Raw genomic sequence first — 57008 nt, 5'->3', positions numbered from 1 at the left:
GATGATGCTGTTGAGGTGTTGAAACACTGCATTCCAGATGAAAGTATTGATCGACTACAGTTATATTTTCCTGACCCATGGCATAAAAAGCGCCATCATAAACGCCGTATAGTGCAGCCTGCCTTTGTTCAAGCATTACGAGCCAAGCTACAAATAGGTGGAACTTTCCACATGGCAACAGACTGGGAAAACTATGCAGAGCATATGCTAGAAGTAATGCAGCAGGCTGAAGGTTTTGAGAATACTTCTTCAAATGGTCGCTATGTACCACGTCCAGGTTATCGTCCAATTACAAAGTTTGAAAAGCGTGGTGAAAGATTAGGGCATGGCGTGTGGGACTTGGTATATAAACGTATAAAGTAGCATCATGCATAAATATACCCTTCACGAATGATTTCTAGGTTTTGTTATCTTCATTCCTCGCCCCAATCACCTATTATTTATAGGCTCATGGGGCCTCGTCATTTGATGGTCGTACCTAAAAACCATTCGGATTGGGTATAAATTAAGGGAATCCTTAAAGACTCTTTCCATTGCCTCGCTAGTAGTACAACATTTAATGTATTAATAAAAGGTCGCATTTCAATGCGGCCTTTTTTATGTTCATATATTCTGTTCGACGAAAAATACTTGTTGGCTTTTATAGTTGCCCTTTACATGATTCTTACAGAGAGTAGGCAATGGGATATATGGTGTGAGTATTAGTTAACTGGCTAGGGTCTTTATTCTAAGTGATATTTATTATCAGAAAAAATAGGAAATACTATGTTTGATTCAGGTTATTATGTAACTGCAGAATTAAAGATCAAAACAAAATAGAAGAAACTACGAGTGCATTATTAGAGCTTTGTAGTAAAACCATAGAAGAGTCTGGGTGTACTGTCTTCACCTTACATCAAGATCAAAGCGAGCCAATGCGCTTTCTATTATGGGAGCGATTTGACGATGAAATGGCATTCAAGCAGCATTTTGAAGAAGAGCATACAAAAAAATACGTTGAATTAGGATTAATAGAAATCGTTCAGGTTTCTAAAACAGGTGCTGTTAATAAATAAGTTATATATACTTTTCAATAGAATGGAATGGAGTGCTAAATGAGTAATTATACATCAAGAGAGGGCCTTGAGTTAGCACTAGAAACCATTCGGCAGTCACCAGGAACTTGACTATTAGTAGGTAGTGCAACTAAAGAAGTGACTGAAGAGCCGCATTTAGGGTGCAGGAAGTTTGCAGATCAGTTTAGTATGGATGCAGTTAAATTTTTAAACTCTAAACAGGGTAAGCAATTAAATTTACGTGGAATGAATGCAAAAATTATTGAGCCAGGAACGGTAGAAGTTGGCACAACAATAAAGAAAATGATTACATAGGTGTAATTTGATGGATTACTTAAATATCAATAGAGATGCTTGGGACAAGCGGGCGAAAGTTCATATAGATTCTGAGTTTTATGATGTAAAAAATTTTTTAGAAGGCACAACTTCGTTACGCGAGATAGAGATTGCTGAATTAACTGATGTGAAAGGAAAAAAATTACTTCATTTGCAATGCCATTTTGGTCTCGATTCATTGTCTTGGGCTAGAAAAGGTGCAATTGTTACAGGCATAGACTTGTCACCTGTTGCGATTGAGGCTGCTAATAAAATAAAGAAACAAGTAAATATAGATGCTGAGTTTATTTGTTCAGATATTTATGAAATAGACAACAATATTCCTGAAAAAAATAGCTTTGATATAGTTTTTACCTCGTATGGGGCCATCTGTTGGCTTCCAGACTTAAATAAATGGGCAGAAACGATAGCAAGCAATTTGAAGCCTGGTGGAATATTTTATATGGTTGAGTTTCACCCTGTTTATGATCTTATAGCTGATTATTCCTATTTTTATTTGCCAGATCCAGATATCGATGAATCAGGTACTTATACAGAAAACTGTAATGGTGAAAAGTCTAAATTAGTTACTTGGTCACACCCGTTAAGTAATGTGATTAACTCTCTTATAAATTCTGGTATAAAAATTGATCAGTTAAATGAGTTTCCATTTAGTCCATATAACTGCTTTGAAGGTATGTTGGAAAAGGAGCCTGGGAGATTTTTCCTAGACAAATTTAAATATGATATGCCACTTGTATACTCTATTTTAGGGAAGAAGAGTTAACTGTAGTTTTGTAGAGCTTATAATGAAAATAGATGTTGTAGATAGAGCCGACTATATCGAAATAGTTGATGTGTGGGAGGCCTCCGTGAGAGCAACCCATGACTTTTTATCAGAAAAAGATATTCAATTTTTTAAACCTAAAATACTAAATGAGTACCTTAAAGCTGTAGAACAACTTTGGTGTGTCAAAAATAGCGAAGGAGGAATCATTGGGTTTCTTGGCGTTGCAGATGGTAATATTGAAATGCTATTTATCTTGCCTGAATGTAGAGGCAAAGGTATTGGTAAATTGTTAATAAATTATGCTGTGCATGAGTTAGGTGCAAACAAAGTTGATGTTAATGAACAAAATCTCCAAGCAGTAGGATTTTACACACATTTAGGATTTAAAACTATAAACCGTTCGTCAGTGGATGGGCTGGGAAAACCTTATCCTTTACTGCATATGCAACTGTAAACTAGTATTGGTATGTGAAATCAACTAAAAAATAGTATTTTAATGAGAGTAATAAGTGATGTCTGAATTAGTTATTCGTCAAGCGACAGGTCAGGATGCAGGATTAATTCTTGAATTTATCAAGGAATTAGCTCGGTATGAAAAAGCTGAAGATGAAGTTATTGCATCAGAAGCTGATATCATTGAATCACTATTTGCTAACTCTTCAAGGGCTAAAGCTGTAATTTGTGAAAACGATGGTGAGCCGATTGGTTATGCCGTATACTTTTTTAATTATTCAACCTGGCTAGGAAAGAATGGTTTATACCTCGAAGATTTGTACATTACGCCTAAGAAGCGAGGAACTGGAGCCGGTAAAGCACTATTAAGATACTTAGCTCAGCAAGCAGTATCTAATAATTGTGGGAGATTTGAGTGGAGTGTTCTTGATTGGAATGAATCTGCTATCAAGTTTTATGAGTCAATAGGAGCTAAAGCTCAAAGTGAGTGGGTAGGATACCGCTTAGCAGGCCAGGCATTGTTAGATTTAGCTGAGTCATAGTATATATGTTTATTGAGCATATTAATATCAGTACTCCTATTGAGTTACTGGATAAATTAAAGCTATTTTATTGTGAGTTATTTGGTTTGGTTGAAGGGTATCGGCCAAACTTTTTTAGAAAAGGATATTGGCTTTATTTTGATGAGAAGGCATTAATTCACTTAACAGAGAGTAATAAGCATTATAGTAATGAAAGACAGGGGTATTTAGACCATATTGCTTTTCAAGCGACGGGATTGGAAGAATTTATAGATAAGTTGAGAGAGTTTAAAATTAAGTTCAATATTGAACATTTGTCAGATATAGGAATGACTCAACTGTTCTTCAAAGATCCTGCTGGTATTGGTGTTGAAGTGAATTTCTTGCATGAAACAATATAAAAAATACTAAGGAAAAACAGTGTTTTCGCTTAATATAGATAAAGAAACTGCGCTTGAATTAGTTCATCCTGTAATGGCTAAACACTTGCATGAGTTAGTGGAAAAAAATAGAGCATACTTGTCAGAGTGGCTACCATGGGTGAATAAAACGAAATCAATTGAAGACTACCAGTCTTTTATCAATCAAGCTTTGCATGATTATGCTGATGACAAAAAAATGGTGTGTGTAATTAAATATCAAGAAGAACTGGTTGGGGTTTGTGGTTTTAACTCAATTAATCCGATGCTGAAGAAGGTTGAAATTGGCTATTGGCTGGCATCTGAGTATCAAGGGAGAGGAATTATTACTAATGTTTGCCAAAAACTAATCGAAATTGCTTTTAATCACTATAATATGGATAAAGTGCAAATTTCTGCTGCGGAGGAAAATCATAAAAGCCGGGCTGTTTGCGAACGGCTGGGAATGAAATTAGAAGGGATTATTACTAATGCAGAAAATGTTGATGGAAAAATAGTAAATCATGCAATTTATGGACTAAATAGAAAAAACAACTGAACTACTCAACCATGCACGACAAGGAGTTAAAATGTTTCCTATAGATATTGTAGTTGCTTATACGCTTGCTTGCATACTATTAGTTATTTCGCCGGGGCCGGATAACTAATTGGCAATAGGAAGAGGGCTTAGTCAAGGTAATACAGCTGCAGTGGTATCAGGATTGTCTTCAGGAGCTGGAATATAATTCCATGTACTTGCAGCAACTTTTGGGTTTACATTGTTGCTGCAGACAACAATATTTTCAACAGGGTTCCTATCAGCTGTACTATAAACCCAAAACCAGGGTTGTTTGTGCTGGCTTTTATCCCTCAGTTTGTTGAGCCTAATCTAGGATCAGTTACCATTCAATTGTTGGGTTATGGTATTTGGTTTGCTGTATTAACAGGTCTTAATATAGGAGCGGGCATTAGTTTCCTGTCATCTGGTTTGGCTGTGGCGTTAATGAAACAAAAATAAGGATTGAGTAGTGCAAGTTTCAGCTTATATTGCAACCAGTTTAGATGGTTTCATTGCAAAAAAAAACGGTGATATAGATTGGTTAATGGATGCAGAATGCCAAGAAGAAGATTATGGGTATGAAAACTTTATAAAAACAGTCAGTTGTTTGGTTATAGGGCGAAACACATTTGAGAAAATATTGAGCTTTTCCGAGTGGCCTTATCCAAATAAACGAGTGGTTGTGCTTAGTAATATTATAAAGCAACTGCCTGATTTAACTAAACATAAATCTGAGTTGTTTAGTGGTGAACTTACCAGCTTAATAGAAAAATTAAGCATGGAAGGAGAGCAAAGACTATATGTTGATGGTGGTATTACAATTCAGTCTTTTCTTCAACTTAAACTACTCACAGATATAACTATAACGAAGATACCAGTTCTGCTTGGAGAGGGTATTCCTCTGTTTGGCTCTGTAATCAGTGAAGTAAAGTTGACCCATGTAGAAACTAAGATTTTTAACAATGGTTTTGTTCAAACACAATATATATTTAATGATTCAAAGATAGCCTTGATAAAATGACACCAGAAGAAATAGTGATTATTTTCTGGCAGACTATGAATGCCAATAATTTTTATAAGGCAAGTGAGTGGCTAGCAGAAGACTTTGAGTGTTATTGGCCACAGTCTTCAGAGTTAATTGTTGGTCGAGACAACTTCGCTAAAATTAATACACATTATCCTGTAAATGGAGAGTGGAAATTTCATATAAATAATATACTCGGTAAGGATAATCAGGTAGTCACTGAAGTGGAAGTCAGTGATAATGAAGTAAGTGCAACGGTTATCACCTTCCATAAAGTAGAAAAAGGGGTGATTAGCAGGCAAAAAGAATATTGGCCTGACAGCTTTGAGACACCGCTCTGGCGAAGGCAATGGGTTGTAGTAGTTTAATGATGAGCATTAATTAATCTAATCATACGTTTGAATTGATGTTGGTCAATTATAGAGTATTAGGTTGGAGAGTAGGTAATAACCGCTAAAGAGAGTAAGTTTGTATAGCAAAACTAAGATGACTTGGATAACATTTGGTTATGTGGGCTTACAACACAGAAATCATGGAGCATCTAGGTTTTGAAAACACTGAAACACTTACTTGATAGAAACCGGGCTTGGGCTGCTTCAATTAAAGAGCAGGATCCAGAGTTTTTTGCTCAGCTGTCTAAACAGCAAGCACCTGAGTATCTATGGATTGGTTGCTCTGATAGCCGAGTGCCTGCCAACCAGATTGTTGATTTACCCCCAGGTGAAGTGTTTGTTCATCGTAACATTGCCAATGTAGTGGTCCATACTGATCTCAACTGCCTTTCTGTTTTACAGTTTGCTGTTGAGGTACTGAAAGTAAAGCATATTATTGTCTGTGGTCACTATGGGTGTGGTGGTATTAAAGCGGCAATAGATCATCATGAGCATGGTTTGATCGATAACTGGCTGAGAAATATCAAAGATATCTACCGTTACCACCAGGAAAAGCTTAATGCAATTCAAAATGAAGAAGAACAAATTAATGTTCTGTGTGAATTGAACGTTATTGAGCAGGTAGCCAATGTATGCCATACCACAATCGTACAAAATGCTTGGAAAGCAGGGCAGGAACTAGCTGTTCATGGCTGGATTTATAGTATTGAAGATGGGATTTTACGAGATTTGAATGTTTGTACTACTGGCTTGGATGAGATAGATCAGATTCATCGAGTAAAATAATTCCTTCCTTCATCACTTCTTAATCTTTAAAAACAGACTGTCATTAAGCTCTTAATGACAGTCGTAAAATAGAATGAAACTCCTTAATTCAGACCAATACTACGAAAGAAACAAACTTATTTTTGATCAGGTAACAAGTAAAATCATTCATGCAATTCCTTTTGCCAGAGTAGAGCATATTGGCTCATCAGCAATCAAAGGTGCTATATCAAAAGGAGACTTAGATATTTTTGTGGGTGTACCGTTAGCTGTTCATCAGGAATGCATTGATAAAATTATAAGCTTAGGATTTAGAATTAAAAAAGATACGCTTCGTACTGAATCGCTTTGCATGTTGGAAGCAGGCCAATATGAGTGTGATACTGCAATTCAGCTTGTCGCTAACGGCTCTAAATTTGAGTTTTTCTTGGTATTTCGTGATAAATTGAAAAGTGATTATAGGCTGCTATTGGAGTATAATAACATAAAGTTATCTTGTCAGAATTTATCAGAAGAACAATACCGCGAGAAAAAAGCAACTTTATTAGACAGATTTTGGAGCTTTAATAACAGTGATTAATGGTCTAAACCATATTACTTTGGCAGTAAGTGATTTAAATAAGTCGTTTGAATTTTATGTGGAGGTTTTGGGTTTTAAACCTCATGCAAAGTGGACTAAAGGCGCTTATCTTAGTGCAGGAAGCCTTTGGTTTTGCTTGTCACGAGATGATGAAGTTCAATCAAGAAAAGATTATACGCATATTGCATTTGATATTGGCGAGCAAGGCTTTTCTATTTTAAAGAATCGATTCATTGATATGAAAATCAGGCAATGGAAGGTTAATACGAGTGAAGGTAGTTCTCTCTATATACTGGACCCTGATGGTCACAAGCTGGAAATTCACGTTGGTTGCCTGCAAAGCCGTTTACACACATTGAAAGAAAACCCTTATCCAGGCCTAGTGTTATATTAACTGCTATTATTAAAGATTAATAAGGTTAACCGATATGAGGGTTAGGCGGTGGCTACTGAAAATCAAGACACTAACCTGGAAAATATTGCTCAAGACTTAATGCAGTCGTTAGCTGCAGGTGAGCTATCCTGGGAGTGGGATAGCAGGTTTAATACTGTATTAACCGCTTTTTCTGTGGATAAAAAGGAGTTAGTGCACCAAGCGGTTAGTAAAAGCCTTGATATAACTTGGGATGAATCTAGTATCGAAAACGCATCTGAAGCAGTAAAGCAGGTATCCAGTAATCTTGGAGGCATTGTGCCTGGGCAACAGCTGCTGATATCTAATCCAATAAATGGTTCGTTTTTGTATTGTGCCTGGTGGCCATGGGGTAATGGTCAGAGTATTTCCATTCGTATTGCACCTGTATTGGTAGGTGATGAGGCTATTCAGTTGGATTTGCTAAATTGTTTTAAAAAAATATTCTGTGTAGAGTAAGATTTTAGGGGTGCCCTTTATCCCTTAAACAAAAAAGGCTACATTAATGTAGCCTTTTTTAGTTCGTATGCTTGAAAGCAATTAAGCTTTAGCGCGACGATATAGACCAAGTAAGCCTAAAGCAATTAAAGCAAGAGGTGCTGGAGTTGGTACTGGTACTGGAGGCTTAGGTGGAACAATAACGGTAGATTGCTTGTTGTGGAAATCTAAGCCGTTAACCCCAGAATATTTCCAGTAAGTTAGTTGGTTGCCGTTGTAGCTAGCGCGTGGGCTATAGTCTACGTGGACCCAGCCACCAATAGTATTATTAAACTCAATACCACCTAAAGGATCGTTTTGACGTAATTGAGCATTGATTTGTGCAACGTCAATAGTGAAGTCAAGTGTAGTTTGGTTATTTTGCTTGTGATAATTGATAACGTTTTCAAAGCGTTGAACAACAGGATTTTTGTAGTTTTGACCAAGAATGCTGTAGCCTTTGTTAACGGTAATTACGTTGTTTTTCAAGTCAATGTGCATAAAGCCAGCATTTTTTGTGCTTGGGCTGTTACCACGGTTAACCACTGCCCATAGGCCATCTGTATTCCCTTTTAGTGTTGCATTAAGAGAAAATTTTTGTGTTTGGTCATCATAAGTGAATTTGGCACTTTGAACATTTCTCATGCCTTGCTCATAAGTGTAAACAGTTGCATGAGCTGATGCAGCTAAAACAGAACCTAGTGCTAATGTAGCCAATCCTTTTTTAATCATTTGCTTTATAACCTTATATGAGTTTGTCGTGTATGACCTGCACAGATGGTTTTTGATAAAAGCTATATGTGCAGTGAATTTACCTTTCCCTAACTGCCAGCATCGTGCCAGTTTTAATTAAATTAGCTTTCTAGTGAGCTTTATTTTTTATAGTGTGCTGTTTTGCACAATTTGTCTGTTAAAAATATTTACAGGAATATAGTGATAATTCACAAAGTGATTTCAGTGAGAAAGTTGTTTTATTTTTAGGGCGAATCATGAATTAAAAGTATGTAAATGCTTCTGACAAAATATTAATTATATGCTGGTGATTAAATGTCTAATGAGTTTTAGATTCGCGTATACTATTTTTGTTGAGTGGTTAAACGTGTATTCGTTCAATAAACTAACCATTAGAATTAAGTAGGTCATAAAAAAGTTAGTAAAAAAAATCGTCAATTAATTAAGAGGGGAGTTCAAAAACCACCGACTATTAATTGGAGCAAGTGTACTGAAATTACGCAGTTAAAAGAGGGTTAGATCAAAGATAAGTGGGAGCTTCTATTTAGTAGATAACTGTGTATTCCTTTTGTTCATGATGAGTATGAACTGAATTGCATTGCAAGAGTTAAACTTTATTTGTAATGTGGATCAAATTAAAAGTATGAATTGATTCAAATACTGATAAACCAGGAAGGGCTATGCAATACCAACAGTATACTCAGCAGTCCCTTGATAGAGATTATAACAATCGCCAGACAGTGAAGAATTTTGAGCAAATACTTGCTTCCTGGCAGGATACCAGCAAAAGAGCCCGACAGTTTTACATCCATTTTGATGATATTAAGTATGGCCTGTCTAATCGGGAATCAATTGATATCTTTCCAGCCAAGCATGCTAATCAGCCTGCAATTTTGTTTATTCATGGTGGTTATTGGCAGTCGATGGATAAAAAGTTTTTTCACTTTTTAGCGCCCATGTGGGTTGATCGTGGGGTTAACTTTATTTTTATTAATTACCCACTTGCCCCTCATGCATCGATAACCGAAATTACTAACAGCATTCAAAGAGCATTGCACTGGATCTACCAACATGCAGCAGACTATCAAATTAATCGAGATCAGCTATATCTGGTGGGGCATTCAGCTGGTGCTCATTTAGCCAGTTATTTATTAACTGTTGATTGGCAGCAACTGAGCCCTAAAATTCCCAATAATCTCATCAAAGGCATTGCTGCATTAAGTGGTATTTATAATTTGGGACCTATTCAAAACTGTTTTGTGAATAGAGTCTTGAAGCTAACCGATGTGGAAGTCAGTCAATTTAGCCCTATTCGTTTAGTACCAATGGTACAACCCTCGCTGTTATTAGCGGTAGGAGAGCAGGAAGCAATAGGATTCCATGATCAGCAGCAGGCATTTGGCGAAAGTTGGCAAAGGTATTTACCGTATTTGAAGCAAATACAGGTTAAAGGAGTTAACCATTACACGATGTTAGATCAGTTAGGAGAAGCTGGCTCTCCTTTATTCTCTAAAGTGAGCCAGCAATTTGGTTTGTTTTCTACGGGTTAGTATGGAGTAGAAATACCCAATTTACGATCCATACATCACTTTTGGCAGCCAGGTTGTTAGCCCAGGCCAATAGGCTAGTAGGGCCAGCAAAATTAATTGAATAATGATATAGGGAGCAACTCCTTTATAGATATCAGTAGTGCATAACCCCTTTGGAGCAACGCCACGTAGATAAAAAAGTGCAAAGCCAAAGGGAGGAGTTAAAAATGAGGTTTGTAAGTTAACCGCAATCATTACACCTAACCAAATGGGGTCTAATCCCATAGCTAATAATACGGGGCCTACAATAGGCACTACGACAAAGGTAATTTCAATAAAATCTAATATAAAGCCAAGCAGGAAAATCACCAGCATTACAATAAATGTGGCTGTAATGACTCCACCAGGCATATCGTTAAAAATTTCCTGAATGACTTCATCACCGCCATAGCCTCTAAATACCAATGAAAAAACAGAGGCACCAATCAATATCATAAAGACCATACAAGTAACTTTGGTGGTGGATTGAACAACTGCTTGAAGCTGCTTAAAGCTGAGTTGTTTTTTACTGAAAGCGAGTAAAGTTGCACCCACAGCACCTACTGCAGCTGCTTCTGTCGGGGTAGCTAGTCCACCTAAAATGGAACCGAGTACAGCAAAAATTAATAGTAGGGGAGGAATAAGACTACCTAATAAACTGCTGTTATCTTGAATGTCTTTTTTGAGCTGCTCTGTATTAATAGCGGGGGCATTGGCAGGCTTGAATAGTGCAACAACAAATTGATAAGCAACATACATAATTACTAACAATAACCCTGGAATAATAGCACCAACAAATAAATCACCTACGGATACAGTTTTAGGTGAAAAAATACCCATATCAATTTGAGCTTGCTGATAAGCGCTTGATAACACATCACCAAGCAAAACCAAGGCAATAGAAGGAGGGATAATTTGTCCTAAAGTCCCAGTAGCACAGATAGTGCCTGCGGCGAGGCTTTTGTTATAGCCTCTTTTTAGCATCGTTGGTAAAGACAACAGCCCCATGGTAACCACGGTTGCGCCGACAATTCCGGTACTAGCCGCTAACAGCATACCAACGACTGTAACTGAAATACCTAGCCCGCCAGGAAAACGACCAAATAAAAGGGCCATACTGTTCAGTAGGTTTTCTGCTATTTTAGATTTCTCTAACATAACCCCCATAAATACAAATAGTGGCACAGCCATCAAGGTTTGATTGGTCATGGTACCGTAGAGGCGGCTGGGTAACGCATGGAGAATAGCAGGGTCGAAAGCACCTGTAGTGGAACCTACTGCAGCAAACACAATCGCCGTGCCTGCAAGGGAGAAGGCGACAGGGTAACCCAATAGCAGAACCCCACAGACAACAACAAACATCAACAGTGGTATTGCTTCCAGCATTAGGCTGCCCCCTCATTTATAGACTCATTAGAAGGTGTATCTTGGTTTTTAATAATGAGGATTGCTCGAAGAAATTCCCCAATACCTTGCAGGAGCAGGGTAGCTACCATCACCAAAATAAAGCTTTTCAATACAAAAACGCCAGGCAATCCACCTGCCTGACTGGAGCCTTCATAAATGCGCCAGGATTCGAAGACAAAAGACCAGCTCATCCAGCCAATAAATAACACTACAGGTATAAGTAAGAATAAGCTGCCTAAGCAGTTGATTAGTGCCTGAGTTTTGCTAGAAAAACGGCAATAGAAAATATCCACTCGCACATGGCCATTGTGTTTAAGGGTATAGCCACTAGCTGCGAGAAATATAAAAGCATGGACATAAATGGCTGACTCTTGGAAAGCTATAGAGCCAAAACCAAACCCATAACGTAAAACCACTACCACGAACACAATAGTCATCAGTAGCAGGTTAAACCATGCTGCAAAATTCCCAATTGCTTCTGTGATACGGTCAATGATGGCAACAGCAGTTGTTATCTTTTTAATGCTCATCTGACACCTATTTTGACACTTTATAAAGGCACTGAGTGCTCTTATATCTTGTTGTTTATTTGTATGGCCTAAATACCATGAGTAATCCCTGGCTGCCCTAGTGGACAAGTATCCAAGCCAGTATACCAAGTTACCTTACTTTAGCGATTTGTAGAACACTTTAAATTGCAGAGCGGTGATAGTTAGAAAAAGAAAAACTTTAGGGCGCTTCTAATAATTGTTTATGTCCTCTGGGCAAGCTAACGGGGTCTTGAACAAGACAATAAACAATTATTAGAGATGCCCTTGTAATAGAAAAAATATCGATTAGCTCTAAAAGCGATCAAAGTGCGAAGATTTAGTGACAAGCTGCTGATTTTTCGCTCAGATATTTAACAAAAACGTCATAATTCATCCATATAGTTAACACCGCTTAGATAGATACTGTGCCAGGAAACAACCCCATTAGGAGCATGTGATGAAATTGATAGGCATTTTTCCAGCAGTCGCCCTAGTAGCAGTGGGCACTATTAGCGGGCTAACCCAAGCAGCTCAAGAGGTAGACCCTAAAATTGCCAGCTACGCTAAGGCCAGTGGTGTTTCTGGCAACTTATCAAGTGTTGGTTCAGATACGTTAGCTAACTTAATGACCCTATGGGCAGAAGAGTTCAAGCGGGTTTATCCAAACGTTAATATTCAAATTCAGGCAGCAGGTTCATCGACTGCTCCTCCTGCATTAACAGAAGGGACTGCTAACATCGGCCCAATGAGCCGTAAGATGAAAGATAAAGAGTTGGAAGCGTTTGAGAAAAGGTATGGCTACAAACCAACTGCAATTCCTGTTGCTATTGATGCACTAGCAGTATTTGTCAACAAAGATAACCCAGTTAAAGGGCTTACGATTAAGCAAGTAGATGCTATTTTCTCTACAACGCGCAAATGTGGCCATAAAGAAGATATCAGTACCTGGGGTAAGGCAGGACTAAATGGCTCATGGGAAAAGCGTGATATCCAATTGTTTGGTCGTAATTCAGTATCTGGTACTTATGGATACTATAAAGAGAAAGCACTCTGTAAAGGTGACTTTAAAAACAATGTCAATGAGCAGCCAGGGTCAGCCTCCGTTGTCCAGTCTGTAAGTGCCTCTATTAATGGTATTGGTTATTCAGGCATTGGTTATAAGACATCCAGTGTACGTACTGTGCCGCTTGCAAAGAAAGATGGACAGCCATTTATTGAGGCAACCCCTGAAAATGCAGTTAAAGGCAACTATCCGCTGTCTCGGTTCTTGTATGTCTATGTAAACAAGCAGCCAAACAAACCACTATCTCCACTTGATAGAGAATTTATTAAGCTTGTTTTATCAAAGCAAGGTCAGGAGGTAGTGATTAAAGATGGCTATATCCCTCTACCTTCTAAAGTGGTTGATAAACAGTTGAAGAAGTTAGGTGTTTAATCAACTCAAATATCTAGCCTAAAGCGCTTACTTAGGCTAATTAGAAAGTTAAGTGAAGGCAAATAATTAACCGAGTGCTATGCCAAGTAGCACTCGGTTACTTTTGTTTTTATCGGTTGAAAATACCAAAAAGTAAGCATGTGAATAATTCAACACGGCTCTTCATTCATTTGTAACATATCTGTAATAATCAGCCACTAATGTACCTGCCATGAAAGAGCAAACCACATACACACCAACTGTTGATTTAAATACAGCAAGTGCCAAACGTTACCGCCGCTTGCGCCACTTTAAAGATATCTTTGCTAAGTGGGGAGTAGCAATCGGCGGCATTGGCGTTATTGTTGCCATTTTGTTGATATTTCTTTATTTGATGTATGAGGTAATGCCGCTATTTAAGTCGGCCTCAATAGAAAAAGTCAGTCAGTATTCTTTGCCTGCGGTGGCAGAGCAAGCCAAAACCCTCTATCTCAGTATGGAAGAGCAAGCTGAAATTGGGATTAGAGTTGATGAAGTGGGTAATGCCATTTTTTTCAAAACCAATTCTGGTGAAATCCTCAAAAAACATGCTTTACCAGTACCAGCAAATAGTGAAGTCACTGCTATAGCTGAAGCTGGGCCAGCTACTGATGAACTTGCATTAGGTTTTAGTAACGGTGAAGTACTGGTTTTTAAGCATGAATATAAAGTGAGCTATGGCGATAATAATCAACGTCAAATTGATCCCTCCATTGAGTATCCTTATGGAAAAGAGCCAGTAGTATTATCTGAAACTGGAGATGCTATCACCCATATCGCCATCCGCGATACTGAAGAAGCACTGGTCATTGCTGGGGCAACAAATGACAAGTTGCTCCTTAATATACTGAATAAAGAAGAAGACTTTTTAACTGAAGAAATCACTTTTGAAGAAGAACATTTAGAGTTGCCAAAAATTACTGGTGATGTGAAGGGCTTGTTAATTGACCCAGAGCAACGCTGGTTGTATGTAACAATTAATCAGACGCAAATAGCGGTGCTTAATATTGCTGATCGGGAACACCCAAAAATTAATAGTGTATTAAATGTTACTAGCGGTGAATATCAGCTTTCTCAAGCTAAATTATTGCTTGGGGGTGTTTCGTTATTATTGGGTGATAGTGGTGGCAATATTTCTCAGTGGTTTTTAGTCAAAAACAAAGACAGCCAATGGCGTTTAGAGCAGATTAGAGACTTTAAGCTGGCTGAAAATAATATAACTAGCATAGCTCCAGAACACCGACGTAAAGGATTTTTAGTAGCAGATGATAAAGGGCAAATAGGCATTTATAACACTACGGCTCACCGCTCCTTGATTAGTGAGCAAATCAGCGACAAACCAATTGAGTGGCTGGCGGTGTCTCCCCGTGGTAAAGCATTTTTAGCTGAGGACCATAGTGGCCAGTTAAGTTTTTGGAACATTGATAATGAGCATCCAGAAATATCCTGGTCTTCATTATGGAGGGAAGTGTGGTACGAGAATTATGACGAGCCAGCTTATATTTGGCAGTCCTCTGCTTCCACCAATGACTTTGAGCCTAAAATGAGCCTGATGCCATTAGCATTTGGCACCTTAAAAGCCGCCTTTTATGCCATGTTATTGGCAACCCCACTGGCAATTTGTGGAGCGATTTATACCGCTTATTTTATGGCTCCAGCCATGCGCCGAAAAGTTAAACCTGTTATTGAGTTAATGGAAGCATTACCCACAGTTATTTTGGGCTTTTTGGCTGGGCTGTGGCTTGCACCTTTTGTTGAAGACCACTTAACAGGTATTTTTGCCTTGCTTATGGTGGTACCTATTGGTTTCTTATTATTTTCATTCGGTTGGCATCAATTACCGGATTCTATTCGACACCGAGTGCCTGATGGTTGGCAGCCATTATTGTTAATACCAGTTGTAATTATTTTAAGCTGGCTGGCTATTACCATGAGCCCCACAATGGAAGGCGTATTTTTTAGTGGAAATATGCGTAGCTGGTTAGTCGAGCATGGTATTAGTTTTGATCAGCGTAATGCACTTGTCGTTGGTTTGGCTATGGGCTTTGCTGTAATCCCGACAATTTTTTCTATTACTGAAGACGCTATTTTTAGTGTACCTAAACACTTGAGCTATGGCTCTCTTGCTTTAGGCGCGACACCTTGGCAGACCTTAACCCGTGTGGTGTTGTTAACCGCAAGCCCAGGTATTTTTTCTGCAGTGATGATAGGTATGGGAAGAGCTGTGGGTGAGACCATGATTGTATTAATGGCAACAGGTAATACCCCTATCATGGATGTCAATATTTTTGAAGGAATGCGGACTTTGGCAGCCAATATTGCCGTAGAAATGCCTGAGTCTGAAGTGGGTAGCTCCCATTACCGAGTATTATTTTTAGCTGCATTGGTGCTGTTTTTATTCACCTTTGTTGTTAACACCATGGCTGAAATGATTCGTCATCGGCTTAGAAAGCGTTACAGCTCGCTATAACACTAGATAGGTTTGAAAGTTATGCGTGTTTCTTTAAAAAAATGGTATAGAAGCGGTGAACCTTGGGTTTGGCTTAATGCAGGAGCCGTAGCCATCAGTATTGTTATGGTGGTTGGTTTATTGGCATTAATTGCGGTTAGAGGCATGGGGCATTTTTGGCCTAGCGTTATCATGCAGGCTAACTATGAGCTACCAGGGGCTGAGAGTCGGTTGGTAGCTGGTGAAGAAGTTGATCATGAAGAAGTGCCTGTAAAACGCCTAGAGAATGCAGGTGTGCCGGTTATTGATGGCGTAGAAACTATGCAGCGTACGCTACTCAAAGTGGGCAACCGTGATTTAACCAGTGCTGATTTTCAGTGGGTAGTGGCAAATTATCTAACCAACATTGAATACCCCAAAGAAATTATGGCAATAGAACGCCGGGAGTGGGGTAATTTTTACGGCTATTTAAGAGGTGTTAAAGAGAGCGGAGAGCTTGTTGCGGAAGCCAATGACCCTGAGTTGTGGAATATTTTTCAGCAGCGAATTGAGCGTGCATTAACGATTTACGATGATATTTATGAAATTGAAAAGCATGATATTGGTTCAATTAATTCTGGGCTGGAAAGATTAAGGTTACAGCAGCGCAAGCTGGAACTAGTTGGTGAATTAACTCCCACTAGGTTAGCAGATATAAAAGCTCAGGAAGCAGAACTACAAGCACAATATAAGCAGCTTGAAAAAGAGTTAGGCAAGCTACAGGTTACCTTCCAACGTGACAGCATAATCGTTGATTCTGTTGATGGTAATACAACAGAAATATCCCTGGCAAAAGTAGTACGTGCCTATAAACCCAATGATATGAGCATTTTTCAAAAAATAGCTTTTTATGGGGATAAAGTGTGGGAGTTTGTGAGTGATGAGCCTCGTGAGGCTAATACAGAAGGTGGCATTTTCCCTGCCATATTTGGTACGGTGATGATGGTTATTCTGATGTCGGTGATGGTAACGCCATTTGGTGTTATTGCAGCGGTTTATTTAAGGGAATACGCGAATCAGGGTGTAATTACCAGAACCATCCGGATTGCGGTTAATAACTTAGCAGGAGTTCCATCTATTGTTTATGGGGTCTTTGGCTTAGGTTTTTTTGTTTATTTTCTTGGTTCTAATATTGATCAGTTATTTTTTCCAGAAGCGTTACCTTCCCCAACCTTCGGTACCCCTGGTTTATTATGGGCTTCAATTACCTTGGCATTACTCACCTTGCCAGTGGTTATTGTCGCTACAGAAGAAGGACTATCCCGTATTCCTCGGGCAGTACGAGAAGGCAGTTTGGCACTAGGTGCCACCAAAGCAGAAACGCTGTGGCGGGTTGTACTACCAATGGCTAGCCCGGCCATGATGACAGGCTTAATTTTAGCTGTGGCAAGGGCTGCAGGTGAGGTTGCACCTTTGATGTTAGTGGGGGTGGTTAAATTAGCCCCCTCACTACCATTGGATGGCAACTATCCTTATTTACATCTTGATCAGAAGTTTATGCATTTGGGTTTCCATATTTATGATGTCGGCTTCCAAAGCCCAAATGTGGAAGCAGCTCGTCCTTTGGTCTATGCCACAGCATTATTATTGGTCATTGTGATTGCAGTATTAAATTTATCAGCAGTCGCGATTCGTAACCATTTACGTGAAAAGTATAAGTCATTAGAAGTATAGGGGTGTCTTTAGATGGAAATATCAACCCCCCTTAATTGTCGCATTCAATCGTTATTATCGGATACGACACTGGCATTACCCAAATTGAAGGGGATATATGAAGTTAATTTATATATAGCCAGTCCAATAGCATTTATTATTAAGAGTGAGAGTATGTTATGACGACCCTCGCAACCCTTGACGCACAACAAACTAACCAACAGGGAAACCAGCCATTGACTCATGGTGTAGACATGGCAACCCTCGGGCGTGGCAGACAAAGTCTTGACTTAAGCCAAGAACAGCTTTGCCTTGAAATTTCTAATGTTAATTTGTTTTATGGGGAGAAGCAGGCACTGTTTGACATTAATTTGTCAATTCCACAAAAACGGGTGACTGCTTTTATTGGGCCTTCTGGTTGTGGTAAATCCACCCTTTTAAGAAGCTTGAATCGGATGAATGATCTGGTGGATGGTTGTCGGGTAGAAGGCCGAATCGCCTTGGATAATCAGAATATTTATGATCGCTCTGTGAACGTTGCGGACCTTCGTAGAAGGGTTGGCATGGTATTTCAGAAGCCTAATCCTTTTCCCAAAAGCATTTATGAAAATGTTGCTTATGGATTAAGAATTCAAGGCATTAATAAAAAGCGTGTTTTGGATGAAGTGGTGGAGTGGGCTTTAAAAGGCGCTGCATTATGGGATGAAGTTAAAGATCGGTTGCATGAAAGTGCCTTGGGCATGTCGGGTGGCCAGCAGCAGCGCTTGGTTATTGCCAGAACTATTGCTGTAGAGCCTGAAGTTTTATTGTTGGATGAGCCTGCTTCAGCACTAGACCCGATCTCTACTTTAAAAATTGAAGAACTAATTAACGAACTAAAATCAAAATATACTATTGTTATCGTTACCCATAATATGCAACAGGCGGCTCGTGTTTCCGACTACACAGCATTTATGTACATGGGTAAATTAGTCGAATTTGATGATACAGATACACTCTTCACTAATCCATCACAGAAACAAACAGAGGACTATATTACCGGTCGATATGGTTAAATAGGATTTATCCTCGAGACTTATAGCCAAAGCGAGTGGCTTTTAGGGGAGGCTGTCGAGCGATGAGGCCCCAAGAGCTTATTGAAATAAGTGACTGGGGTGACAGTTAAATGCTCCATGCATTAGCTGAATTTCCACCTTCCATGGTGGTCAAGAGCGACGACAACAAACCCTAAAATTCACTCGCGAAGGGTATGTAAACATCTTGTGTCGTTTTTGAGGGCATATCTCAGCTATTATTTAAGTAGGCTATCAATGAAGAGGGTACCTCTAAAAAAGTGTAATTTAGAGATACCCTAAAGTGAACTGTAAAGGTTGCAGGTAGTAATGGATATCAACACAGACACTCATACTCAGCATATTTCCCAACAATTTAATGCCGAACTTGAAGAAGTAAGAAATAGCTTGCTGGCAATGGGCGGCTTAGTCGAAAAACAAGTGAGTGATGCAGTACGAGCACTTATTGACGCTGATAGTGAACTAGCTAAGCAGGTCCGCAAAAATGACGATCAAATCAATAGCATGGAACTTACGATAGATGAAGAGTGTGCTCGAATTTTGGCTAGAAGGCAGCCAGCAGCCAGTGACTTACGGTTGGTGATTGCCTGTTCGAAAATGTCTACCGACTTGGAGCGAGTAGGGGACGAAGCAGCCAAAATAGCTGGCCATGCTATTGAATTAACTGAAGAGGGTGAAGCACCAAAAGGTTATATTGAGACTCGCCATATTGGCGCGCGAGTACGTCGTATGGTTCAGGAGTCACTAACAGCTTTTGCTCGGTTTGATACTGAAATGGCTTTGAGAGTGGCTCAGGAAGATAAATCGGTTGACTTGGAATACAAAAGTGCCATGCGAGAGCTGGTAACCTTCATGATGGAAGACCCAAGAAGTATCACCCGAGTATTGAATATTATGTGGGTGCTTAGGTCTTTAGAGCGTATTGGTGACCATGCCAGAAACATAGCCGAGCATGTGATTTATTTAGTTAAAGGTACCGATGTACGGCATATTGGCTTAAAACGAATGAAAGAAGAAGTGCTCGAAAAGTAATTTTTATTCAACCCCTCTCCTTTGTGCTAATCCTCTTTGGGAGAGGGTTTAATTTTACTTCTCTTAATCCTTCCTTCCCTTGAATAAAATACAAATAAAGCCTGCTACTTAGTTTGTTGAAAGCTATTATTAACAAATAATGCATTTCAATATATTTTGCCTCATCACTGTTTGGCTTAGTTATGGCTATAGTGTTTTGGCTGGTGCTACAGCAAGTGACACAGTTAAAACCGAAAAGCCTGAGCTGAATGTGCTTATTCGTTCTAATTATCTTTCACCGGCTGTATATAAACGCTTTGAGCAAGCATTTAATGTGAAAGTTAAGCTGGTTTATTATAACAGTGATGATGACCGAAACTTATTCTTATTAGAAAGTGATGGCCTTGGAGTGGATGTTATTTGTGTTGACTCTTCTGCAGCAACTGCTTATATCGCCAGTGGCTGGTTAGCTCCTCTCACTGATTTTTCACTAAAAAACATTAAGCATATTGATAGCCGTTGGCTAAAACAACATACATTGTTGGAAAAATTTGCAGTGCCTTATTTTTGGAAAGTGCTTGGAATTGCTTTTAACAATGAAAGGTTGCAAGAGCCTATTATGCACTGGAATAGCATACTTAATCCTGCTCCTGCACTATATAGTAAAATTTTAATGCCACCTACTCCTCAGGAAACTGTCGCTGTCACCTTGCTGAGTTTAGGTTATTCAGTTAACAGTACGAGTATTAGTGCTTTACAGAAAGCGGAAATAGCATTAACTAATCAGCGGCCATTTGTATTGTGGGCAAGTGATATCCGTTATCCTGCCACAGGGGCTATCAATGAAAACTTATGGGTAAGTGCTATTTATAATGGTGAGGCCTATTCGTTAATGCGTAGTGGAATACCAATTGGCTTTACTATACCAAATGAAGGTTCGGTAATGGTTTTGGATTATTTGACCGTAGCTGAGGACTCAGATAACAAACAATTGGCAGCTAATTTTATCGACTTCCTTAATGAGCCAAAGAATGCGGCAGAAAATGCTCGCCATGTCGCTTATTCAAGCCCAAATACTGCTGCAGTCGCCTTGCTGCCAGAGTCAATGCAGAAGAGTTCATGGCTATATCCGAGTGTTGATGTTATGAAAAAACTGGAATTATTATTACCTCTGCCGAGTACGGCCACCAAAAAAGTTAGTCAGATTTATTTCCATTTACAATAAGCAAATTCTCTTTTATCCATTCGACAAAGGTATAACAAAGCGTGATTGTGGAATTGGAGCTAATATACTGATACTGAGAAACTTTTTTTGTAAAGATTTAGTAATCATCATTAATGAAAAGCACCCACCAGCATGAAGTTAAGGGCGAAAATAATTTTGTTGTTGATGCCTACGGTAGTTTTGCCTGTCTTACTGCTAGGGTTTTTAGCTTATAAGGAAATAAAACGGCTTTATGAGCATCAAACGCTTGATCAAATGACCCTTAAAATAAAAGAGGTAAAAACCCAGGTTAATCATTTGCAGCGGGTGAGTATCGGCAATATCAGCTTATTGGCTACCACCAATTTACTAAAACGATATTTTCAATTAGATGAAAATAAGCGTTATCAACTACTTTATCGCCCGTTACTTCAGGTTTTTCAAAACTACCAAAACACTTATTCTGATCATTTTGAAATTCGCTTATTAATGCCTGATGGCTTTGAAGATATTCGTTCAACCTGGGAGCCGATTGCCAACCAAACAGATCAAGAGGGAGGAGAGCCTTGGTTTCGTCGGTTAAAGGAAAGTGACCAGGACACGCAGGCATTTTTTACCTTACATCCCGATACACAGAAATTGGCATTATTGGTAGCGAAAGCCATTCGCTTAGCTGACCAGTCTATTGATCCGCTATTTGCTGAAGCAAAACTACGTGGTTATTTGGTTATTTCTGTAGAAACCAGTGAGCTGCTGCAATATTTGCAGCAAGCGCGAATTGGTAACAATGGCTATATGTTTTTGGTTGATAGCCAGGGAAGGATTTTATATACCCCTAAGCCTGATAAAACTGTGGAAGATAAAGCACTATTCAGCCAATTGAAAAGCCAGGTCAATGAAACATTGAAAGCGCAATTTGCCAATAATGAATCTTATCTGTCTTTAGTACCACTAGCTGAAAATCTGAATCTCATTGCTGTTTGGCCGGAAGCCGATGTTCATGCAATTACTCAACGAGTTGAGGTAGTAGTGGCTGTAATCACCTTTGGCACCATGTTAGTGGGTGGGATTCTGTTGTATTGGATTTTAAATAGTTTAATTGTTAACCCCATTTTATACCTTAAACAAGCGGCCTTAAATATTGCTGATGGCAATATGAAAGTTGCCATTGATACCAGTCAAACAGATGAAATTGGTGACTTAGCCAAAGCGTTTAACGATATGCGCGATAGCTTGCGTGAAACTGGAATTGCCCTGCATAAAATTGCTTATCAAGATAGCCTAACAGGTCTTTCCAACCGCAATATGTTTATTGAGTCACTTAGTCGTGCCATTGCTCATTGCAAGCGGCAGAAGCTTTGTTTTGCCCTGCTTTTTATTGATCTTGATGGATTTAAAGTGGTTAATGATACCTTAGGCCATGATGCAGGGGATGATTTATTAAAAACCTTTGCAAATCGGTTGCGACTTTGCCTGCGGACTGAAGATTTAATCTCACGCAATATAGTCGACTTTGAAGAAACTATTGATGACCCGGATAAAGGTGTGTCTCGGTTGGGAGGCGATGAGTTTACTATTTTGCTCAATGGTGTGGCTAAAGGGGAGGATGCCAGCCTGGTAGCTGAACGGATTCTTGAAGCACTATCCCACCCCTTTATTTTAAAAGGGCAGCGCTATCATTTAGGTGCAAGCATAGGCATTACTGTTTATCCCGATGATGGTGATGAGCCAGGGGAGTTATTAAAGCACGCTGATACCGCGATGTATCACGCTAAAAGCATGGGTAAAAATAATTATCAGTTTTACCATAATGCAATGACGGCCAAAGCAATGGAGCGTCACGAACTGTTAACTGACTTGAGAAAAGCTATTGAACAAGGGCAAATGATTTTGCATTACCAACCCCAGTTAGAGCTGAAAACAGGTGAACTAATTGGTTGTGAAGCTCTGGTTCGTTGGGATCACCCAACCAAAGGTTTAATTCCACCTTTTCATTTTATTCCATTAGCTGAAGAAACTGGCTTAATCGTACCTCTTGGGGAGTGGGTTTTAGAAGAAGCCTGTAGGCAAGCAAAAGAATGGCAAATAGCGGGTTTTAAACCAATTAAAGTAGCTGTCAATGTATCCAATATTCAGTTTAATAGAGTGGATATTAGCCAACTGGTAACAGACAAACTCGGACAAACAGGGCTTGAGGCTAAATACTTATCCCTAGAATTAACAGAGACCAGCATTATGCAATCGGGAAATGTCTCTTTTGAAATGCTTCAAGCAATTAAAGGCCAAGGTGTAGGCATCGCAATGGATGACTTTGGTACGGGCTATTCATCATTGGGTGCCTTGAAAAAATTGCCGATTGATAACTTGAAGGTTGATAAAAGCTTTATTGATGAAATTCCTGAAAACAGTGAAAGTAAAGTTATTTTCAAAGCTATTGTGGCTATGACTAAGCAATTTGGGATCAGTTTGACAGCAGAAGGGGTTGAAACAAGAGAGCAGAGGGACTTTTTGCATGTTCATGACTGTGATTTTATTCAGGGTTATTTATTGAGTAAGCCATTGCCGCCAAAAGAGATGGGAGATTTTTTGGCAAATCACAGTGAGAGAACGCTGATTAAGTCAGGCTAGCCTGAATATTGTGTTAGATAATGAACGTTTTGCAGAAAACAAATATGAGCAATATATTCTGCTTTATTAAGCTTGTTCCGCTTGTGTTTGTAAGTTTCAGTCAGTGGCTGTTGACTATTTGGTCTATATTCTCAATAGACAAGCTTTTTGGATATAGCCCGAAGGGGCTGGCGTAGTAATGAAAAAAGTGAAGCTGTTAGTCGTTGATGATGCATCCTTCATCAGGGACTTGGTAAAAAAAGCAGTTAAAGATCGTTTTCCTCACTTTATTTTTGAGGAAGCGATTAATGGCAAAAAAGCCATGTCCATGTTAGAGAAAAGTGAATACGACTTGGTGCTGTGTGACTGGGAAATGCCGGAGCTAAGTGGCCTGGAGCTATTGCAGTGGATGCGTAATGAATATCAGTACAATAAAACCCCTTTTATCATGGTGACCAGTCGTGGCGACAAAGAGAATGTGGTGCAGGCCATTCAGGCTGGGGTAAGCGAGTATATTGGCAAGCCTTTTTCTAATGAGCAGCTAGTAAAAAAAGTGATAAAAGTGCTTTCCAAGCGCCTTCCATCTAATGTCTTAGAAGGGAAAGCTGCTAAAAGTGCACTTGAGGCTAGCGTTTCCCAAGGGTCTATTTCTGCATTGGGAGCACAGTCGTTAGATGGTGAATCTGGAAAATCAGCTGCTGCCAAACCTGGAGCAAAAGCAGCACCACAAAAAGCGCCAACTCAAGCAGGATCAGTTGCGGCTTTAACTGGAGGAAAAGCAGCCGCTAAACCACAGGCAGCCAAAAAGCCAACCAAAGGCCCTGCACAGTTGCGGGTGCATGATAAAACCATTCCTTGTGAAATTCAGGATATAAGCCTTAAAGAAGCGAAAGTGATTGCTAGTCGGCAACATGGCATTCCACAGTTGTTGGATACAGCCGTAATAGACTTGCAACAGAACGATTCTGAGGGAGATATTGCGCGAATAAATTGCCTAATTCATACCCTGCAAGCACCAGAAAAGAATGCCAACGCAGAAAACATTGTGATTTCTGTGGTGTTTGTTGATGAAGATCCGCAAAAATTTGAGTATTTATCGAAGTTTATTGCCACTGGGTCTGGAAAAAAATACTGGTGATACTCCCTTCGCTTTAGGTACGGTGAACTTCTTTTTAGGTTTTATTCCACCAATTCTGGGCTGTTTTCACTGGCGATCATTGAGGGTGGGAAGTGGCAGATAAAGCAGCTGCCTTTACCTAACTCACTTTGTATTTCTAACCGGGCATTGTGGCGTATCAATACATGCTTCACGATGGCTAAGCCCAGCCCGGTTCCCCCTGTATTGATTGAGCGACTAGGATCTGCTCGATAGAATCGTTCGGTAAGGCGAGGGATATGTTTTGGATCTATCCCAACTCCGTCATCCATTACTGATAAGTGTCCACCACTCTCATCTTCCCACCAATGCACATCAATTTGTCCTTCAGCGGGGGTGTATTTAACGCTGTTAAAAATCAGATTGGAAATGGCGCTATGCAACTCCCGGTCGTGCCCGAACAGCTTCGCTTCTTCTGGGCAAACCAGCTGAATATGGTGACAGCGATCCCCGCTCAATGCTTTTGCATCATTAACAATATTGAACAGGACTTTATGTAAATACAGTGGCTTCAAATCAGTTTGCCGGTCACTGGTCTCTAGTCTTGATAGCAGTAGTAGATCGCTAACCAGATTTTCCATCCGATCGGATTGCTGCTGCATTTGTTGTAAAGCCCGAATCCAGCGCTCAGGCAAAATATTAGCGTTATCCAGTAATGTTTCCAGATAACCTCTTATTACTGTCAGGGGTGTTCTTAGCTCATGGGAAACATTGGCCACAAAGTCTTTGCGCATTTGTTCCAGGTTATGTAACCGGGTGATGTCTCTGACCAGTAGCAGGCGGTCATTGCGACCAAACAGAGTAATGTTGAACTGTAGGATGAGCTGATCATTGATGGGAGAAGAGACTTCAAGGGCTTCTTGGTAGTCTTTTTTATCGAAGTATTTAGTAAAAGCTGGGTCTCTGATCAGGTTTGTAATGAGCTGGCCCTGGTCAATAGGGCTTTTAAAGCCAAGCATGGCTTCTGCTGCTTTATTCCACCACTCCAGATTGCCCTGGTTGTCGACCATAATGACTGCGTCATTTAAAGCGGCTGTGGATTCTTGCACCCGATCAATTACTGCCTGGAGGCGGGCTCGGGCTTTTTGGTCACGGCGTTGCAGTCGGTAGATAGCATCGAAGATATCTCCCCAAATGCCGCGACTTTCAGGTGGTTCCAGGTGATTATGTTCACTCTCCTGGAGCCAATGGCTGAGGCGAAACACCTGTAATAGCGTCCAGCTTAGGTATCCAGCTAAAACGATTGCTAAAACCCAGGCTACTTCTCCAATAACTACTCCAAACAATACGCTGACTGAAACAGTAATAGCGAGCCGCTGAATAATTTCGCCCTGCCAATTAGCCTTCACGGTTAAGCCTTAGTTGAAAACCTGTAACCAGTGCCTCTAACGGTTTGGATAAAACGGTCATGGCCTGTGCCTAATGCTTTGCGTAGCCGCCGAATATGAACATCAACGGTACGCTCTTCAACATACACATTGCCACCCCAAACCTGGTCCAGTAACTGGCCTCGGGTGTACGCTCGCTCTTGATGAGTCATAAAGAACTGCAATAAGCGATACTCAGTAGGGCCCATTTCAGTCGGTTTGCCATTGATACTAACGCGATGGCTAATTGGGTCCAGCTCTAGCCCTTCAACCCGAATGGGTTCCTGTGGCTCTTGAGCACCGGAGCGTCGTAGGACTGCTTTTAGACGGGCAACCAGTTCTCTGGGGGAGAATGGTTTGGTGATGTAATCATCAGCCCCTACTTCCAGCCCTTGAATCTTATTATCTTCTTCACCTTTAGCGGTTAACATAATGATAGGAATATTGGCAGTAATTTCATCGCGACGGAGTCGCCTTGCCAATTCAATTCCACTGGTTCCTGGTAGCATCCAATCAAGCAAGATTAGATCGGGCTTCTTGTCGATCATTATGCTATGCGCATCTTGGGTGTTATCTGCTTCCAGACATTCGTAGCCAGCCATTTCGAGAGCAACTGCAATCATTTCCCGGATGGGGGCCTCATCGTCCACTATGAGTATTTTTTTGCCAACCATTTTCAAGCCTTCTCTCGCTTTCAAGTTGTCAGCAGAGCATTACACAGACTTAATGTTACATTTGCATGACATTCCTGTGGCTCTGCCCTGAAAGTGTTACCAATCCATGAGTTTTATGACTGTGGCTCAATACCACAGTGAGAAGTATTCCTAGTTATTACCTACAAAGGCAAAACTAAGAAACAGCACTATCACAAACTATTCCAATAAAGACAAACATGCCTGCCCAGTGATTATTTAAAAACGCTTTAAAGCATTGGGACCGATCACGATTTTTGATTAAATACTGCTGATAGATAAACAATCCAGCCATCAAGCCGATGCCAATAAAGAACAGCCAACCACGCTGAAATAAATAGCCTACCCCTGCTAACAAAGCTAGAGTAATTATTTGTAATAAGCCAATCATAAGTTTATCAGCTTTCCCAAATAAAATAGCAGTAGATTTGACGCCTATTTTTAAATCATCGTCTCTATCTACCATGGCGTAAGCCGTATCATAGGCAACTGTCCAGGCCAGGTTAGCCAAAAACAGCAGCCAGATAGCATGGTTTAATTCACCAGTTTGAGCAGTATAGGCCATAGGGATCGACCAGGAAAAAGCTGCCCCCAATACAATTTGGGGGTAATGGGTATAGCGCTTCATAAAGGGATAACAAACTGCTAAAGCCAAGCCTCCAAAACTGAGTAATATTGTTAGCAGATTGGTAAAAAGCACTAATACAAATGCAACAACACAGAGCACAACAAAGCACCATAGTGCTTCTTTAACCGTTAGATCACCAGTAATCAAGGGCCTGTTTTGGGTGCGCTGAACATGACCATCAAAGTCTCGGTCAGCAATGTCATTGATTACACATCCAGCACTACGCATCACTGTTACACCTAAACAAAAGATAATAATTAAGTGCCAGTCTGGTAAGCCATTTGCCGCAAGCCAGAGGCTCCATAAAGTGGGCCAAAGCAGCAGGTAAATACCAATAGGACGGTTTAAGCGGGTGATGCTAAGTAGGGCATTGAGCTTGTTGGTAGGGCTGTCTGTTAGTTCCATCCTGTTAGTCACTATGAATAAGCTCGTTTTACATTGGCTGGTGTTGTAAGGGTTTATTTACAGATTGCTGCATTGAAAAAATAGTGGGTAAAAACAGTTCGCTGACTGCTAGCTGACGTTGATTCACAATAAAAACTGATTGTCTGGCCCAGCAGTCTTGGTTAATTCTTGACGGTGTTAATGCTGGAGGCGTTATTGTTAAGGGCGCAGGCAAGACTTGCAACTGTTGCTGGGTAAAGTGAGCAAACGTAAAGTTTGGGTTTCGCTTAGCGCTGGCATGATTGAATAAAAGTCTGCCTAATGGTTCAGTATCCAAGCTAAGCAGCGGCTGACAGCTAAGCAGGCCGGTAAATGCAGGTATTACGGTGCGGGCATATACCACAGGTTGTTGGTTGGCATAGAGGATTACCTCACGGATAAAAGCTGATTGCTGTTTTGGGATGCCTAGCAGCTTTTGTTCAGAGGGTAGTGCAGGCTGCCAACACTGGCTGATCAACTTGACTGACAGGGATTCAAAGGTATCCTGCAAGCGTTGTGAGAGGGAACCAGTGAAAGTTAGCCAGTTTTGCCAGGGCGAAGGTATGTTAAGATGGCGTTGCCACTGGGCAGCTTCAAAAATGGATAATGCGCTCACAATGAAGTTTTTACTTAATACTGTTTAGTTGTCTGGCGCGCAGAATGCGATATCTTGCTATCAGTTGCAAGTTTTGAATAGAAGGATACCTCTCATAAACAGTTATGAGAGATGCTCTGAAGCGAAGTACAGCTGATTCAGTCGCCTGAATGATGAGATAAGTGAGGAGCCTGACATGAAAAAATGGCAATGTGTGGTTTGCGGGTTTATTTATGATGAGGTCGAAGGCTGGCCAGAAGAAGGCATTGCACCTGGTACTCGTTGGGAAGATGTACCAGAAGACTGGTTATGCCCAGACTGTGGAGTAAGCAAGTTGGACTTTGAAATGATTGCAATTGGTTGAGCTTGGATTGTATTAATGCATGTAGTTGTTAACTAAATGTAATCAAAAACTTCCATTTCGCCAGGTTGAAATAAACGACTAAATAGCCGACTTATCTAAAAAAATTTGCTAAGGTGTGTGTTTATCCAAACGCAATCAACTGATAAATTATTTTAAAGCGTTAGTAGTATAAGTTGTAAAGTAAATAAGCAATAACTAAAAAAATAAATCATTAAAAAGTATAATAATGGCATCTATAAAAATCTGCTTTTTTGACTGGGCAGACATATTAAAAGGCAGTTGCAGTCTGTTATTTAGTTGCAAATTCTGATAATCAGTAGCCTGGATACTTCATTGAACTAATCCCAAATTGTTGTGATCTGATGAAGCATTTAGGCTATGTCTAAACTAAGTAATAGTCTGGCCTAATTGTACTTTTGTCTTTCAATGTAAACTTAAGCCAGAACGAATTGTTTTTTAGGGGGAACTATATGCGCAAACCGGATCTTGTTGCTGCAATTGCTGATAAAGCAGATTTAACCAAAGATCAGGCTGGTCAGGTATTAACATCCATTCTTGATGAAATAACTCATGCTCTCAATCGCCAGGATAAAGTTGTTCTTATCGGGTTTGGTACTTTTGAACAGCGTCATCGCGGGGCCAGAACAGGGAAAAACCCCCAAACTGGTGAAACCATTCAAATTAAAGCCAGCAATACGGTTGCATTTAAGCCTGGAAAGGCATTTAAAGATGTTGTTAATGGTAATAGCTAGGTAGCTTGTTAAATAGTTTGTTCAGATTTAATAGGCCGCGAACAGGTTAGCCAAGAATAACTAAAAATAAACAATTAACTGAAAAACTATTTATAAAAGTGGTCATTAGCTTTAATAGTCAATACAGACCATGGGAGCGGCTATGAAATTTAGATTACTGCTCTGGATGATGGGCTTTTTAATGTCAAGAGCCAGTAAAAAAGAACAAAAGTTGAAGGAAAAAATAGCAGATAAGCAACTTAGCTTTCAGATAAAAACTCGCGATGGACAGGTTGCCAGACACTTTATTGTTAACAATGGCTTGATCAAGAGCCATTCGGGAGAGTGCCAGGCCCCTGCTTTCACCTTGGAATTTTCCGATGCCAACACGGGCTTTACCACCTTTACTGCCTCTAATGCGCAAGAAGCTTTTATGAAAGCTATCCAAAAGCAAACCTTGAAAATTATTGGCGATACCAAAGAAGTGATGTGGTTTCAGGGGCTAACCAAATATTGGATGCCAAAGGGCAAGAAAGGCAAAAGCTAAACATCATAAATTTTCAGTTATTTTTTTCCGCAAGGGGACTAAATATTTACTGCTAAAGCTGTGACAGGATCAGCGGGGAGGGTGGTTCTGTTGCATTAAGATGAAGTTAATATTGACATATTTATGCAAAATTATGACTTCATTGCCTAAGTTTATTATTATCTTGCTGTTGCTAGTTTGTATCAGTTTAGTTTGTCTACCCTATCTGATGTATTGGTATGGCTTGCTGAAATTGCCAACACTGCCTGAGCCACCCATTACCAAGTCTCTATCAATGAAGGCAAAGGCGAGTATCTGGCAGAAATATAACGGCAAAGGCCGTGTTTATATCGAGCCATTTGGTCCATACGACTATCTGGAGATTTTAACTTGCATTGCCAACATCCCCAGTGATGATGAAAAGCCAGCGATAATATCTAGCTGTTACCAGCAATTCCCTGGGTTTGAGCATGTAATGAACCTGGTGGAACAGTCGATGGGTAAGCCTTTAAAAAAAACATCCTCGAGGGGTAAAGTAGGCAGAGCTAATCAGCAGGTAAATGGCCAGCACTGGCTTAAGTTACAAGACATTCAGCAGATTATTCTATTTTCTTCTCAGGCAATTTGGATAAGCCAAAACTGGACCACTGACCAGATTTTGGCTTCATTAAAACTCTAGATAGGTAGAAGGGAGCAGAGCTAGGCAACGGAATTAAACGTCATATATAAGTTCTCTACTGCTTCACTTTTCTCGATTAAGTTGGTAATTGCTTCTTCAGCTTCTCCGGGCGTTAGTGAAAGCGTATTGAACATGTGCTCGGGAATAGGCTCGTCCAGGCCATCGCCAATGCCATGTTTACACAACATCTGTGAAGCAATATAGAGCAGGTAGGCATATTCAGCATGGGTTGAAACATATTCAATATCATTTTGGTAACGAATGGCTTTAGCCACTTCATCAGGCATATCCCATATTTGCATTAACCAACCACCAATTTGATCTCGCGAAACACCTAACACATGTCGTTCAATATCCACATAGTTAATATGAGGGTTGGCCTCTCGATAACGATTAATAAGCTCTAAGTGAGGGGGAAAGACAAAAGCTAACACTAAATAGCCAAAGTTATGTAAAAGCCCCCCCAGGTAGGCCAATCCGAGTTCAGGGCGTTGTTTGGGAGGGATTTTTCTCACCATCCCTTCAACGGCTAAAGAGCAGTAAGCAGCCTGTTTCCAATAAGGGGTGAAGCCCTCTGGCTCATTTTTAGGGGGGTTTAAGGTTTTGCCCAATGATAAGCCAATGGCTAGGTTAATCACTAAGTCGAAGCCCAGTACCCGAATTACCGCATCTTCAATCGAGCGAATTTTGCCTGGTGCTGCGTAGTAAGGTGATGCTGCCCAGCTAACCACTTGTGCCGCTAAGCTAGGGTCTTTTTCTACAACCTCAATCAAGTGATGAATATCTGCGTTTGGGTCTACTCGCAGTTGAATTATTTTTTGAGCAGTTTCAGGGAGTGGTGGAATTTCAATGGTTTGCTCAAGCCGCTGCTTGATTCTTAAAGACGTAAAGTTTTCAACCGCATTAGTAATATCCTGGATATCATCTTCCACTTGGGGAAATCGTTGGTGGATCTCCCTTACGGGTGTAGTGATATCCATAAAAGTGGCATTGCCGGTTATTCGTTTGAACTCATCATCCTTAACTTTGATATATTGGTGCTGAGTGCCTGAATCAATGTATATAAATTCGTTTCTCAACAGACTGTTTTCAACCAAGGCAGGCAGTCCGGTAAGTTGAGGAATTGCAGGTAATACCTCTAAGCCATGGTTGCTGTAAAGTTTCTGTAGGCTTCGGTAAGAAATAGCCATCAACTTACGTCCCAGCTTCTCGTTCATTTTCTCCAGGTCGATCATATGGTCCCGAGGGCAAATGATCTGTAGTTGGCCTTTATCATCTTCCAATACAACAGAAACAGCAGTAGCACTTTTAGGAGGGCGTTCTAGACTGTCACTGACATCAGCAACACGATAACGGATTTGCTCGTCATCCAAGATTTGCTGTACCTGTTTTGGAATAGCCATGTTAAGTCCTCTTTTATTAGCTAGGTGGAGATCTCCAGTAACATAAGTGTAGACGGGTATAACCGTTGGGGTGATTCAGCCTGAAGTAAGACTCAATTAGGCAGGAAATATATAAGCCCTGTGTCGATTACGGTTGTGAGTTGTATGGGTTTGCAGCCAAAGATGAAGTTTTAGAGTAGGATAAGTTTCGATCTGGTAGGGTTTCTATCGCTGGCATTTATATATTCTGCTGCCAGCACAAGAGTTGAAAGAGTCAACTAGCCCCTCAAACTAGAGGCTAGCAATTATAGTTAACTATTCATAAGTACAAGGAGAACAGTGCTTAGCTCTACAGCCTCGTGGTGCTTGATCGTTAGCGGCTTTCTTGGCAGCTTTACATGCTTGAGGGTAAGTTCCCCGCTTTAAAGTGGCACGCCCAATTACCGTAGTACCATCTAAAGAGCAACTGCGTTCGGCAGCATTGATATGAAAATATGTACACTTGGTTCTGGCTTTAATCCATCTGGAAGGGCTTGGCTCAATTAAATCATTAATATTATTACCAACATTGATATTTAATGTTGAGCTGTCTTCATTAGTTTCAGTATACGTAATAGTGGCATTAATATGTTCTGGAATTTGTGTTTGTAAATAATCAATTAACTGATTGGCTTCAGCTTCTTGGTAGCTAATATTATCACCTGCCTGTACGCCAAAACTGCAAGATAAAGCTAATAAAACAGAGGCAAGTTTTGTTTTGCAAAATTTCATAAAATCACTCCATTGATTGGTTTTGTCTGTGTTGAAATCGAATTATAAAGTTTTTACGTAGCAAATTGATTTTCGACCTTAGTTTAAGGGGGCTAGAAGGTTGAGTTTTAACTTGAAATGGTTGTTGGGTTTGGTTAGTAAATAGTTGGAAGTTTTTTATTTAAAAAAAACCAGGAGTATTACAATCCAACAAAATTAATTTATATAAACCAACCTATAGCCAAAGAGAAGGGTATAAATTAACTGTGATAGCTATATTACCAATTAATCATAATTGTGATTATCAGTGTGCTAAAATAGAACAAAAGGGTGTCTTTAAAAAGTGCATTTTTAGAGATACCCTGAAGTGCGCTAAGGAGGTAGTCACTATGATGCTAAAAACACTGGCAACTGTAATATTGCTATTAGGCGTAGTGGCGCTATCCCAAGGAGCTTCTTGGGGGCTACCTATCATCTTAGTCTCTTTGGTTATATTCCAAACTGCTGGTGAAATAAGTGACCAGTTTAATCCACTCCCTAAATATGACCTGGCTAAACTAAAAGGTGCCTGGGTACAACAACCTAGCAAACCTAATTTGAAACGGCAGAAGAGAAGAGCCACCAGGCCGGTACATGCGCATTGAAGTGATTAAGTAAAAGGGTTTAAAAGTTTTACTCCTGTTTGGGTGAAGTCATTAGTGTTTCTGGTGACAAGCGTTAAGCCATAAGTTAATGCTGTCGCTGCAATTTGTTTATCGATGGCATTTTCATGGTGGGGTACCCTTAACCTTCCCCATACATTTGCTTCTGTTTCAGAAAACTCCAGAATATTATTAGAGAAATTAACAATAATATTGTTTAGCCACTTTTCCAGTTGGTTGGCTTGTTTAATATCGCCACGATGGCGTATTTTTTCTACGCCTCTGCGTAGCTCTCCTATAGTAATGACACTAAGATAGATTCTTGCATCCTCACGTTCTGTCTTTTTGAAAAAATCTACTACTCCAGGGTTTGCTTTATTAACTTTCCTGACTTCACTGATTACATTAGTATCAACTAAATACATCGGTCTCTTGGTCGTCCTGCACACGCTCAAAGTCTGAATCAAGACCTACATTGGGTATAGTTTGTAATGCTTCAACAAAGCTTTTCTTTTTTGGCCTTAATAGGGCTGCTTCAAGAATTCTGCGGTGTTCAGCTTCCGCACTAATACCATGCTTGCCTGCCAAGGCTTTGAGAGCTTTTACGACATCATCATCAATATTACGAACAACTAAATTTGCCATCAGCCACCTATAGGGGTTAAAGGTTAACTTTTAGGCTGATGATAGCAATGATATCATTCGAGTGCAATCAATGATTGCACTAGATATTATTTTTTCTTCCGGTTGGTCTTCCTGGATTTTTTAGCCATTTTTTTCTTGGCTTTTTGTTTTAATGCCTTAGCTTTGCTGACTTTGGTTCTAGGTTCATTCTCAGGCTCATTGTCTAACAACATATCTTCTGAAAAGGCGCGTTGTAGCATCATGCTTTGGTTGTACTCTTGCATGTACTGATTAAGGCTGTCCTTGTCGCTTATATCATAACCTGCTTGTTGAGCACCCATCATGAACTGCTTTGCCATCCCAAAACGAGAAGGGTCATTCATGATGCTTAGGTAGTCGGCTTGAAGGTCTTCTAATAATTGAATAATTTTGTTTTTGTTGCTTAGTTTGTAAACACGGCCAAGGTAGTGCCAAAAAGCAATAAGCTCTGGAATTACTTCAGTGGCGTCTTCAGGGGCTGATAGTGAGATTTTTCTAGGGAATATATCAGTGACTATTTCATCGGCTTCAGCCACTGACATTCTAGGAAGGGTTGTACCAATATACTGATAACCAAAAAATATAAACTGACAACACCAGTAGCCTGGATCATTGTCTTTGCCCTGTAGGGCTTCACCCTCTGGGGATTGCAAAAACTCCTTCGTGATTTCTTCTGCATAATCTTGAAGATCATCATTGATGTCTTCATCATCATCTGCAAACTTGTCTAACTCCTTAATATTAGTAAGCATGATCCACCCATATAGATTGAAATAGCCGACAATTAAAGTGGCCGAGAAAGTATCATGAGCAGTGAATAGTCGTCAAAAAAAGTAAAGAACTTGAGGTGTCAAAGAATCACCTGCTTTAGACTAATTGGTTAATTATTACTAACAAAAACCACTCAACAGCTAAAAACCAGTTAAAAAACAACCAAGAATACGCCGGGATGAGTATTTAATAACCAAGTGAAACGGGTGATGCCGTATTTTCATACAACAAAAAATGTACAGCTTCAGTGGAATGAATGCTGGCTAGTTCTTATTCTTGAGGCCATCCTTGGCTGCTTTCAACATAACTAGGCAGGTTGCTTTAATGGCTTAAGGTAGTCTCTTACTAAGCCACTTTCTCTCTTCCATAAAACAGAGTCTATGATGTAGTGATGTATATTAATAAAGAGAATAAAGCTTAATAAAAAGAATAGTGCATCGCCAAAGCTACTTGGGGCTCCTAAGGTGCTATCTAGGTAGTCAGGTATAAAGTAAAAGCCTAAAGCGGCTAAAATAAAAGCGCTACCCCACCAATTAATCATTATTTTCTTCTTTGCATTCGCTTGATCTTTCTGCTTTTCTAAATTAGTTACAACATTGCTTGCGAAAAGCATGTACTGCAGGGAGTGGAACATCGGAATTAGTAAGGCATATTCTGTATGGTAAAACACAGGTAGTAACCATACATATTGAATAAATAAACCCAGCAATCCGCTTGGGCTGTCTTTAATTCCTTGATAACGGCGGAGGAAAAAATACCCAATTAGGAATACTAAACCAAGGCAAGCTAAGACTTGGAATGTTTGAATAAGGGTTGTGGATACAGTAGGGATGGGATATTCAAGGTTCCAATATTGGCCGAAACCATTGATCGAGTTGAAAATGTTTAAAAAAGAAGCAAACCATAATAGATGGAGGCATAATCTAATAAGTTCTTGAGCTTTTTTAGAAAAGTATACTTTTCTGATTGAAGAGTGAACAATTAATATCCCAAAACCTTGTTTAACATAGTGCCAGCCAACCAGAAAAAACATAGTGTAAAGCATTAGAACCATCAGAGTAGCATTGTTAAAAAACCAAGCTAAAACAAATGTAGATACTAAAGCTATGGGAGTAATTATACCTGCAAATATAAAACGAGGCTCTTTGGTTACACGGCGACCAGCTAAACGATAAAACAATAAATAACTAATGAGGAAGTGGGGGCCATTAATAAAGAATGCTAACAACCAAGTTAGATACCATAGGTCAAATCCTTTAAACCAAGGCTCAAATAGCACAACTATGGCTAGTGCCACTAGCGACAAGCCTCCAACAATTAAAAAGTCAGCTTTTGGGTTAGTTAACCCAACACTGGGCTGATTCATAGCTCTACCTCTAATACAGCATCAGTATTCTTTTGTTAAGGAAGTACTGAAAATCTAGTCAACAATAGATTGATTAATAGTCAAGGTTAAAAATTGATCGGCTAGAACAAAATATGAAGACATACTAAATTACTTAGTTAGTGCTTTATTATTGTAACAGTAAACAAATAGTACATGGTGGTAGGAAGGATTGGAAAGTCTAGCAGGACGAGATGTTTATATTTTGGGATTGGCTGATAAGTAGTCATTTAATACTTATAGCTTAAAAAATCATAAAAACAGCCAGCCATTTACTAAAAACAGGTTGTTAATGAATCAATTTGCATCAGAAACACTCAAATACGAGTAGTTTTGTACTACAAAATATGTACAACTTAAGCTGTTTAAGTTTTAACTAGTTGTTATTCGCTATAAGAATTTCATCAACAAATTGCAAAATAGCCATTAATTAATGCATAATATTTGGCACATGTTGTATTAGCCTTTGCGAATACTTCTTAGGGGCTGTTACCTGCGCTGAGCACTAGGACGGTGTAAATGCAGTTTATGCAGGAGCAATAAACTGCCTGCACCCTAGTCACCTATTATTTATAGGCTCCTAGGGCTTCATCGCTTGTTGCCTACCCTAAAAAATCTTCGCTGTGGCTAATTTGACTGAAAATTGTAGGATAGATCGACACTATCCTTTTGTCGGAAAACAATTGTGCTAGTAAACTGTGAACTATTCTACATTTTTTGTCGTATATTTCAACATGTATGGTATTGAATAGGTCGATTAAGTGTAAATGCGCTGAATTCCTTGGCTGATGGGCTAAGAGATGGGCTCGTTAAGTAGTACTGTACTTAAGTGCTCGCATAAAAAATGCTCATAACACACTTGATGTCTAATAAATACACAAAGAGTAGTTAAATTTTAGTACGGAGTGAGACTCAAACAATGAAAAGAAATCAGCAAGGCTTTACGCTGATAGAGCTGATGATTGTGGTAGCAATTATTGGCATATTAGCGGCAGTCGCCATACCTGCTTATCAAAATTACACAAAAAGATCCCATGTTTCTGAAGGTTTAAACTTAGCCGCAGGAGCTAAAGCAGCAGTTGCAGAATACTGGGCTGTTAATGGAAATACACAACTTCAAGCTTTAACTGACGCTAGTGCACCAGCTGCTGTTGGTTGGGCTGGCGCTACTGGAAATGCAGTATCAAATGTAGTTGTTGGTGCACAGGGTAAAATCACTATTACCTATGATACTGAAGTGAAAAGTAATGCTCAGCTAATATTAGCTCCTTCAGACCAAAATGGCTCATTGCAATGGGCATGTCAAAAAGGAACTGACATGGAAGACGCTTGGGTACCAAGTAACTGTAGAGCAGCAGCTGCTGCAGCTAATCCACCAGCTAATCCACCAGCTAATCCGCCAGGCTAGCATAGGGGTATAGTTTGAAGGGGCAGGCAAATGGCTGCCCTTTTATTTTTATTTTGAAAATATTTACTCAGTAAGTTGAGTCATGTATTTAACGGTTGTATTTATTTTGATACCTAACAGTTTTTTACCCAAATAAACAGAAGAATAACCAAACTCACCGCCACTTCCAGAATGCTTTCCTTGTTCATTTAATAGATATTTTCTTACACCATAATCATTACTAGCGAGTAGCTCTGAAGTATCTCTTATCCCTGCATGAAAGCCGATTTGACCTTGAGCAAATCCTTGGTTTTTTAGCCATGTCTCTTGCTCTCTATTAGCATAATAACTAGCAATGTGATGTATTTTTATACCTTGAGTTGAGTAAAGCTGATTGAGCTGGTTAGCTACTTTTTTTTGACTGGCTTGGTTGCCACCGCTATCACCAATAAAGAAAATATTTTTAAAACCATGCTGGATAAGACTTTGGGTGGTTTCGGTTAATATAGCTTCAAAAGTTGCTTCACTAATTGATAAGGTGCCTGCAAACTGCATATGACCTTCAGGTGGGTTTATATTTCCCTCTGGCACGTATTTGATAATTGGTGTAATTAACGTATTACCTACTTGTTTGGCAATAGTTTCTGCAGTTGTTTTTAGTACATAGTTATGTTTCCCTAAAATCATATGGGCACCATTTTGCTCCGTGCCACCAGTAGGAACGAGTGCGTTAACATAGCCTTGGGCGATTAAAGATTCGACCTCTGGTGATGTTAAATCTTCAAGCCAAACTGATGTGGGAATCTTTTGATTGGTAATGCTTTTAAAACCAAGCAAGCTAATTGTAGCAACTAGCAAAAGCGTTATTAGTTTGTGTTTTTGAAAATTTTCAATAAAGGGGATGGTGAATAACTTAATTGGGTTACTGAATTTATCAGAGTCTGAAACACCAAGCCTAATTTTTTCATTTGGTTTAGGTACATAAAGTGTACCAAATAGGCGGTCCCATACAGAAAGAATAAAGCCCATATTCTTATCAATATGAGGCTTTAGGCAACTATGATGAACTTGGTGCATAAATGGGCTAACCAGCCATTGACTTACTTTTTTAGCATAACCAACAGGTATATGGGAGTGGCGCAGGTTATATCCTAACAAGTAAAAAACAAATAAGAAGACATTAAGCCCATAAACTAACAGTGTATTTGGCTGGTAATTAAACAAGGTGGTAAATAAAGCACTGGCAATCGACATAAAGGTCATGGATATAGTCATGTGCAATAAATCATCAACTGGGTGCATTCGGTATACTGTCATAGGGGTTAGCACTTCAGCTGAGTGATGCACCTTATGGAAGGTCCATAAGAAAGGTACTTTATGAAATAAATAGTGGGCAAGAAATAACCCAAAATCCATAGCAAGGAGGGAAACAAATGAAAAGGTGGCCAGCCAAATAAGATTACTGTTATCTGCAAAAGTGATTGGCTGCAGTACTAAGTGGTTGGTTAGCCAAGGGGTGATTTGATGGTATAGCCAGCCATTGATAGGTACTAACAGTAAAATGAAAATAACTTTTTTTAAGAAGAAGTAAACATAGTCAATTTTAGCTGATTTATGTAATAGAACGGATTTAGGAAAAAGTAACTGGAAAAGCTCTTTCGTCTTGGGGTTACCATGAGTTTTTTTGATAAACAGCAAACATATGATCAGGCTACTTAAAATATAAAGCCAGTATAGCCGCTCGGTTGATTGAATAAATGGAATGAATGAAGAGTACAGTTGTTCCCAGCTCATTTTTTATACTGCTACCTAACATCTTATTGTCAACGCGTTATTGTATGTGTTGTGTGGGCAGTTGATAACCTATTTTTAAAGCAAATTAGATTTATTTCTTCGGAGTTGATATAGCTTGTTGTCTTACTTGTGAGTGTTTAGTCTAGTTGGTCATGTCATCAAGGATTCATATAAGCCGCTTATTTTAGCAACAAAATTAGGAAGGGATGTGTAAGCAATGACTTATCTAAAACACTCGACTCTCGTTTTATCTGCTGCTTTGGGTTTGGTTGCCTGCCAGCAACCAGTGCACTTTACAGCTAATGCAGAAACTAATACTCAAATCAGCTCTGTTACTAAGCCGACTTTAACGGGGTTTGCTAAGTTGCCGGCTGATAGTTTTGCGGATGGGCCGGTTTCGGGTGGCCAACTGGGTAGTAATAATATTAATGGTCAGCAGCTGCCGTTTAAAAAGCAGCCTGTTCAGGGTTTTTCTGCGGTTTTAAAAGAAAAAGATGGACGTTTATTAGCACTTTCTGATAACGGCTATGGTACTTTAGAAACTTCAGCTGATTATCTGTTGCGCTTGTATACCTTAAAACCAGATTATAAAACACAAGTGGGTAAAGGCTCCGGTAAGGTGAAGGTGGAAGGGTTTATTAGTTTGAGGGACCCTAATAAACAAGTGCCTTTTGCTATTGTTAATCAATTTACTGAACAGCGGTTATTAACCGGTGCCGATTTTGATGTGGAGTCTGTTCAGCGAGCACCTGATGGCTCATTATGGATTGGTGATGAGTTTGGGCCTTTTTTACTCCATTTTGATAAAGAGGGTATATTGCTGGAGCCTCCTTATCGCTTACCGAATTTTTCCAGCGATTTAATTAATAAAGCTAAATATTTAAATTCCCCTCAAAACCCTTATTTAGAAGAAGGTAGTGCAGTACGGGTGATGAATGCAGTTGCACAACATGCCAAACAACAGGGCGCTCAGTTTCGGCCGGTATTTTCCCCTTATCATGTTATGCTGCAGGACAATAACCCCAAAGTTACTCATTATGCTCGGGATAAGAAAACGCCAGAAGGACTAAAACTGGCAGCGAGTGGTGTATTTGATGTGTCGTCTATACAGAAAGCAGGCTATCCAGTAGTAACCTGGACGGTCAACGACAAGCCCAGGATGCTAGAGCTAATGAAGTTAGGGGTGGATGGGATTATCTCTGATCGGCCTGACTTATTACTGCAAGCGGTACAAGAGTTTGACGCTAATAATGATGGTAAGCCAGGCGACTATTTAACTAGAGAGGGGTTAATTGATAGCAGTAAGTTTGATGCCCAAGGTCATCGTGGTGGGCGCAATTTACGTCCAGAAAATACCTTGCCTGCCATGGAAGTTGCGCTCGATAATTTAATGACCACGTTAGAAACTGATACGGGCATTACTAAAGATGGGCAACTTGTATTAAATCATGATCCTTATATCGAAGCAGCTAAATGCCGTAGAAGAGACAAATCAGAATATACGGAAGATAATCAACAATTAATTAAGGATTTGACAACCAAGCAAATACAACAACAGTTTATTTGTGATAAAACTTTTCGTGGTGATAGCCAACAAAATAATCCAGCCTTATCTCCAGTAACGGAGGCATTTGTCAAAAATAAGCGTTTACCTAGTGTATATGTAATGCCAACATTACAGCAGCTGTTTGATTTTGTAACTTTCTATCAAGACTATTACACTAATGGGCCGGGTAAATACCACCCACAAGCCGTTAAGCGACGTAAAGTAGCAGCAACAGCTCGGTTTAATATCGAAACTAAAATAAACCCTCGCAGTGATAAAGATAAACATGGCTATGTTTATAAAAATCGCACGGTTGATGCTGAAACTTTTGCTGATAAATTAGCTCAGCTCATTAGCAAAAATAATTTAGTAAAAAGAGCGGATGTTCAAAGCTTTGATTTTCGCACTTTGTTAGCAGTACAGAAAAATTACCCTGCTATTCGTACGGTGTATTTAATGGGAGACTTCCCTAATGTAGGGCCTGATGCCGATGATGGTACTAATTTACAGGATGAAAATGGTAAAAATACCCCTTGGTTAGCCGGTTTGTATTGGCCTTATCGCAACACTGCCCTGGTGGATGGTATTAGCGTTGGGCGTAGTGGTGGTTTTGAAGGGTTGGCTATTTCTAAAGACGGCAAGCGATTATTAGCTATGTTAGAACAGCCTTTGATAAATCAATCAGCAAATCAAGTAGGAAATGCAAAAGAAAAACAGCTGTTAATCAGCGAATTTGATTTGCTGACAAAACAATTTACGGGTAAGCAATACTATTACCCAATGGATAAAAAAGGCACTGCCATTGGTGCTTTTAAAATGATTAATAACAATCAAGGATTAGTAGTAGAAAGGGATGGTAGCCAGGGTGATTTAAATGGCTATAAAAAAGTTCATTTAATTATGCTGAAAGCAAATGGCCAGGTTGAAAAACAAGAGCTGGTAGACTTGCTTACTATCGCAGACCCACATAACCTAGCTATGGGTGAAACAGGTGATGTAGGCATCGGTAATAATCAATTTGCCTTCCCCTTTGAAACAATAGAAAACCTGGTGGTATTAGATAAAAAACACATCGCCCTGATTAATGATAATAATTATCCATTTAGCGTAGGCCGACACGTAACCACCAATAAACCAGATGATAATGAGATAATTGTTATTCAATTGCCGGAGGGGTTGGCGCAGTAGCTTTTTTATATCGCTCACTTTTTATGAGGAATGTAATACTTCAATAAACGTTTTTGGAGTATATATTCCTCTAACCTCTAGCTAACTTGTCTTCTTTCTGACGAATATACAACCAATTTGTGTTATAACTAACCTCAATTATTAGCAATATTGGATGTTGGGAAAAGTGCTGGTTAATACATATGAGCTAATAGGTTGTTCTTCCGCTGCTCTACAAGTCCATCCCTGGCCTTTAGAGCTAAAGCGTTATCCCGACCGCAGCTGCAGAACGGCTTATTCTCATATTTCCAGCTTTTCGGCTGTCATAATGGGGGAAGTATGAAAGCGCGTTGGAAGTGTTTGATTAGTTTATTAGTGATCTTGATGTGTGCTGGCTCCTGGCTGACTTGGGTGGATGAGGAGGCGTCGGAGCTGACTGATCAGCAGTTGAAACATGCGGCGGTTACCTTTGCTACTGCACGTTTACTTAATGGCGTTATTTCCGTTATTCAAGGTACAGAAGTATCTATTCAACCTGTTGGGGTAGGGGTAACTATTACTGCTGGTGAAATTTTAGATCCAGTTAATGATTTAGTTGAACGCTTTTCTTGGGTAATGCTGGCCAGTACTACATCGTTAGGGATTCAGAAACTCATTAACGAATTAATTGCCACTGGTTTAATGAGTATATTATTAACAGCGAGTGGGATTATTTATCTCATAGCATTATGGTTTGCTAAGGATGTAGGGCTTAGATGGTGGCTGGTTAGTGCTAAGTTATTTGGTTGTTTATTTATATTGCGTTACACCGTTGTATTAATGGTGTTATTTAATCAGGCTTTATATTTAGGCTTTTTTGCTGAGGAGCAGCAAGCAGCGACTGAGCGTTTAGAAAAAACAACTGAGCAAATAGAAGCGTATCATCAGGAGCAGCAACAATCCTTGCAAGCCCAACCGGAGTCGTTTTGGGAAAAACTGAAAAATAATATGGAACAGTTTACGACCCAACTTAATCCTATTGAGAAAATGAAACAGCTGAAAACAATTTCTGAACAAGCGTTTGAAGATATCATTAAATTAATAGCCAGTTTTATTTTACAAACTATTTTACTACCACTGTTGTTTTTGTGGTTGATCGTCAAGATGTTAAAGCTGATAGCAAGTTATTCTCCAGCTAAGGTGACTTCATCTTCCTAGGGTCTGATAACACTATTTGAATATCACTGTTGTGACTATAAAAGCACTAATCGAGGCTCTAACTGGTATACTCTTCGTGAATGATTTTATAAACAACTTCTGCACATTTCTTGGGGTTGGTTTGTAACAAGAAGTGAGTACCTTTGATGGGATGGCAGATGGTTTCATCAAAGAACTGGGTTAATTGATGAACAACTCTACCACTAACCAATCTGTCATGACTTGGTTTTAAATAATGGCACTGCTTTAAGCCAGGTTGGATATTCAGTTGTTTAACTTGTGTAATTCGAGATGCTATTACTTTTGGTTCTACTAGTTTGATTGCGTCAGTTAATTTTGTTTTGGTATCGTTTGAACAATTTTTGTTTAGTAAAACTGACATGGCTAACTTTCTTAAAAAGCTCACTTTTTGTAGCAACAACCAGCTAGCTTGAAAAAATAATGTTGGAGTGAGTTTTACCAGAAAAGAAGGTGGGGTTAAAAAAGAGGCAATCAATATCAGCCCTGCTATCTTATTTGGATTCTGGCTGGCTAATTGGTAAGCGAGATTTCCCCCAAATGATTCGCCAATTAACCAGATAGGTTGGTCTTGTTTTTGTAGGACAATATTCAGCCAGTTAAGCAATTCTTGTTGAGTGAATATTTGGTTTGTGGGATAGCTGAGAACTGTGAGATGGGTATTTTTGTCTGACAAGAGCTGTTGAAACTCATCATATATAAGACCTGTACCATCCATGCCGGGGATAAGAATGCAGTGCTGCATTAGGTATAATAAAGGGTTCCTATATAGTTGTGACTTCTATTTGCACTTTATTTTATAACAGTGTCAGCTATTAATTTATTTTTACAGTTTTTAATAATCTTTGTAAAGATCACCAAACACTTTGTATAGTTCTCTTTCACATTGTTCTAGCACGGCTGTTGCGTGAATATATAAAGTGTTATCACCTTCTTTTAACAGTGGAAGTAACAAGGCTTTTTCTGGGACATATGACTTAGCAAATTCTGGTGCTAATTGTACAATAGAGCTTAAGTTATCAATCATATCGGCCAGTTTAATGGTTTTACCTCTTGGTGAGGCTTGAGCAAAATGGTCGCGATCCAGAGCTTTTTTTAAAACCTTATCACCTGCTACACCTCCACTTACTTTGCTAACTTCATAGACCAGCTGCGTAATATCTTCACCAAATTGATTGCGTAAATCAGACAGGGTAACAGGAGTATCTTCCACTACATCATGTAACCAGGCGGCAGCAATCAAGGCAACTTCATCGGTAACGTCTGCAACCAGTTGTGCAACAGCTTCTGGGTGAACAATATAAGGCTCTTCAGTAAAGCGGCGAAGCTGATTAATGCTTGCGTGGGCTTCTGTGGCAAATATTTTGGCCTGTTCGATGAGCGCTAAAACCATAAGCCTTACCTGCTACTGCAATAGTTACAACAAATAATGATTTACTGGATTTTTATAGAGCTACAGTTGCTTTGACACTAGTAATATATAACTGTTCGTATCTGGCAACGGTTCGCTTTGGTTAGAATGTTGGCAGGGCCTTCTGCCTTTGTCTGATTGTTATTCAGTTGTTGATGCCTGTTATTAGGAAGTCAGCATCTTTCCTGCACTATTTTTACTGTAAAATAAATTTAACAGTAAAAACAGCTTTGATGGTTAATTTAGTCAGCCATCTTATTTACTACCTTAGCTTCTCTTAATGGGATAGTACAGCAAATATTACATAAAAATGTCACTAAAAAATAACCGTTGTAAGTCGATAAAGTATTATTTTAATTAGCATCAAAACTATCAGTACCTCTTGTTGTTGTGGGCTTAATTTTTGTGTGTTTAATACATATAGTGGGCGGTATAGAGGGAATACATGCTGTAAACAGCTTTGGCAATTAATGTTTCACAGCGTGCGCCACTTCCAGCCATTGTTAACCGATTTTTTTATCATGCCAGTTTGCGTTTAAAGCGACCAGTGATTTTTGTTAAATGGAATAAATATGCGCTACAAGATGTATCCCGTTGTTGTTTTTTTTTCTGCTGCAATAGTCGTTTTGTCTTCAACTGTTTCTACAAGTCAGGTGTTAGCAGCAGGTGAACAGGTACCCACAGGTCAAGCTAATCAACAACTGCAGTTTCATCAACAAAGTATGCAGGATAACGCTTCTCTGTCAGGTCAACCAGTTGAAAAGGCAGGCCAGTTGCCAGCAATACAGCAAACGACTAATCCCCAGGTACCTAAAAACGCTGAGAAAGAAATTGCATTGCTACAGTTTGCTAATGGCTTCTGTTTAGGGGTGTTATGGAGTAACAGCGACAACTTTACTCCCGTTAGAATGGAGAGCTGTACTAAAGCAAGACAACAGCAATGGTGGCTTGATAACAAGCAAAGAGTGCGTAGCCAACTGAATAATAGTAAGTGCTTACAATTTTTTGCATCAACCAGTATTAACCCAGCAGGCATGGTGTTTATTAATGAGTGTTCCGATTCACCAAGCCAGCAATGGCAGTTTGAGGCAGGCCAACTGGTTGCTAAAGCTAATGGGCAAATATTAGTTGCTGCCAGTGATGAGGAGGGTAGCAATTTAGCATTGGTAACAGAAGAAGATATAACAAGCCGCCAGTGGCAGTTGAAAGCAATCAACTACCAACAAGTGATTGATAAATCACCAGCAACTTCAAAGCAACCAGAAACTAAAGCCAACTCACTAGCTACAGTAGGCTTCACCGAAGTTAAGTTTAGAAATAATTTCTGTTTATCCGTTGATGGTGGTTTAGTGAATGCTGAGGCGCCAGTAGTGATTGATACTTGTAATGGGCAGCCTAGTCAGCAGTGGCATATAGATCCATTTGGTCGTTTGCGTCCTCAGCATGCTGTGGATATGTGCCTTGATCCTGGTAAGTTAAGCGTATTAACTGCCTCCATGGCTGTGATGAAGCCTTGTAATCATCAGCTAGCTCAACGCTGGAGTTTTAAGGACGGGCTGCTTCACAACCTGGCAAATAAGCAATTAGTGTTAGATGTAGAAAGTGACACAGCCAATGCCAGAGTACTGGTTAGAACCAAGGGCAGCTGGCAATGGCAAGTTTCGACAGCAGTGCGTCCAAAGGACTTATTAGCAGGAAAGCTTTATCAGGCTATTCAGTTCGGTAATAACTTATGTTTGGATTTGTATAAAGCATCTGAACAAGCAAATAAGCTGCAATTATGGCATTGTAATGAGCGGAGTATACAGCTGTGGCGGCTTGACAGAGAAGGGCGACTGCACCCCCAAATAGATGAAACTCAATGTTTAGGACTGATTGCTAAACAAGCTGGCCAGCAAAGCCTTGCTTTGCAAACCTGTAACCGGGATGAGCAGCAAAAGTGGCGGGTTGATATGGGTAATATTGTGAGTCAGCCATTTCCTGCTTTAAGTATGACGGCGTTAGGTATTCACGGTGGAGCCAAGATAACTGTAAAACCACTTCCTTACTGGGGCTTGAGTTCAAATAAGCTTTAATCGCCTTGTTTTTTTATGCTATTCACAATGAGCTCTGCTTCTTTTTTGTTTAGGTTGGTGATTTGAATCCGATCAGTATAGCTGTACTCCAAATCTTTGGGTTTACCGATTTGCATACCAAAGGCTTTGATTGTTAATGGTTTACCAAGATTCTTTGAAGTGAACAGGAATAAGTTTTTACCAAACTCAACGGTAAACTCCAGATGAACAACATAGTCTTCAGTTCTTGAACGTCCTAAAGCCGCATCTAGAATATCAGCTCTATTGGCAGTAATAGAGCTGTTTCCTGCTTGAAAAATAATATCAGCTGGTATGCTTTGCGGTAAGCTTAATGAAATGAGTATTAGGAGTGGTTTTAACGGCATGATAATTTACATTACAAAGGGAGCATTACTAAATGTATACGCTAAGAGGGTTATAATGCCAATAGGAAAATAAAAGAATAGGCTTATAAGAATAAATTGCTATGAAAAAGTTTGTTTTCAGACAAAAATCAATACGAGCCTATTTGGGGTTGGTATTGACTACTAATGTATGGTCTTCGCCTTCCAACTCTTCGGATAAGATAATTTCTATGACTTCCCAGTCACCTTTAGTCAATCCTATTCCAAACAGGGGATAGCCGATTCTAAGGCCGCTGAACAGCTGCTTTACTTCATGGATTGCAGTGCGAACAGCATTATAATCTGTTCTGATTCGAGGGCCACGCCAGTCGTATTGAATATAAGCATTTACGACAGTTAGGGTATTGCTGAAAAGCTCTACAGTTGCATAAGAAATAGTACCAAGTTTACGTTTATCCCCTTTAGTGGTTGCACAGTCTGCATAATAGGCTTCAGGAAAGAGGCTCTTAATTGTTTTAGCAATTCCTGTAGCCATCGTACATTGGCAATTGCAACCATGAATAATTACATCAAACTGACCTTCGGCAACTAATTTAATTAAATCTCCAGTAATCACTTTCATCATACAGCCTGGGGGAAACGAAAATACAACAAATTACCTTTTATTTAATTATATCATGTTGTTGTAGGATGAACTGAAAAAGTTCTTAAAAATTATCAGAGAAGCATAAGAAATTAATGATTATGAATAAAAAATGACAATTGGAGTATTCTTTTAAATGTATTTTTTAATAGTTTGCTCTGGTTGTTGCCTAAATAAAACAGTTATTGCTGAATTAACTCAGCAATAACTGTTTTATTTGGCTTTCTGCTGCAGAAAGTGCTTGCGCTTTAACTGCATCACCCATGCTAAGTCCTTCGGCATAAATAAAGGTAACGTCTGTGATACCAATAAATGCAAGAAAGTTTTTTACAAAAGGTGTTTCGGTATCAAACTCGGTGTCTTTATGTTTACCACCGCGGGTAGTCACAACAATCGCTTGCTTACCTTCCAGCAAGCCTTGTGGGCCATTCTCTGTATAGCGGAAAGTCACTCCTGCACGTGCTATGTGGTCAAACCAGGCTTTTAGTGTTGACGGTACACTAAAGTTATACATTGGCAGTCCAATCACTAATACATCACTGGCTTTTAGTTCTTCAATTAAAGAGTCTGCAAATGCTACTTTTTGTTGCTGCTCGCTATTTCGTTCATTGGCGGGAGTCATTAGTGCCTGTAGAAAGCTGGCATCCTGGTGAGGTATCGGGGTGGATGTCACATCTCTAAGTGTTACGCTAGCCTGGAGTTGTTCAGCAAGCTGACTAACAAGTTGATTGACCAGTTGAGTGGACTCGCCCTGATCACCAAACACACTACTGTTAATTTGTAGAATCTGTTTCATTGATACTTCCTTTGGTTATCCTCGTAGATAGCTTGATGTTACATTGAAAAAACTGATTAAAAGTTGGAATTAATAGCGCTGATTGATTAAATTATTAGATGTATTTAGGTTTGCTATAACAGGCAATTTCAGAGAAGTTGAGATAATAACAGCAGATGAAAGTCCCTCGAGTATCGATTGAATACTGGCTAGCCCTGCAGGCAGTGGTTGAATATGGTGGTTTTAGTCAGGCAGCAGAAGCACTGAATAAAAGTCAGTCTTCTATTAGTTACAGTATTGGCAAGCTGCAGGAGTTGTTACCAGTAAGTATTGTGGAGCAGCAGGGGCGTAAAGCTGAGCTTACCAAAGCAGGTAAGTTGCTTTATCAACAGGTAAAACAGCTTATTCAACAAGCCAATGAGCTAGAAGATTTAGCACGTACTTTATCCCAGGGAATTGAGCCAGAGTTAAAATTAGCTGTTGATTTATTAGTACCCAGACAGTGGTTGCTGACTAGTTTGAATCAGTTCAATAATGAATTTCCCTTTTGTCGTTTAACGCTTCTGGAAACCAGTTTGTCTGGTACCGATGAAGCTTTATTGTTTGGAGAAGCTGATATTTTGTTATCACCTAATGTGCCTACTGGCTTTTTAGGTGTCATGCTATTTCAAATAGATTTTCTAGCAGTTGCGCATAAAGATCACCCTCTGCATCAACAAAAATCCCCTATCAGTGAAAATGATTTAAAAAAATATCGCCAAATAGTGATTCGAGATTCAGGATTAAAACGTAATCAAGATGCAGGGTGGTTGGCTGCAGAGCAGCGGTGGACAGTCAGTCATTTTGCTACATCTGTTAGCTGCCTTAAAGAAAAAATGGGATTTGCCTGGTTGCCGGTCAGTTATATTGAAACTGAACTGGCTGAAGGAATAATTAAACCATTAAATTTAACCGCAGGACAACGGCGTAAATTACCTATTTATATGGTGGTCAGGCTAGGGGATAAAGCAGGTCCTGGGGCAAAAAGGCTAGCGGAAGTTTTGAAAAGTGGTTTAAGCAAATCAGCATGATAAATCATTTTAAATAGGTAGTATCTTAAGTCTCAACGAAAATTTTTACTTTAAATTAGACTGGTTAAAGGTATCTTGCCGATATTAATTAAAACTTTAGTCTTAGATGTTAGTTTTCACACCTGGTTATAAGTAGAACTTTTAGGTAGTGTGGTTTCTATCATTTTAATGGTTAAATATATGTTAGAAATATTTTGTTAATTAAACTACTCTTCGTTGCGTGGTAAAAAAAATACTGAAAGGGGATTTGAGGATGAATAAATTAAAATTAATTAGTATGGCGGTAGGAATTGCTTACACCTTTTTGGGGCAGGCGGCTAATGCAAATGATGGGGAAACTAATGCTTATGAAGAATTTGACTTAGATGCGCCGGCTGAATTAATCGCGACAGGGTGTAAATTGCAAGCACCTAAAGAAGTAGAAAAAAATAAAACACATAAAGTCTGGGTTAGATCGACGGGTGGTACTTTTTCAAAATACACAGTAAAAGTATTTGAAGTTTTACCAACCACTGGTGGCTGGTCACATGAGCAATTTGATCAACGTACTTCGCCTTCAAGTAATGTTTCTGGCACTGCCGCAAACTTCTTTTTACCTGGTTACTCATATTTCCCTAAAGGTGGAGAAATTAAAGTGCAGGCAATTGTGATGCCTCATAATGTTACTTGTTCAACCACAATGAAAATTAAGTAACTACAGTCTTCGCTTTGACTATAACTCTCTTTGCGAATCATTGTTGCTGATAATCACAGGAGATGATTAAGCATCTCCTGGTGGTTGTGTTGTATTTGTCAAAAAATAATTACATGTTAACAGACTCTATTGGAAATTAAGTTTTAGTTATATAAAAATGACAAGAGTACTTATAATGAAGGGTATATAATAATTATAGATACATTGAAAGAACTGAAGAGTGGCGAATGGGGCAGGTTTTTAGAGTTAGCGAAAAGCATGACTTTTACTTAATCAAGCTGCATTTTGATCTCGATCATAAAACAGGTGGTCCTCTAGTACTCAGGTTAAATAGGTTATTAACTGATCTCAGTAAAGACATTGTTATTGACTTAAGTACAGTATTTTATATCGATTCAGTTGGTATAAAAGTACTGGTTTATTTCTGTAAACAGGCAAAAGAAAAAGGCCGTCTGGCTTTTTTGATGGGACTTAATAGTCAGCCATACGGTCTGATCAAACTGACAGGAATGTCAAAAAAATTCCATTTAATTGAAAATATAGAGCAATATTATGATATTTGTACTGCAATAAGATAGCATAATATTTCAACAACAACTAGGGAGTCCATTATTTTGTAATCCACTCTTTTAGTATATCTGTCAACGGTTGTGGCTGTTCTAAAGGGATCATATGGCCGCAATTTTCTAGGATATGTAGTTCAGAGTCAGGTACTAAACTGGCCATAGTTGAAACCGCTTTATATGGGGCAATTTGATCTTGCTTACCAGCAACCAGTAACGTGGGTTGCTGTATGTTTGAGAGTAATGGTTCCCGATTTTCTCTGTTTAAAGTGGCTGTTAGTTGATTAATAAATACCTGTTCGCCTGCATCTTGCTCCATTTGTTTAATTAGGTCTAACAGCTCATTATTTTGGTGATGATCTGGATGCACCATCAGTCGTAATCGTTCCAGGCTCATGCCAGTATACTGTCCTTGTTGTATTTGGGTTAGCAATTGGCGACGCATGCTTTTTTCTGACTCAGGGTAGCCTTTAGCTGTGGTGCCGATAATTGCCAGTTTTTTAAATAACACTTCGCCTTGTAGTGCATATTCTAGTGCAAGATAACCACCCATTGAAAAACCAATAATAATTGACTCAAAGGTGCTAGCTTTAGCAATGGCGGATAACATTTGTTCGAGTCGGCCATAGTTGCGTAAGTCGAGAAAGTCGGGCTGGCATACTGCTTTTAAATGATCTATCTGGTATTGCCAAACCCGCTGATCACATAGCATTCCCGGTAAAAACAAGACATGAGGTTTATTCATTTTATAGTCTCAAAAAGTCGATTTTTAGAAAATCCTGAGTAGTATAATGCAAACAACAATTCTGTAGTCAAAGCCTCTATGGGTATACAATATAGATTCCTGTAGTGGTTGGTGTATAGGGTGCGCACAATGGATATTAGTCAACAACGAAGAGAGTATCTGAGAGCAGGGCTAACTGAAGAAAACCTTCATTCAGACCCAATTGAGCAATTCCGTCATTGGCTAAAGGATGCCATTGAGTCTGATATTTCCTCTGACCCCACGGCTATGTGTTTGTCTACGGTTGGTGCTGATGGGAGACCAAGCCAGCGGATAGTATTATTAAAGCAGTTTGATGAAAAAGGTTTTGTATTTTATACCAACTTGGAAAGTCGAAAGGCTAAACAAATTGCTGAAAACCCCAATGTATGCTTGCACTTTGGTTGGCTTCCCTTAGAAAGACAGGTCATCATAAATGGTACTGCAAATAAGCTATCGATTGCGGAAGCCACTAAGTATTTTTTAAGTCGGCCGAGAGATAGTCAGTTAGCTGCTTGGGCTTCCCAGCAAAGTCAAAAAATTTCCTCCCGTCAGTTGCTGGAGCAAGCTTTTTCTCAAATGAAAAATAAGTTTACTAAAGGGGATATTCCATTACCCAGTTTTTGGGGTGGGTTTCGAGTAGTGCCTGAGCAAATTGAATTTTGGCAAGGTAGAGCAAATAGATTACACGACAGATTGGTTTATAATCCGAGTGAAGCGGGGGGGTGGTCAATAGAGCGGTTGCAGCCATAATACCCTTCGCGAATGACTTTTAGGCTTTGTTATCTTCATTCTTGACCACCATGGAAGGTGTAAATGCAGTTAATGTATGGAGCATTTAACTGTCACCCCAGTCACTTATTTCAATAAGCTCCTGGGGCTTCATCATTCGATGGCCTCACCCTTGTGCCCTAGGGGTATAAATGCCCTTCGCTGTGGGTATGTTATTCCATATCAAACGCCAGGCTTCTTTAGGAACTAATCATCCGCCAAACTATTTGCCCCTAAATCCAGTTTTAATTCTTTAATTTTGCGGGTTAAGGTATTTCTTCCCCAGCCGAGTAATTGAGCAGCATCGCGGCGGCGGCCTCCTGTATGTTTAAGGGCTACTTCTATCATGGCTTTTTCAAATGCAGGCACTGCAATATCCAAAATTTGCCGGTGGCCAAGGGCTAATTCTTGGTCGATCCAATTTCTAAGTTGTTGCTCCCAGTTTAAATTTTGGGTTGGCGCATTTGGTTGTTCTAGTAATTCTGGTGGTAGGTCAGCAGGTAAAATCTCGCGGCTGGATGCCATTACGGTTAACCAACGACAAGTGTTTTCCAGTTGCCGAACGTTACCAGGCCAATCCAGTTTAGATAATAACTCTGCAGTTTCTGGCTTTAATGTTTTGGCTTCTACCGTTAATTCTTCTGCAGCTCTGTTTAAGAAATAGCGGGCTAGCAAGGGTATATCTTCTCGACGGTCTTGTAGTTTAGGGATATGAATTCGAATGACATTTAATCGGTGAAATAAATCTTCCCGAAAGCTTCCTTTTGCTACCAGCCTTTCTAGATGCTGGTGAGTGGCAGCAATAATTCTTACATCCACTTTAATTGGTGTATGGCCGCCAACCCGGTAAAACTCACCATCAGCTAGCACTCGTAATAAGCGGGTCTGTGTCTCTGCTGGCATATCACCAATTTCATCTAAAAACAGCGTGCCGCCATTGGCTTGCTCGAATCGGCCAGCTCGTTGCTGAGTAGCCCCGGTAAATGCGCCTTTCTCGTGGCCGAATAACTCTGACTCCATTAAGTCTTTGGGAATAGCAGCCATATTTAATGCGATAAAAGGCCTGTCCGCTCTTGGGCTATGACGGTGTAATGCCTGGGCTACCAACTCTTTACCAGTGCCAGATTCACCATTGATTAGCACCGTGATATTTGATTTAGATAGCCTGCCGATTGCCCGAAATACTTCTTGCATGGCAGGGGCTTCGCCAATAATTTCTGGGGCCTGAGGGAGCTGCTGTTCTGTGGCTTCAGCTTCTTGTTCATGAACATGAGCTAATGCCCGCTGAACCAAATTAACAGCTTCATCCACATCAAATGGTTTGGGAAGGTATTCAAAAGCTCCGCCTTGGTAAGAGGAAACTGCGCTATCCAGATCCGAGTGAGCGGTCATGATTATGACTGGAATTTTAGGGTATTGGCTTTGTAGCTTTTGTAATAGCGAAAGGCCATCAATACCTGGCATTCGAATATCACTGATAATCACTTGGGGTTGCTGCTGTTCCAACTTGGTCAAAATGTTATTACCAGATTCAAAGCTCAGAGACTCAATTTGGGCCTGATGTAAGGCTTTTTCTAACACCCAACGAATAGATCGATCATCATCAATAATCCATACCGAATCACGTACACTCATGGGCTGCTCCTTTTTATTGATGACTGAGTTGCTAATGGGGTTGGCTGTGAAGGCACTAAGGGATAGACGGGTAAATACAGACTGAAGCAGGTTTTACCGGGCTGGCTTTCACTACTGATCATTCCTTGGTGCTGTTGCAGAATCGATTGGGCTATCGAGAGGCCTAAACCTGAGCCTTCTGCACGACCACTAACCAGAGGATAAAAAATATGCTCAAGCATGTTTTCTGGAATGCCGGGCCCGTTATCACTGACATCCACCTGACAAACTAGCCGATGACGTTGGTTACCGATAGTAAATTGGCGCAAAATCCTGGTTTTAAAGGTGATGTTTCCATCACTTAAGGGCATCTTTGTTTGAATAGCCTGCAAGGCGTTGCGAACGATATTTAAAATAGCTTGGATCAACTGCTCTATATCCGCCATTACATCTGGGATGCTGGGATCGTAATCTTTGGTTATGGTTAGCTGATTGTGAGTTTCTGCCAAAATCAACTGAGCAACACGCTCTAATACTTCGTGAACATTGCAAGGACTTAGTTTTGGGGGCTTGATTGGCCCTAGCATTCTATCGACTAAATTAGTTAGGCGGTCAGTTTCTTCAATGATCACCTGGGTATAGTCTTGCAGGGCATTATCTGGCAACTCTTTAGCTAGCAGCTGAGCTGCTCCACGAATACCACCTAAAGGGTTTTTCACCTCATGAGCGACACTACGTACGAGTAGCCTGCTGCTTTCTTGCTTTTCACGAAGAGCTTCTTCGCGGGTAATTTTCAGTAATCGATCGCGAGGCTGGATTTCCATCACTAGGCTATCTCGGCCATTAGTGACAGGTGTTACGGCATAATCAACGGTAAGCAGCTGACCACTGGGTAAATGTAGTGTTGCTTCTCGCTTGGTAAAAGGTTGGCCACTGCTAATAGCATTCAGAAATACAGGGTTGCTGGAAGGCTGTTCAACAAATAACGTTTCCAGTGTAGCACCGGTCATTTGGCTGCCGCTCACTGCAAACAGCATTTCAGCTGCAGGATTGAGATAGAGCAGTTTCAGCTGTTGATCAATCTCTAATACAGCAGTGGTTAAAAACTCCAATAATTGGTCAGACATTATCTTTATAGTTAGCTAACAAAAAAGTTATAAAGGTCAGCAAAATTTGAGCCAAACAAACTAAAGGCCATTGCAGAAGTTTTATTGGCGAGTTACATGCTTGGGTTAGTACTGATAAGCATTCACAAACTTAATCCATTAGTCGTTGCAGGTAGTATTCAGTCAATCCATATTCAACAGAGCATTAATTGAGAGTTAGCTGTTTGTGGTTATTTGCTGCTGAACAAACACTGAACCTGTATAGACTGCACTGTGATGGTGCATCAAAAGGAAAGGTAATTGCAAGAGCTTCTGGAAAAGAGCGTCTACTGGTTAAAACAGTAACGACCTAAGCCTGCTAAGCAGGCTTGGTGACTCTCCTCCTTTATCTGGTTTATTTCTATTTTTGTCTAATAGGGCATTGGGCCGATGAATATGCACAGTCACACTGGCACTTTTTAATACTCTTCCATCAGAGTTGAGTACTTTAACTACGATACTATGAGTGCCGCGGTCAATATTATTTAGGTTGAATAACAAGCCTCTTTGCTTGTTACCATAGGGCTTACCATCAAGGTAGAGCTGGACGCTATCGCCAGGCCTGAGGTTAGGGGAGATGGAAGCGAGCACGGAAAAGTTGCCTGAGCCTCTGATAGTTGCATCCTGGTCTGGCTGTTTAATTGTGAACTCGCGATAGTTAGCTCCTCCTTGTTCGCTATCTCCTGACCTATGTGAAGTTGACGGTTTTGCTGATGGCAGTGAAATTGTATTGCCTTTTTTCAGCTCCACTGACTCAGCAGGCTTGCCTTCTGGCTTATCAGTAAAAACTACTTTTCCATCTTTATCGGTGGTTTTATAAATTTCGGCACAGCTTGCTGTCCAGGATAAAGTCGCAAGCAAAATCCATAGTAATGAAACTGGCTTAAACATAGGAAAACATTCCTTTTAAAAATATATCTCTGATACTGTTATTTTTAGTCGCTATTGATTCAGAAAGCCTTCTATTAGAAAAAGTTCTATATCAAGCCACCAGTGTTAAGGTGTAGGTGGTTTGGTGGGAGCATTAGGTGCTCTTGTAGCTGTTGGTGCCGTTGGTGCGTGAGGAGCTTGGGTAGCGAGAGATGGACTACCCGATGTTGGTGCTGAGCTTTTGATGCCAGATGGTCGATGAGAAAAAACTGTTACACTGGCGCTATTTAATACCTTTCCGTCTGAGCTTAGTGCTCGTACATCAATAGTATGTGGGCCTCGTGCTAGATTACCCGCCTTAAACGATAAGCCTTTTTGTGGGCCACTAACGGCCTTGCCATCTACAAATAGTTGTAACTTGTCTGCTGGCCTTAGCTTGGGGCTGATGGCGGCTAATACAGTTAGGTCTCCATTTTTATCTATAGTGGTTCCGTCTGCTGGTTTTTTAATAGTCAGCGAACTATAAGTAAAACTTTCTTCACGGCTGGAGCCTTCGCTTGGCGGTGCTGTTTTGAGTGGTGGAGGTGAAATAATAGTACTAGGCTTGAGTTCGACTTCTTCAGCAGGTTTATCTCCTGGAGCATCGGTGAAAATGATGTTCCCGTTTTCATCCACAGTTTTATAAATCTCAGCGTAACTCGCTAGGGGTAGCGAGGCAATTAATATCCAAAGAATTGATTTTGGCTTAAACATAAGAGAGTGTTCCTGTCTTTGTTTAGTAGACTAAAAGAACTATACCCTTCTCGAATGACTTTTAGGGTTTGTTGTCGTTGCTCTTGACCACCATGGAAGGTGGAAATGCAGTTAATGCATGGAGCATTTAACTGTCACCCCAATCATTTATAAAAACATAAACTCATGGGGCAAGTCTGATACAGCAAT

Annotated in this window: 61 protein-coding genes (1 of these 61 running past the window's edge); 37 read left to right on the top strand and 24 right to left on the bottom strand. The window is 39.8% G+C overall.

What is annotated here, in order from left to right; all coding sequences use genetic code 11:
• The 15 genes from trmB to G4Y78_RS26805 form a co-directional block, all read left to right on the top strand.
• A protein-coding gene (gene trmB / locus G4Y78_RS26875) for a tRNA (guanosine(46)-N7)-methyltransferase TrmB (RefSeq protein ID WP_163836037.1) crosses the window boundary here: on the top strand, positions 1–363 show its 3' portion. 339 nt of this gene lie to the left of the window's left edge; only the last 363 of its 702 coding nucleotides appear in the window; its start codon lies beyond the left edge, outside the window; it ends in the stop codon at positions 361–363.
• A gap of 434 nt (positions 364–797) precedes the next feature.
• Positions 798–1055: a putative quinol monooxygenase gene (locus G4Y78_RS26870; protein ID WP_222937780.1), complete on the top strand. Its 258-nt coding sequence runs from the start codon at positions 798–800 to the stop codon at positions 1053–1055.
• A 138-nt stretch (positions 1056–1193) separates the two neighbouring features.
• A complete protein-coding gene (locus G4Y78_RS26865) occupies positions 1194–1370 on the top strand; it encodes a hypothetical protein (protein WP_163836036.1) in 177 nt (58 codons plus the stop codon).
• Between the two features lie 10 nt (positions 1371–1380).
• Positions 1381–2157, top strand: a complete 777-nt coding sequence (locus G4Y78_RS26860; RefSeq protein ID WP_163836035.1) for a class I SAM-dependent methyltransferase — start codon at positions 1381–1383, stop codon at positions 2155–2157.
• 22 nt (positions 2158–2179) lie between these two features.
• A complete protein-coding gene (locus G4Y78_RS26855) occupies positions 2180–2614 on the top strand; it encodes a GNAT family N-acetyltransferase (protein ID WP_163836034.1) in 435 nt (144 codons plus the stop codon).
• Between the two features lie 58 nt (positions 2615–2672).
• Positions 2673–3155 carry a GNAT family N-acetyltransferase gene (locus tag G4Y78_RS26850; RefSeq protein WP_163836033.1) on the top strand — a complete coding sequence of 161 codons (483 nt, stop codon included), beginning with the start codon at positions 2673–2675 and terminating at the stop codon, positions 3153–3155.
• A 5-nt stretch (positions 3156–3160) separates the two neighbouring features.
• Positions 3161–3535: a VOC family protein gene (locus tag G4Y78_RS26845; protein ID WP_163836032.1), complete on the top strand. Its 375-nt coding sequence runs from the start codon at positions 3161–3163 to the stop codon at positions 3533–3535.
• A gap of 19 nt (positions 3536–3554) precedes the next feature.
• Positions 3555–4091 (top strand): GNAT family N-acetyltransferase, encoded by a 537-nt coding sequence (locus G4Y78_RS26840; protein ID WP_163836031.1) that lies wholly within the window; start codon positions 3555–3557, stop codon positions 4089–4091.
• Positions 4092–4385: 294 nt separating this feature from the next.
• Positions 4386–4550, top strand: a complete 165-nt coding sequence (locus G4Y78_RS31185) for a hypothetical protein (RefSeq protein WP_230425654.1) — start codon at positions 4386–4388, stop codon at positions 4548–4550.
• A gap of 10 nt (positions 4551–4560) precedes the next feature.
• The gene (locus tag G4Y78_RS26830; protein WP_163836030.1) at positions 4561–5112 is read left to right on the top strand and encodes a dihydrofolate reductase family protein; all 552 of its coding nucleotides are present in this window, start codon (positions 4561–4563) and stop codon (positions 5110–5112) included.
• Positions 5109–5483, top strand: a complete 375-nt coding sequence (locus G4Y78_RS26825) for a nuclear transport factor 2 family protein (RefSeq protein WP_163836029.1) — start codon at positions 5109–5111, stop codon at positions 5481–5483. The genes G4Y78_RS26830 and G4Y78_RS26825 overlap by 4 nt, the downstream gene beginning before the upstream one ends.
• 180 nt (positions 5484–5663) lie before the next feature.
• Positions 5664–6293, top strand: a complete 630-nt coding sequence (gene can / locus G4Y78_RS26820) for a carbonate dehydratase (RefSeq protein ID WP_163836028.1) — start codon at positions 5664–5666, stop codon at positions 6291–6293.
• Between the two features lie 73 nt (positions 6294–6366).
• Positions 6367–6852, top strand: coding sequence for a GrpB family protein (locus tag G4Y78_RS26815; protein ID WP_163836027.1), 486 nt, complete (start codon positions 6367–6369; stop codon positions 6850–6852).
• Positions 6845–7246, top strand: a complete 402-nt coding sequence (gene fos, locus G4Y78_RS26810; RefSeq protein WP_163836026.1) for a fosfomycin resistance glutathione transferase — start codon at positions 6845–6847, stop codon at positions 7244–7246. The genes G4Y78_RS26815 and fos overlap by 8 nt, the downstream gene beginning before the upstream one ends.
• Positions 7247–7294: 48 nt before the next feature.
• Positions 7295–7723, top strand: a complete 429-nt coding sequence (locus G4Y78_RS26805; protein ID WP_163836025.1) for a hypothetical protein — start codon at positions 7295–7297, stop codon at positions 7721–7723.
• 81 nt (positions 7724–7804) lie between these two features.
• On the opposite strand, the gene G4Y78_RS26800 is transcribed toward G4Y78_RS26805, so the two are convergent.
• A complete protein-coding gene (locus G4Y78_RS26800; RefSeq protein ID WP_163836024.1) occupies positions 7805–8473 on the bottom strand; it encodes a hypothetical protein in 669 nt (222 codons plus the stop codon).
• A gap of 680 nt (positions 8474–9153) precedes the next feature.
• Between G4Y78_RS26800 and G4Y78_RS26795 the strand changes: the two genes are divergently transcribed.
• Positions 9154–10023 carry an alpha/beta hydrolase gene (locus G4Y78_RS26795; protein ID WP_163836023.1) on the top strand — a complete coding sequence of 290 codons (870 nt, stop codon included), beginning with the start codon at positions 9154–9156 and terminating at the stop codon, positions 10021–10023.
• 21 nt (positions 10024–10044) lie between these two features.
• On the opposite strand, the gene G4Y78_RS26790 is transcribed toward G4Y78_RS26795, so the two are convergent.
• Together G4Y78_RS26790 and G4Y78_RS26785 are read right to left on the bottom strand one after the other, a co-directional pair.
• A complete protein-coding gene (locus G4Y78_RS26790; protein WP_163836022.1) occupies positions 10045–11427 on the bottom strand; it encodes a TRAP transporter large permease in 1383 nt (460 codons plus the stop codon).
• Positions 11427–11978, bottom strand: coding sequence for a TRAP transporter small permease subunit (locus G4Y78_RS26785; RefSeq protein WP_163836021.1), 552 nt, complete (start codon positions 11976–11978; stop codon positions 11427–11429). The genes G4Y78_RS26790 and G4Y78_RS26785 overlap by 1 nt, the downstream gene beginning before the upstream one ends.
• A gap of 457 nt (positions 11979–12435) precedes the next feature.
• On the opposite strand from G4Y78_RS26785, the gene G4Y78_RS26780 reads away from it, so the two are divergent.
• The 8 genes from G4Y78_RS26780 (at position 12436) to G4Y78_RS26745 (ending at position 24605) form a co-directional block, all read left to right on the top strand.
• Positions 12436–13413 (top strand): PstS family phosphate ABC transporter substrate-binding protein, encoded by a 978-nt coding sequence (locus G4Y78_RS26780; RefSeq protein ID WP_163836020.1) that lies wholly within the window; start codon positions 12436–12438, stop codon positions 13411–13413.
• Between the two features lie 211 nt (positions 13414–13624).
• Positions 13625–15901 (top strand): ABC transporter permease subunit, encoded by a 2277-nt coding sequence (locus G4Y78_RS26775; RefSeq protein WP_163836019.1) that lies wholly within the window; start codon positions 13625–13627, stop codon positions 15899–15901.
• 21 nt (positions 15902–15922) lie between these two features.
• The gene (gene pstA, locus G4Y78_RS26770) at positions 15923–17593 is read left to right on the top strand and encodes a phosphate ABC transporter permease PstA (protein WP_163836018.1); all 1671 of its coding nucleotides are present in this window, start codon (positions 15923–15925) and stop codon (positions 17591–17593) included.
• 233 nt (positions 17594–17826) lie between these two features.
• Positions 17827–18627, top strand: coding sequence for a phosphate ABC transporter ATP-binding protein PstB (gene pstB / locus G4Y78_RS26765; protein ID WP_222937779.1), 801 nt, complete (start codon positions 17827–17829; stop codon positions 18625–18627).
• A 327-nt stretch (positions 18628–18954) separates the two neighbouring features.
• Positions 18955–19677, top strand: a complete 723-nt coding sequence (gene phoU, locus G4Y78_RS26760) for a phosphate signaling complex protein PhoU (RefSeq protein WP_163836016.1) — start codon at positions 18955–18957, stop codon at positions 19675–19677.
• A 196-nt stretch (positions 19678–19873) separates the two neighbouring features.
• Complete coding sequence (locus G4Y78_RS26755; protein WP_222937595.1) at positions 19874–20881, top strand: ABC transporter substrate-binding protein; 1008 nt, start codon at positions 19874–19876, stop codon at positions 20879–20881.
• A gap of 132 nt (positions 20882–21013) precedes the next feature.
• The gene (locus G4Y78_RS26750; protein ID WP_163836014.1) at positions 21014–23488 is read left to right on the top strand and encodes an EAL domain-containing protein; all 2475 of its coding nucleotides are present in this window, start codon (positions 21014–21016) and stop codon (positions 23486–23488) included.
• A gap of 178 nt (positions 23489–23666) precedes the next feature.
• The gene (locus G4Y78_RS26745; RefSeq protein ID WP_163836013.1) at positions 23667–24605 is read left to right on the top strand and encodes a response regulator; all 939 of its coding nucleotides are present in this window, start codon (positions 23667–23669) and stop codon (positions 24603–24605) included.
• Between the two features lie 41 nt (positions 24606–24646).
• Here G4Y78_RS26745 and phoR read toward each other — a convergent pair whose 3' ends face one another.
• The 4 genes from phoR to G4Y78_RS26725 form a co-directional block, all read right to left on the bottom strand.
• The gene (gene phoR / locus G4Y78_RS26740; RefSeq protein WP_163836012.1) at positions 24647–25972 is read right to left on the bottom strand and encodes a phosphate regulon sensor histidine kinase PhoR; all 1326 of its coding nucleotides are present in this window, start codon (positions 25970–25972) and stop codon (positions 24647–24649) included.
• 2 nt (positions 25973–25974) lie between these two features.
• Positions 25975–26664: a phosphate regulon transcriptional regulator PhoB gene (gene phoB / locus G4Y78_RS26735; protein ID WP_163836011.1), complete on the bottom strand. Its 690-nt coding sequence runs from the start codon at positions 26662–26664 to the stop codon at positions 25975–25977.
• 175 nt (positions 26665–26839) lie between these two features.
• Positions 26840–27715, bottom strand: a complete 876-nt coding sequence (gene ubiA / locus G4Y78_RS26730; RefSeq protein WP_163836010.1) for a 4-hydroxybenzoate octaprenyltransferase — start codon at positions 27713–27715, stop codon at positions 26840–26842.
• Between the two features lie 28 nt (positions 27716–27743).
• Complete coding sequence (locus G4Y78_RS26725; RefSeq protein ID WP_163836009.1) at positions 27744–28349, bottom strand: chorismate--pyruvate lyase family protein; 606 nt, start codon at positions 28347–28349, stop codon at positions 27744–27746.
• Positions 28350–28524: 175 nt separating this feature from the next.
• Here G4Y78_RS26725 and G4Y78_RS26720 point away from each other — a divergent pair, with 175 nt between their 5' ends.
• The 4 genes from G4Y78_RS26720 to G4Y78_RS26705 all read left to right on the top strand — a co-directional run bounded on the left by G4Y78_RS26720 (position 28525) and on the right by G4Y78_RS26705 (position 30628).
• Positions 28525–28692, top strand: coding sequence for a rubredoxin (locus tag G4Y78_RS26720; RefSeq protein ID WP_163836008.1), 168 nt, complete (start codon positions 28525–28527; stop codon positions 28690–28692).
• A 470-nt stretch (positions 28693–29162) separates the two neighbouring features.
• The gene (locus G4Y78_RS26715; RefSeq protein WP_163836007.1) at positions 29163–29444 is read left to right on the top strand and encodes an HU family DNA-binding protein; all 282 of its coding nucleotides are present in this window, start codon (positions 29163–29165) and stop codon (positions 29442–29444) included.
• A 142-nt stretch (positions 29445–29586) separates the two neighbouring features.
• A complete protein-coding gene (locus G4Y78_RS26710; protein WP_163836006.1) occupies positions 29587–29970 on the top strand; it encodes a helicase in 384 nt (127 codons plus the stop codon).
• 133 nt (positions 29971–30103) lie between these two features.
• Positions 30104–30628 carry a hypothetical protein gene (locus G4Y78_RS26705; protein ID WP_163836005.1) on the top strand — a complete coding sequence of 175 codons (525 nt, stop codon included), beginning with the start codon at positions 30104–30106 and terminating at the stop codon, positions 30626–30628.
• 20 nt (positions 30629–30648) lie between these two features.
• Here G4Y78_RS26705 and G4Y78_RS26700 read toward each other — a convergent pair whose 3' ends face one another.
• Together G4Y78_RS26700 and G4Y78_RS26695 are read right to left on the bottom strand one after the other, a co-directional pair.
• Positions 30649–32031: an HDOD domain-containing protein gene (locus tag G4Y78_RS26700; protein WP_163836004.1), complete on the bottom strand. Its 1383-nt coding sequence runs from the start codon at positions 32029–32031 to the stop codon at positions 30649–30651.
• Between the two features lie 294 nt (positions 32032–32325).
• Positions 32326–32781, bottom strand: coding sequence for a hypothetical protein (locus G4Y78_RS26695; RefSeq protein WP_163836003.1), 456 nt, complete (start codon positions 32779–32781; stop codon positions 32326–32328).
• A 368-nt stretch (positions 32782–33149) separates the two neighbouring features.
• On the opposite strand from G4Y78_RS26695, the gene G4Y78_RS26690 reads away from it, so the two are divergent.
• Positions 33150–33404, top strand: a complete 255-nt coding sequence (locus G4Y78_RS26690; protein ID WP_163836002.1) for a hypothetical protein — start codon at positions 33150–33152, stop codon at positions 33402–33404.
• A gap of 5 nt (positions 33405–33409) precedes the next feature.
• On the opposite strand, the gene G4Y78_RS26685 is transcribed toward G4Y78_RS26690, so the two are convergent.
• From G4Y78_RS26685 to G4Y78_RS26670, 4 genes are all read right to left on the bottom strand, one after another.
• The gene (locus G4Y78_RS26685) at positions 33410–33826 is read right to left on the bottom strand and encodes a type II toxin-antitoxin system VapC family toxin (protein ID WP_163836001.1); all 417 of its coding nucleotides are present in this window, start codon (positions 33824–33826) and stop codon (positions 33410–33412) included.
• Entirely contained in the window at positions 33813–34046 is a 234-nt protein-coding gene (locus tag G4Y78_RS26680; protein ID WP_163836000.1) for a FitA-like ribbon-helix-helix domain-containing protein, read from the bottom strand. Before G4Y78_RS26680 ends, G4Y78_RS26685 begins: the two co-directional genes overlap by 14 nt.
• Before the next feature lie 86 nt (positions 34047–34132).
• Positions 34133–34816: a hypothetical protein gene (locus G4Y78_RS26675; RefSeq protein ID WP_163835999.1), complete on the bottom strand. Its 684-nt coding sequence runs from the start codon at positions 34814–34816 to the stop codon at positions 34133–34135.
• Between the two features lie 326 nt (positions 34817–35142).
• Positions 35143–36114 (bottom strand): hypothetical protein, encoded by a 972-nt coding sequence (locus G4Y78_RS26670; protein ID WP_163835998.1) that lies wholly within the window; start codon positions 36112–36114, stop codon positions 35143–35145.
• 1024 nt (positions 36115–37138) lie between these two features.
• Between G4Y78_RS26670 and G4Y78_RS26665 the strand changes: the two genes are divergently transcribed.
• Complete coding sequence (locus tag G4Y78_RS26665) at positions 37139–37627, top strand: pilin (protein WP_163835997.1); 489 nt, start codon at positions 37139–37141, stop codon at positions 37625–37627.
• A gap of 63 nt (positions 37628–37690) precedes the next feature.
• Here G4Y78_RS26665 and G4Y78_RS26660 read toward each other — a convergent pair whose 3' ends face one another.
• A complete protein-coding gene (locus G4Y78_RS26660; RefSeq protein WP_163835996.1) occupies positions 37691–39400 on the bottom strand; it encodes a creatininase family protein in 1710 nt (569 codons plus the stop codon).
• 217 nt (positions 39401–39617) lie between these two features.
• Between G4Y78_RS26660 and G4Y78_RS26655 the strand changes: the two genes are divergently transcribed.
• Together G4Y78_RS26655 and G4Y78_RS26650 are read left to right on the top strand one after the other, a co-directional pair.
• Complete coding sequence (locus tag G4Y78_RS26655) at positions 39618–42134, top strand: esterase-like activity of phytase family protein (RefSeq protein ID WP_163835995.1); 2517 nt, start codon at positions 39618–39620, stop codon at positions 42132–42134.
• 318 nt (positions 42135–42452) lie between these two features.
• Positions 42453–43310: a hypothetical protein gene (locus G4Y78_RS26650; RefSeq protein ID WP_163835994.1), complete on the top strand. Its 858-nt coding sequence runs from the start codon at positions 42453–42455 to the stop codon at positions 43308–43310.
• Positions 43311–43368: 58 nt separating this feature from the next.
• On the opposite strand, the gene G4Y78_RS26645 is transcribed toward G4Y78_RS26650, so the two are convergent.
• Complete coding sequence (locus G4Y78_RS26645; protein ID WP_163835993.1) at positions 43369–44073, bottom strand: alpha/beta hydrolase; 705 nt, start codon at positions 44071–44073, stop codon at positions 43369–43371.
• Positions 44074–44163: 90 nt separating this feature from the next.
• Positions 44164–44721, bottom strand: a complete 558-nt coding sequence (locus tag G4Y78_RS26640; RefSeq protein ID WP_163835992.1) for an HD domain-containing protein — start codon at positions 44719–44721, stop codon at positions 44164–44166.
• Positions 44722–45311: 590 nt separating this feature from the next.
• Between G4Y78_RS26640 and G4Y78_RS26635 the strand changes: the two genes are divergently transcribed.
• The gene (locus G4Y78_RS26635; protein ID WP_163835991.1) at positions 45312–46814 is read left to right on the top strand and encodes a ricin-type beta-trefoil lectin domain protein; all 1503 of its coding nucleotides are present in this window, start codon (positions 45312–45314) and stop codon (positions 46812–46814) included.
• Here G4Y78_RS26635 and G4Y78_RS26630 read toward each other — a convergent pair.
• The 3 genes from G4Y78_RS26630 to G4Y78_RS26620 form a co-directional block, all read right to left on the bottom strand.
• Positions 46811–47179 carry a hypothetical protein gene (locus G4Y78_RS26630; protein ID WP_163835990.1) on the bottom strand — a complete coding sequence of 123 codons (369 nt, stop codon included), beginning with the start codon at positions 47177–47179 and terminating at the stop codon, positions 46811–46813. The genes G4Y78_RS26635 and G4Y78_RS26630 overlap by 4 nt on opposite strands.
• A 139-nt stretch (positions 47180–47318) precedes the next feature.
• Positions 47319–47783 carry a macro domain-containing protein gene (locus tag G4Y78_RS26625; protein ID WP_230425653.1) on the bottom strand — a complete coding sequence of 155 codons (465 nt, stop codon included), beginning with the start codon at positions 47781–47783 and terminating at the stop codon, positions 47319–47321.
• A gap of 211 nt (positions 47784–47994) precedes the next feature.
• A complete protein-coding gene (locus tag G4Y78_RS26620; RefSeq protein WP_163835989.1) occupies positions 47995–48597 on the bottom strand; it encodes an FMN-dependent NADH-azoreductase in 603 nt (200 codons plus the stop codon).
• A gap of 155 nt (positions 48598–48752) precedes the next feature.
• Between G4Y78_RS26620 and G4Y78_RS26615 the strand changes: the two genes are divergently transcribed.
• The 3 genes from G4Y78_RS26615 to G4Y78_RS26605 all read left to right on the top strand — a co-directional run bounded on the left by G4Y78_RS26615 (position 48753) and on the right by G4Y78_RS26605 (position 50918).
• Positions 48753–49646: a LysR family transcriptional regulator gene (locus G4Y78_RS26615; protein ID WP_163835988.1), complete on the top strand. Its 894-nt coding sequence runs from the start codon at positions 48753–48755 to the stop codon at positions 49644–49646.
• Between the two features lie 253 nt (positions 49647–49899).
• Positions 49900–50340: a hypothetical protein gene (locus tag G4Y78_RS26610; protein ID WP_163835987.1), complete on the top strand. Its 441-nt coding sequence runs from the start codon at positions 49900–49902 to the stop codon at positions 50338–50340.
• A gap of 227 nt (positions 50341–50567) precedes the next feature.
• On the top strand, positions 50568–50918 hold the full coding sequence (locus G4Y78_RS26605) for an STAS domain-containing protein (protein WP_163835986.1): 351 nt from the start codon (positions 50568–50570) through the stop codon (positions 50916–50918).
• Between the two features lie 31 nt (positions 50919–50949).
• Here G4Y78_RS26605 and G4Y78_RS26600 read toward each other — a convergent pair whose 3' ends face one another.
• Positions 50950–51648: an alpha/beta fold hydrolase gene (locus G4Y78_RS26600; RefSeq protein WP_163835985.1), complete on the bottom strand. Its 699-nt coding sequence runs from the start codon at positions 51646–51648 to the stop codon at positions 50950–50952.
• A gap of 129 nt (positions 51649–51777) precedes the next feature.
• Here G4Y78_RS26600 and pdxH point away from each other — a divergent pair, with 129 nt between their 5' ends.
• A complete protein-coding gene (gene pdxH, locus G4Y78_RS26595; RefSeq protein ID WP_163835984.1) occupies positions 51778–52419 on the top strand; it encodes a pyridoxamine 5'-phosphate oxidase in 642 nt (213 codons plus the stop codon).
• Between the two features lie 225 nt (positions 52420–52644).
• Here the strand turns inward: pdxH and ntrC are convergent, their stop codons facing one another.
• From ntrC to G4Y78_RS26575, 4 genes are all read right to left on the bottom strand, one after another.
• On the bottom strand, positions 52645–54072 hold the full coding sequence (gene ntrC / locus G4Y78_RS26590; protein ID WP_163835983.1) for a nitrogen regulation protein NR(I): 1428 nt from the start codon (positions 54070–54072) through the stop codon (positions 52645–52647).
• Positions 54069–55178, bottom strand: a complete 1110-nt coding sequence (gene glnL, locus G4Y78_RS26585) for a nitrogen regulation protein NR(II) (protein WP_163835982.1) — start codon at positions 55176–55178, stop codon at positions 54069–54071. The genes ntrC and glnL overlap by 4 nt, the downstream gene beginning before the upstream one ends.
• Positions 55179–55490: 312 nt before the next feature.
• Complete coding sequence (locus G4Y78_RS26580; protein ID WP_163835981.1) at positions 55491–56087, bottom strand: DUF4124 domain-containing protein; 597 nt, start codon at positions 56085–56087, stop codon at positions 55491–55493.
• A gap of 105 nt (positions 56088–56192) precedes the next feature.
• Positions 56193–56819, bottom strand: coding sequence for a DUF4124 domain-containing protein (locus G4Y78_RS26575; RefSeq protein ID WP_163835980.1), 627 nt, complete (start codon positions 56817–56819; stop codon positions 56193–56195).
• Positions 56820–57008 lie beyond the last annotated feature (189 nt).

Source organism: Spartinivicinus ruber, assembly GCF_011009015.1.
Taxonomy (GTDB): Bacteria; Pseudomonadota; Gammaproteobacteria; order Pseudomonadales; family Zooshikellaceae; genus Spartinivicinus; species Spartinivicinus ruber.
This window is presented reverse-complemented; position numbering and strand designations above follow the sequence as displayed.

What these genes read in the sequence shown, in the direction of transcription:
- G4Y78_RS26860 (WP_163836035.1), top strand. Translation starts at nt 1,381, where the DNA reads ATGGATTACTTAAATATCAATAGAGATGCTTGGGACAAGCGGGCGAAA.
- G4Y78_RS26855 (WP_163836034.1), top strand. Translation starts at nt 2,180, where the DNA reads ATGAAAATAGATGTTGTAGATAGAGCCGACTATATCGAAATAGTTGAT.
- G4Y78_RS26850 (WP_163836033.1), top strand. Translation starts at nt 2,673, where the DNA reads ATGTCTGAATTAGTTATTCGTCAAGCGACAGGTCAGGATGCAGGATTA.
- G4Y78_RS26845 (WP_163836032.1), top strand. Translation starts at nt 3,161, where the DNA reads ATGTTTATTGAGCATATTAATATCAGTACTCCTATTGAGTTACTGGAT.
- G4Y78_RS26825 (WP_163836029.1), top strand. Translation starts at nt 5,109, where the DNA reads ATGACACCAGAAGAAATAGTGATTATTTTCTGGCAGACTATGAATGCC.
- G4Y78_RS26815 (WP_163836027.1), top strand. Translation starts at nt 6,367, where the DNA reads ATGAAACTCCTTAATTCAGACCAATACTACGAAAGAAACAAACTTATT.
- G4Y78_RS26800 (WP_163836024.1), bottom strand. Translation starts at nt 8,473, where the DNA reads ATGATTAAAAAAGGATTGGCTACATTAGCACTAGGTTCTGTTTTAGCT.
- G4Y78_RS26795 (WP_163836023.1), top strand. Translation starts at nt 9,154, where the DNA reads ATGCAATACCAACAGTATACTCAGCAGTCCCTTGATAGAGATTATAAC.
- G4Y78_RS26790 (WP_163836022.1), bottom strand. Translation starts at nt 11,427, where the DNA reads ATGCTGGAAGCAATACCACTGTTGATGTTTGTTGTTGTCTGTGGGGTT.
- G4Y78_RS26785 (WP_163836021.1), bottom strand. Translation starts at nt 11,978, where the DNA reads ATGAGCATTAAAAAGATAACAACTGCTGTTGCCATCATTGACCGTATC.
- G4Y78_RS26780 (WP_163836020.1), top strand. Translation starts at nt 12,436, where the DNA reads ATGAAATTGATAGGCATTTTTCCAGCAGTCGCCCTAGTAGCAGTGGGC.
- G4Y78_RS26775 (WP_163836019.1), top strand. Translation starts at nt 13,625, where the DNA reads ATGAAAGAGCAAACCACATACACACCAACTGTTGATTTAAATACAGCA.
- pstA (WP_163836018.1), top strand. Translation starts at nt 15,923, where the DNA reads ATGCGTGTTTCTTTAAAAAAATGGTATAGAAGCGGTGAACCTTGGGTT.
- pstB (WP_222937779.1), top strand. Translation starts at nt 17,827, where the DNA reads ATGGCAACCCTCGGGCGTGGCAGACAAAGTCTTGACTTAAGCCAAGAA.
- phoU (WP_163836016.1), top strand. Translation starts at nt 18,955, where the DNA reads ATGGATATCAACACAGACACTCATACTCAGCATATTTCCCAACAATTT.
- G4Y78_RS26750 (WP_163836014.1), top strand. Translation starts at nt 21,014, where the DNA reads ATGAAGTTAAGGGCGAAAATAATTTTGTTGTTGATGCCTACGGTAGTT.
- G4Y78_RS26745 (WP_163836013.1), top strand. Translation starts at nt 23,667, where the DNA reads ATGAAAAAAGTGAAGCTGTTAGTCGTTGATGATGCATCCTTCATCAGG.
- phoB (WP_163836011.1), bottom strand. Translation starts at nt 26,664, where the DNA reads ATGGTTGGCAAAAAAATACTCATAGTGGACGATGAGGCCCCCATCCGG.
- ubiA (WP_163836010.1), bottom strand. Translation starts at nt 27,715, where the DNA reads ATGGAACTAACAGACAGCCCTACCAACAAGCTCAATGCCCTACTTAGC.
- G4Y78_RS26720 (WP_163836008.1), top strand. Translation starts at nt 28,525, where the DNA reads ATGAAAAAATGGCAATGTGTGGTTTGCGGGTTTATTTATGATGAGGTC.
- G4Y78_RS26715 (WP_163836007.1), top strand. Translation starts at nt 29,163, where the DNA reads ATGCGCAAACCGGATCTTGTTGCTGCAATTGCTGATAAAGCAGATTTA.
- G4Y78_RS26710 (WP_163836006.1), top strand. Translation starts at nt 29,587, where the DNA reads ATGAAATTTAGATTACTGCTCTGGATGATGGGCTTTTTAATGTCAAGA.
- G4Y78_RS26705 (WP_163836005.1), top strand. Translation starts at nt 30,104, where the DNA reads ATGACTTCATTGCCTAAGTTTATTATTATCTTGCTGTTGCTAGTTTGT.
- G4Y78_RS26700 (WP_163836004.1), bottom strand. Translation starts at nt 32,031, where the DNA reads ATGGCTATTCCAAAACAGGTACAGCAAATCTTGGATGACGAGCAAATC.
- G4Y78_RS26695 (WP_163836003.1), bottom strand. Translation starts at nt 32,781, where the DNA reads ATGAAATTTTGCAAAACAAAACTTGCCTCTGTTTTATTAGCTTTATCT.
- G4Y78_RS26690 (WP_163836002.1), top strand. Translation starts at nt 33,150, where the DNA reads ATGATGCTAAAAACACTGGCAACTGTAATATTGCTATTAGGCGTAGTG.
- G4Y78_RS26685 (WP_163836001.1), bottom strand. Translation starts at nt 33,826, where the DNA reads ATGTATTTAGTTGATACTAATGTAATCAGTGAAGTCAGGAAAGTTAAT.
- G4Y78_RS26680 (WP_163836000.1), bottom strand. Translation starts at nt 34,046, where the DNA reads ATGGCAAATTTAGTTGTTCGTAATATTGATGATGATGTCGTAAAAGCT.
- G4Y78_RS26675 (WP_163835999.1), bottom strand. Translation starts at nt 34,816, where the DNA reads ATGCTTACTAATATTAAGGAGTTAGACAAGTTTGCAGATGATGATGAA.
- G4Y78_RS26665 (WP_163835997.1), top strand. Translation starts at nt 37,139, where the DNA reads ATGAAAAGAAATCAGCAAGGCTTTACGCTGATAGAGCTGATGATTGTG.
- G4Y78_RS26660 (WP_163835996.1), bottom strand. Translation starts at nt 39,400, where the DNA reads ATGAGCTGGGAACAACTGTACTCTTCATTCATTCCATTTATTCAATCA.
- G4Y78_RS26655 (WP_163835995.1), top strand. Translation starts at nt 39,618, where the DNA reads ATGACTTATCTAAAACACTCGACTCTCGTTTTATCTGCTGCTTTGGGT.
- G4Y78_RS26650 (WP_163835994.1), top strand. Translation starts at nt 42,453, where the DNA reads ATGAAAGCGCGTTGGAAGTGTTTGATTAGTTTATTAGTGATCTTGATG.
- G4Y78_RS26645 (WP_163835993.1), bottom strand. Translation starts at nt 44,073, where the DNA reads ATGCAGCACTGCATTCTTATCCCCGGCATGGATGGTACAGGTCTTATA.
- G4Y78_RS26640 (WP_163835992.1), bottom strand. Translation starts at nt 44,721, where the DNA reads ATGGTTTTAGCGCTCATCGAACAGGCCAAAATATTTGCCACAGAAGCC.
- G4Y78_RS26635 (WP_163835991.1), top strand. Translation starts at nt 45,312, where the DNA reads ATGCGCTACAAGATGTATCCCGTTGTTGTTTTTTTTTCTGCTGCAATA.
- G4Y78_RS26630 (WP_163835990.1), bottom strand. Translation starts at nt 47,179, where the DNA reads ATGCCGTTAAAACCACTCCTAATACTCATTTCATTAAGCTTACCGCAA.
- G4Y78_RS26625 (WP_230425653.1), bottom strand. Translation starts at nt 47,783, where the DNA reads ATGATGAAAGTGATTACTGGAGATTTAATTAAATTAGTTGCCGAAGGT.
- G4Y78_RS26620 (WP_163835989.1), bottom strand. Translation starts at nt 48,597, where the DNA reads ATGAAACAGATTCTACAAATTAACAGTAGTGTGTTTGGTGATCAGGGC.
- G4Y78_RS26615 (WP_163835988.1), top strand. Translation starts at nt 48,753, where the DNA reads ATGAAAGTCCCTCGAGTATCGATTGAATACTGGCTAGCCCTGCAGGCA.
- G4Y78_RS26610 (WP_163835987.1), top strand. Translation starts at nt 49,900, where the DNA reads ATGAATAAATTAAAATTAATTAGTATGGCGGTAGGAATTGCTTACACC.
- G4Y78_RS26605 (WP_163835986.1), top strand. Translation starts at nt 50,568, where the DNA reads ATGGGGCAGGTTTTTAGAGTTAGCGAAAAGCATGACTTTTACTTAATC.
- G4Y78_RS26600 (WP_163835985.1), bottom strand. Translation starts at nt 51,648, where the DNA reads ATGAATAAACCTCATGTCTTGTTTTTACCGGGAATGCTATGTGATCAG.
- pdxH (WP_163835984.1), top strand. Translation starts at nt 51,778, where the DNA reads ATGGATATTAGTCAACAACGAAGAGAGTATCTGAGAGCAGGGCTAACT.
- ntrC (WP_163835983.1), bottom strand. Translation starts at nt 54,072, where the DNA reads ATGAGTGTACGTGATTCGGTATGGATTATTGATGATGATCGATCTATT.
- glnL (WP_163835982.1), bottom strand. Translation starts at nt 55,178, where the DNA reads ATGTCTGACCAATTATTGGAGTTTTTAACCACTGCTGTATTAGAGATT.
- G4Y78_RS26580 (WP_163835981.1), bottom strand. Translation starts at nt 56,087, where the DNA reads ATGTTTAAGCCAGTTTCATTACTATGGATTTTGCTTGCGACTTTATCC.
- G4Y78_RS26575 (WP_163835980.1), bottom strand. Translation starts at nt 56,819, where the DNA reads ATGTTTAAGCCAAAATCAATTCTTTGGATATTAATTGCCTCGCTACCC.